This is a genomic window from Mycolicibacterium palauense, from assembly GCF_002592005.1.
Lineage (GTDB): Bacteria > Actinomycetota > Actinomycetes > Mycobacteriales > Mycobacteriaceae > Mycobacterium > Mycobacterium palauense.
The window spans coordinates 1-54,710 of the sequence record NZ_NVQF01000006.1; the positions used below are offsets into that span (position 1 = coordinate 1).

The 54,710-nt window shown below is 69.9% G+C and carries 57 protein-coding genes and 1 pseudogene (1 of these 58 running past the window's edge); 31 read left to right on the forward strand and 27 right to left on the reverse strand.

Annotation, left to right across the window (positions count from 1 at the left end; genetic code table 11):
- The 3 genes and pseudogenes from CSR00_RS03740 to CSR00_RS03750 form a co-directional block, all read left to right on the forward strand.
- Positions 1-230, forward strand: a pseudogene (locus CSR00_RS03740) (amidohydrolase family protein); the annotation flags it as partial.
- Positions 230-622, forward strand: a complete 393-nt coding sequence (locus tag CSR00_RS03745) for a Rieske (2Fe-2S) protein (protein ID WP_176561891.1) — start codon at positions 230-232, stop codon at positions 620-622. The pseudogene CSR00_RS03740 and the gene CSR00_RS03745, both read left to right, overlap by 1 nt.
- Positions 623-669: 47 nt before the next feature.
- Positions 670-1,566: an alpha/beta fold hydrolase gene (locus tag CSR00_RS03750; protein WP_099021069.1), complete on the forward strand. Its 897-nt coding sequence runs from the start codon at positions 670-672 to the stop codon at positions 1,564-1,566.
- Positions 1,567-1,598: 32 nt separating this feature from the next.
- Here CSR00_RS03750 and CSR00_RS03755 read toward each other — a convergent pair whose 3' ends face one another.
- Complete coding sequence (locus CSR00_RS03755) at positions 1,599-2,072, reverse strand: hypothetical protein (protein ID WP_099021070.1); 474 nt, start codon at positions 2,070-2,072, stop codon at positions 1,599-1,601.
- Positions 2,073-2,122: 50 nt separating this feature from the next.
- On the opposite strand from CSR00_RS03755, the gene CSR00_RS03760 reads away from it, so the two are divergent.
- The 8 genes from CSR00_RS03760 to CSR00_RS03795 all read left to right on the forward strand — a co-directional run bounded on the left by CSR00_RS03760 (position 2,123) and on the right by CSR00_RS03795 (position 9,530).
- Positions 2,123-3,433 (forward strand): NADH-ubiquinone oxidoreductase-F iron-sulfur binding region domain-containing protein, encoded by a 1,311-nt coding sequence (locus tag CSR00_RS03760; protein WP_099021071.1) that lies wholly within the window; start codon positions 2,123-2,125, stop codon positions 3,431-3,433.
- A gap of 8 nt (positions 3,434-3,441) precedes the next feature.
- The gene (locus CSR00_RS03765) at positions 3,442-3,741 is read left to right on the forward strand and encodes a ferredoxin (RefSeq protein ID WP_176561897.1); all 300 of its coding nucleotides are present in this window, start codon (positions 3,442-3,444) and stop codon (positions 3,739-3,741) included.
- Positions 3,723-5,393: a thiolase C-terminal domain-containing protein gene (locus tag CSR00_RS03770; RefSeq protein ID WP_099021073.1), complete on the forward strand. Its 1,671-nt coding sequence runs from the start codon at positions 3,723-3,725 to the stop codon at positions 5,391-5,393. Before CSR00_RS03765 ends, CSR00_RS03770 begins: the two co-directional genes overlap by 19 nt.
- Complete coding sequence (locus CSR00_RS03775) at positions 5,390-6,343, forward strand: alpha/beta hydrolase (protein ID WP_245905816.1); 954 nt, start codon at positions 5,390-5,392, stop codon at positions 6,341-6,343. The genes CSR00_RS03770 and CSR00_RS03775 overlap by 4 nt, the downstream gene beginning before the upstream one ends.
- Positions 6,340-7,158, forward strand: a complete 819-nt coding sequence (locus CSR00_RS03780; protein WP_099021074.1) for an NAD(P)-dependent oxidoreductase — start codon at positions 6,340-6,342, stop codon at positions 7,156-7,158. Before CSR00_RS03775 ends, CSR00_RS03780 begins: the two co-directional genes overlap by 4 nt.
- Positions 7,155-7,973, forward strand: coding sequence for an NAD(P)-dependent oxidoreductase (locus tag CSR00_RS03785; RefSeq protein WP_099021075.1), 819 nt, complete (start codon positions 7,155-7,157; stop codon positions 7,971-7,973). Before CSR00_RS03780 ends, CSR00_RS03785 begins: the two co-directional genes overlap by 4 nt.
- A 95-nt stretch (positions 7,974-8,068) precedes the next feature.
- Positions 8,069-9,271, forward strand: coding sequence for a cytochrome P450 (locus tag CSR00_RS03790; RefSeq protein WP_099021076.1), 1,203 nt, complete (start codon positions 8,069-8,071; stop codon positions 9,269-9,271).
- Positions 9,272-9,332: 61 nt separating this feature from the next.
- Positions 9,333-9,530 (forward strand): ferredoxin, encoded by a 198-nt coding sequence (locus CSR00_RS03795; RefSeq protein ID WP_099021077.1) that lies wholly within the window; start codon positions 9,333-9,335, stop codon positions 9,528-9,530.
- A gap of 49 nt (positions 9,531-9,579) precedes the next feature.
- Here the strand turns inward: CSR00_RS03795 and CSR00_RS03800 are convergent, their stop codons facing one another.
- From CSR00_RS03800 to CSR00_RS03840, 9 genes are all read right to left on the reverse strand, one after another.
- Positions 9,580-10,086 carry a hypothetical protein gene (locus tag CSR00_RS03800; protein WP_099021078.1) on the reverse strand — a complete coding sequence of 169 codons (507 nt, stop codon included), beginning with the start codon at positions 10,084-10,086 and terminating at the stop codon, positions 9,580-9,582.
- Complete coding sequence (locus CSR00_RS03805) at positions 10,083-10,688, reverse strand: TetR/AcrR family transcriptional regulator (protein ID WP_099021079.1); 606 nt, start codon at positions 10,686-10,688, stop codon at positions 10,083-10,085. The genes CSR00_RS03800 and CSR00_RS03805 overlap by 4 nt, the downstream gene beginning before the upstream one ends.
- Positions 10,689-10,937: 249 nt before the next feature.
- A complete protein-coding gene (locus tag CSR00_RS03810) occupies positions 10,938-12,086 on the reverse strand; it encodes an acyl-CoA dehydrogenase family protein (RefSeq protein ID WP_099021080.1) in 1,149 nt (382 codons plus the stop codon).
- 66 nt (positions 12,087-12,152) lie between these two features.
- Complete coding sequence (locus CSR00_RS03815) at positions 12,153-13,295, reverse strand: thiolase family protein (protein ID WP_099021081.1); 1,143 nt, start codon at positions 13,293-13,295, stop codon at positions 12,153-12,155.
- A 117-nt stretch (positions 13,296-13,412) separates the two neighbouring features.
- Positions 13,413-14,228: an enoyl-CoA hydratase/isomerase family protein gene (locus CSR00_RS03820; protein WP_099021082.1), complete on the reverse strand. Its 816-nt coding sequence runs from the start codon at positions 14,226-14,228 to the stop codon at positions 13,413-13,415.
- Complete coding sequence (locus CSR00_RS03825; RefSeq protein ID WP_099021083.1) at positions 14,225-15,475, reverse strand: CaiB/BaiF CoA transferase family protein; 1,251 nt, start codon at positions 15,473-15,475, stop codon at positions 14,225-14,227. The genes CSR00_RS03820 and CSR00_RS03825 overlap by 4 nt, the downstream gene beginning before the upstream one ends.
- A 5-nt stretch (positions 15,476-15,480) precedes the next feature.
- A complete protein-coding gene (locus CSR00_RS03830; RefSeq protein WP_099021084.1) occupies positions 15,481-16,245 on the reverse strand; it encodes an SDR family NAD(P)-dependent oxidoreductase in 765 nt (254 codons plus the stop codon).
- A gap of 55 nt (positions 16,246-16,300) precedes the next feature.
- Positions 16,301-17,491, reverse strand: coding sequence for an acyl-CoA dehydrogenase family protein (locus tag CSR00_RS03835; RefSeq protein ID WP_245905817.1), 1,191 nt, complete (start codon positions 17,489-17,491; stop codon positions 16,301-16,303).
- 70 nt (positions 17,492-17,561) lie between these two features.
- Positions 17,562-18,857, reverse strand: coding sequence for an amidohydrolase family protein (locus CSR00_RS03840; RefSeq protein ID WP_099021086.1), 1,296 nt, complete (start codon positions 18,855-18,857; stop codon positions 17,562-17,564).
- 503 nt (positions 18,858-19,360) lie between these two features.
- On the opposite strand from CSR00_RS03840, the gene CSR00_RS03845 reads away from it, so the two are divergent.
- Genes CSR00_RS03845 through CSR00_RS03870 form a run of 6 tightly spaced genes read left to right on the forward strand, consistent with a single transcriptional unit; the run spans position 19,361 to position 24,595 of the window.
- A complete protein-coding gene (locus tag CSR00_RS03845) occupies positions 19,361-20,704 on the forward strand; it encodes an aromatic ring-hydroxylating oxygenase subunit alpha (protein WP_099021087.1) in 1,344 nt (447 codons plus the stop codon).
- Complete coding sequence (locus CSR00_RS03850) at positions 20,697-21,026, forward strand: hypothetical protein (RefSeq protein WP_099021088.1); 330 nt, start codon at positions 20,697-20,699, stop codon at positions 21,024-21,026. The genes CSR00_RS03845 and CSR00_RS03850 overlap by 8 nt, the downstream gene beginning before the upstream one ends.
- Positions 21,002-22,255: a metal-dependent hydrolase family protein gene (locus CSR00_RS03855; protein WP_099021089.1), complete on the forward strand. Its 1,254-nt coding sequence runs from the start codon at positions 21,002-21,004 to the stop codon at positions 22,253-22,255. Before CSR00_RS03850 ends, CSR00_RS03855 begins: the two co-directional genes overlap by 25 nt.
- Positions 22,239-22,667, forward strand: coding sequence for a nuclear transport factor 2 family protein (locus tag CSR00_RS03860; RefSeq protein ID WP_176561892.1), 429 nt, complete (start codon positions 22,239-22,241; stop codon positions 22,665-22,667). Before CSR00_RS03855 ends, CSR00_RS03860 begins: the two co-directional genes overlap by 17 nt.
- On the forward strand, positions 22,664-23,803 hold the full coding sequence (locus CSR00_RS03865; protein ID WP_099021091.1) for an acyl-CoA dehydrogenase family protein: 1,140 nt from the start codon (positions 22,664-22,666) through the stop codon (positions 23,801-23,803). Before CSR00_RS03860 ends, CSR00_RS03865 begins: the two co-directional genes overlap by 4 nt.
- A gap of 51 nt (positions 23,804-23,854) precedes the next feature.
- Complete coding sequence (locus CSR00_RS03870; protein ID WP_176561898.1) at positions 23,855-24,595, forward strand: acyl-CoA dehydrogenase family protein; 741 nt, start codon at positions 23,855-23,857, stop codon at positions 24,593-24,595.
- Between the two features lie 105 nt (positions 24,596-24,700).
- On the opposite strand, the gene CSR00_RS03875 is transcribed toward CSR00_RS03870, so the two are convergent.
- Both CSR00_RS03875 and CSR00_RS03880 read right to left on the reverse strand, forming a co-directional pair.
- Positions 24,701-25,876 (reverse strand): acyl-CoA dehydrogenase family protein, encoded by a 1,176-nt coding sequence (locus CSR00_RS03875; RefSeq protein WP_099021093.1) that lies wholly within the window; start codon positions 25,874-25,876, stop codon positions 24,701-24,703.
- A gap of 4 nt (positions 25,877-25,880) precedes the next feature.
- Positions 25,881-26,942: an acyl-CoA dehydrogenase family protein gene (locus CSR00_RS03880; RefSeq protein WP_099021094.1), complete on the reverse strand. Its 1,062-nt coding sequence runs from the start codon at positions 26,940-26,942 to the stop codon at positions 25,881-25,883.
- A gap of 181 nt (positions 26,943-27,123) precedes the next feature.
- On the opposite strand from CSR00_RS03880, the gene CSR00_RS03885 reads away from it, so the two are divergent.
- Entirely contained in the window at positions 27,124-27,777 is a 654-nt protein-coding gene (locus CSR00_RS03885) for a TetR/AcrR family transcriptional regulator (protein ID WP_099021095.1), read from the forward strand.
- 93 nt (positions 27,778-27,870) lie between these two features.
- Here the strand turns inward: CSR00_RS03885 and meaB are convergent, their stop codons facing one another.
- The gene (meaB, locus tag CSR00_RS03890) at positions 27,871-28,776 is read right to left on the reverse strand and encodes a methylmalonyl Co-A mutase-associated GTPase MeaB (protein WP_245905818.1); all 906 of its coding nucleotides are present in this window, start codon (positions 28,774-28,776) and stop codon (positions 27,871-27,873) included.
- A gap of 100 nt (positions 28,777-28,876) precedes the next feature.
- Here meaB and CSR00_RS03895 point away from each other — a divergent pair, with 100 nt between their 5' ends.
- Positions 28,877-29,641, forward strand: coding sequence for an SDR family NAD(P)-dependent oxidoreductase (locus CSR00_RS03895; RefSeq protein ID WP_099021097.1), 765 nt, complete (start codon positions 28,877-28,879; stop codon positions 29,639-29,641).
- 81 nt (positions 29,642-29,722) lie between these two features.
- Here the strand turns inward: CSR00_RS03895 and CSR00_RS03900 are convergent, their stop codons facing one another.
- From CSR00_RS03900 to CSR00_RS03915, 4 genes are all read right to left on the reverse strand, one after another.
- Positions 29,723-30,493 carry an enoyl-CoA hydratase/isomerase family protein gene (locus CSR00_RS03900; protein ID WP_099021098.1) on the reverse strand — a complete coding sequence of 257 codons (771 nt, stop codon included), beginning with the start codon at positions 30,491-30,493 and terminating at the stop codon, positions 29,723-29,725.
- A 173-nt stretch (positions 30,494-30,666) separates the two neighbouring features.
- Positions 30,667-31,755 (reverse strand): acyl-CoA dehydrogenase family protein, encoded by a 1,089-nt coding sequence (locus tag CSR00_RS03905; protein ID WP_099021099.1) that lies wholly within the window; start codon positions 31,753-31,755, stop codon positions 30,667-30,669.
- Positions 31,742-32,647, reverse strand: coding sequence for an acyl-CoA dehydrogenase family protein (locus CSR00_RS03910; RefSeq protein ID WP_099021100.1), 906 nt, complete (start codon positions 32,645-32,647; stop codon positions 31,742-31,744). Before CSR00_RS03910 ends, CSR00_RS03905 begins: the two co-directional genes overlap by 14 nt.
- Complete coding sequence (locus CSR00_RS03915) at positions 32,625-34,034, reverse strand: class I adenylate-forming enzyme family protein (RefSeq protein WP_099021101.1); 1,410 nt, start codon at positions 34,032-34,034, stop codon at positions 32,625-32,627. The genes CSR00_RS03910 and CSR00_RS03915 overlap by 23 nt, the downstream gene beginning before the upstream one ends.
- Before the next feature lie 193 nt (positions 34,035-34,227).
- On the opposite strand from CSR00_RS03915, the gene CSR00_RS03920 reads away from it, so the two are divergent.
- Positions 34,228-34,554 (forward strand): 2Fe-2S iron-sulfur cluster-binding protein, encoded by a 327-nt coding sequence (locus CSR00_RS03920; protein WP_099021102.1) that lies wholly within the window; start codon positions 34,228-34,230, stop codon positions 34,552-34,554.
- Between the two features lie 93 nt (positions 34,555-34,647).
- Here CSR00_RS03920 and CSR00_RS03925 read toward each other — a convergent pair whose 3' ends face one another.
- The 4 genes from CSR00_RS03925 to CSR00_RS03940 all read right to left on the reverse strand — a co-directional run bounded on the left by CSR00_RS03925 (position 34,648) and on the right by CSR00_RS03940 (position 38,820).
- Positions 34,648-35,718, reverse strand: coding sequence for a CaiB/BaiF CoA transferase family protein (locus CSR00_RS03925; RefSeq protein WP_099021103.1), 1,071 nt, complete (start codon positions 35,716-35,718; stop codon positions 34,648-34,650).
- Positions 35,719-35,842: 124 nt separating this feature from the next.
- Positions 35,843-36,799 carry an LLM class F420-dependent oxidoreductase gene (locus CSR00_RS03930; protein WP_099021104.1) on the reverse strand — a complete coding sequence of 319 codons (957 nt, stop codon included), beginning with the start codon at positions 36,797-36,799 and terminating at the stop codon, positions 35,843-35,845.
- A complete protein-coding gene (locus CSR00_RS03935) occupies positions 36,799-37,236 on the reverse strand; it encodes a cobalamin B12-binding domain-containing protein (RefSeq protein ID WP_099021105.1) in 438 nt (145 codons plus the stop codon). The genes CSR00_RS03930 and CSR00_RS03935 overlap by 1 nt, the downstream gene beginning before the upstream one ends.
- Positions 37,237-38,820, reverse strand: coding sequence for a methylmalonyl-CoA mutase family protein (locus tag CSR00_RS03940; protein WP_099021106.1), 1,584 nt, complete (start codon positions 38,818-38,820; stop codon positions 37,237-37,239).
- Positions 38,821-38,923: 103 nt separating this feature from the next.
- Here CSR00_RS03940 and CSR00_RS03945 point away from each other — a divergent pair, with 103 nt between their 5' ends.
- The 3 genes from CSR00_RS03945 to CSR00_RS03955 all read left to right on the forward strand — a co-directional run bounded on the left by CSR00_RS03945 (position 38,924) and on the right by CSR00_RS03955 (position 41,998).
- Positions 38,924-39,790, forward strand: a complete 867-nt coding sequence (locus CSR00_RS03945; RefSeq protein WP_099021107.1) for an SDR family oxidoreductase — start codon at positions 38,924-38,926, stop codon at positions 39,788-39,790.
- Positions 39,791-39,894: 104 nt separating this feature from the next.
- Complete coding sequence (locus tag CSR00_RS03950) at positions 39,895-40,527, forward strand: TetR/AcrR family transcriptional regulator (RefSeq protein WP_099021164.1); 633 nt, start codon at positions 39,895-39,897, stop codon at positions 40,525-40,527.
- Positions 40,508-41,998 (forward strand): adenylate/guanylate cyclase domain-containing protein, encoded by a 1,491-nt coding sequence (locus CSR00_RS03955; RefSeq protein ID WP_245905819.1) that lies wholly within the window; start codon positions 40,508-40,510, stop codon positions 41,996-41,998. The genes CSR00_RS03950 and CSR00_RS03955 overlap by 20 nt, the downstream gene beginning before the upstream one ends.
- A gap of 11 nt (positions 41,999-42,009) precedes the next feature.
- On the opposite strand, the gene CSR00_RS03960 is transcribed toward CSR00_RS03955, so the two are convergent.
- Complete coding sequence (locus CSR00_RS03960) at positions 42,010-43,380, reverse strand: NAD(P)-binding domain-containing protein (RefSeq protein ID WP_099021166.1); 1,371 nt, start codon at positions 43,378-43,380, stop codon at positions 42,010-42,012.
- Positions 43,381-43,497: 117 nt separating this feature from the next.
- Here CSR00_RS03960 and CSR00_RS03965 point away from each other — a divergent pair, with 117 nt between their 5' ends.
- The 4 genes from CSR00_RS03965 (at position 43,498) to CSR00_RS03980 (ending at position 45,620) form a co-directional block, all read left to right on the forward strand.
- Positions 43,498-44,250, forward strand: coding sequence for a TetR/AcrR family transcriptional regulator (locus CSR00_RS03965; protein WP_099021108.1), 753 nt, complete (start codon positions 43,498-43,500; stop codon positions 44,248-44,250).
- Positions 44,251-44,281: 31 nt separating this feature from the next.
- On the forward strand, positions 44,282-44,719 hold the full coding sequence (locus CSR00_RS03970; protein ID WP_099021109.1) for a type II toxin-antitoxin system Rv0910 family toxin: 438 nt from the start codon (positions 44,282-44,284) through the stop codon (positions 44,717-44,719).
- 240 nt (positions 44,720-44,959) lie between these two features.
- The gene (locus CSR00_RS03975; protein WP_099021110.1) at positions 44,960-45,313 is read left to right on the forward strand and encodes an STAS domain-containing protein; all 354 of its coding nucleotides are present in this window, start codon (positions 44,960-44,962) and stop codon (positions 45,311-45,313) included.
- Between the two features lie 40 nt (positions 45,314-45,353).
- Positions 45,354-45,620, forward strand: a complete 267-nt coding sequence (locus CSR00_RS03980; RefSeq protein WP_099021111.1) for a hypothetical protein — start codon at positions 45,354-45,356, stop codon at positions 45,618-45,620.
- Positions 45,621-45,639: 19 nt separating this feature from the next.
- Here CSR00_RS03980 and CSR00_RS03985 read toward each other — a convergent pair whose 3' ends face one another.
- Together CSR00_RS03985 and CSR00_RS03990 are read right to left on the reverse strand one after the other, a co-directional pair.
- Positions 45,640-46,794 carry an acyl-CoA dehydrogenase family protein gene (locus CSR00_RS03985; protein WP_099021112.1) on the reverse strand — a complete coding sequence of 385 codons (1,155 nt, stop codon included), beginning with the start codon at positions 46,792-46,794 and terminating at the stop codon, positions 45,640-45,642.
- 90 nt (positions 46,795-46,884) lie between these two features.
- On the reverse strand, positions 46,885-47,070 hold the full coding sequence (locus tag CSR00_RS03990) for a hypothetical protein (RefSeq protein ID WP_099021113.1): 186 nt from the start codon (positions 47,068-47,070) through the stop codon (positions 46,885-46,887).
- Between the two features lie 140 nt (positions 47,071-47,210).
- Here CSR00_RS03990 and CSR00_RS03995 point away from each other — a divergent pair, with 140 nt between their 5' ends.
- From CSR00_RS03995 to CSR00_RS04005, 3 genes are all read left to right on the forward strand, one after another.
- Positions 47,211-49,634, forward strand: a complete 2,424-nt coding sequence (locus CSR00_RS03995; RefSeq protein WP_099021114.1) for a lysylphosphatidylglycerol synthase transmembrane domain-containing protein — start codon at positions 47,211-47,213, stop codon at positions 49,632-49,634.
- 151 nt (positions 49,635-49,785) lie between these two features.
- Entirely contained in the window at positions 49,786-50,244 is a 459-nt protein-coding gene (locus tag CSR00_RS04000) for an SRPBCC family protein (protein ID WP_099021115.1), read from the forward strand.
- On the forward strand, positions 50,241-52,061 hold the full coding sequence (locus tag CSR00_RS04005) for a sulfatase-like hydrolase/transferase (RefSeq protein ID WP_099021116.1): 1,821 nt from the start codon (positions 50,241-50,243) through the stop codon (positions 52,059-52,061). The genes CSR00_RS04000 and CSR00_RS04005 overlap by 4 nt, the downstream gene beginning before the upstream one ends.
- Here CSR00_RS04005 and CSR00_RS04010 read toward each other — a convergent pair.
- Positions 52,027-53,310, reverse strand: a complete 1,284-nt coding sequence (locus tag CSR00_RS04010; RefSeq protein WP_099021117.1) for an MFS transporter — start codon at positions 53,308-53,310, stop codon at positions 52,027-52,029. The two genes, CSR00_RS04005 and CSR00_RS04010, sit on opposite strands and share 35 nt — an antisense overlap.
- A gap of 221 nt (positions 53,311-53,531) precedes the next feature.
- On the opposite strand from CSR00_RS04010, the gene CSR00_RS04015 reads away from it, so the two are divergent.
- Entirely contained in the window at positions 53,532-53,897 is a 366-nt protein-coding gene (locus CSR00_RS04015; protein ID WP_099021118.1) for a hemophore-related protein, read from the forward strand.
- Positions 53,898-53,918: 21 nt separating this feature from the next.
- Here the strand turns inward: CSR00_RS04015 and CSR00_RS04020 are convergent, their stop codons facing one another.
- The gene (locus CSR00_RS04020) at positions 53,919-54,395 is read right to left on the reverse strand and encodes an LppA family lipoprotein (RefSeq protein WP_245905820.1); all 477 of its coding nucleotides are present in this window, start codon (positions 54,393-54,395) and stop codon (positions 53,919-53,921) included.
- 140 nt (positions 54,396-54,535) lie between these two features.
- Positions 54,536-54,710 carry the 3' portion of an alpha/beta hydrolase gene (locus CSR00_RS04025; RefSeq protein ID WP_245905821.1) on the reverse strand. It continues 1,682 nt past the right edge of the window, so only the last 175 of its 1,857 coding nucleotides appear in the window; its start codon lies off the right edge, out of view — the gene reads right to left on this strand; it ends in the stop codon at positions 54,536-54,538.

The following is a 54,710-nucleotide window of genomic DNA, read 5'->3' on the forward strand; positions in this document are numbered from 1 at the left end:
ACTACCCCGAGGACAAGACCGAACTCATGCGGGCCTTCGAGTGGATGGAGTGCGAGAAGATCCTGCTGTTCTCCAGCGACTACCCGCACTGGACCTTCGACGACCCCCGCTGGCTGGTCAAACACCTGCCCGAACACGCTCGCGACGCCGTGATGTTCCGCAACGGGATCGAAACCTACAAACTGCCCGAGACCGTGCCCGCCCTCGAAGGACAGGTCAGGGTCTTCTAGTGGCCGAAGAGGTGAAACCGCCCCGGCTGGCGCAGGGGCGTGAGCATGTCGTCGCCACCGTGGACGAGATTCCCCCGGGTACCCACAAGGTGGTGCCGATCGGCCGCCACGGTGTCGGGGTCTACAACGTCAACGGCACGTTCTACGCGATCGCCAACTACTGCCCGCACGAGGGCGGACCGCTGTGTTCGGGACGCGCGCGGGGGCGCAACATCGTCGACGAGAGTGTGCCGGGCAACGCGGTGATGGTGCGCGACCTGGAGTTCATCTACTGCCCCTGGCATCAGTGGGGATTCGAGCTGGCGACCGGCACCACCGCGGTCAAGCCCGAATGGAGCATCCGCACCTACCCGGTCCGCGTCGTCGGCAACGACGTCCTGGTCCAGGCCTGATCCGAGCCCGATCCGGCCCTCACCCGGACCTGACCCTGAAAGGCAGCATGACAACCGGCACCGTCCTCAAGCCCGGCGAGCGGACAATGCAGATCAACGGCGGCGACGTCGTCTACGAGATCCTCGGCGAAGAGGGCGATTTCATTGTTCTGACCCCGGGTGGCCGGTTCAGCAAGGACATCCCCGGCCTGCGTCCGCTGGCCGAGGCACTGGTCGAGGGCGGCTATCGGGTGCTGCTGTGGGACCGCCCCAACTGCGGCCGGTCCGATGTGCAGTTCTACGGGCAGAGCGAATCCCACATGCGCGCCGAGACGCTGCAGAAGCTGATCACCGGTCTCGACATCGGGCCCTGCATCATCGCCGGCGGCTCCGGCGGCGCCCGGGACTCGATGCTGACCACCATGCTGTATCCGGAACTCGCCACCAAGCTGGTGGTGTGGAACATCGTCGGTGGCATCTACGGCACCTTCGTGCTCGGTTCCTACTACATCGTGCCCAGCATTCTGGCGGTGCGCGGCCTGGGCATCGAGGGGCTGCTCGGAGTCAAGGAGTGGAAGGAGCGCATCGCCGAGAACCCGGACAACGAGGCCCGTCTGCGGGCTCTGGACGCCGACGGCTTCCTCAAGGTGATGTTGCGCTGGCTCAACGCCTTCGTATCCAAACCGGGCCAGACCATCCCCGGTGTCGACGACGAGATGTTCGACAACATCACCGTGCCGACGCTGATCATCCGTGGCGGCGAGAATGACTGGGATCACCCCAAGCGGACCTCGCTGGAGGTCAACTGCCTGATCAAGGGGTCCACCCTGATCGACCCGCCCTGGCCCGAGGATGCGTGGGAGCGCGCCGGCGAGGATCAGGCTTCGGGAAAAGTCAAGCGCTTCAATTTGTTCGACACCTGGGTGCAGGCGGCACCGGCGATCCTCGATTTCCTGGGGAAATGAGGCGCCGGCCGATGACCAGACCGCCGCAGCGTTCACACCGTGCGGATGTGCACCTCGCAGTTGAGCGAGGCCTCCAGCGCGGTGTGCACCCGGCTCTCCGGAACGCGCCGCATGTCGGCCTTACGCAGCGTCACCGTGATGACGTCCCAGCCCTCGCCGCCGGGGCGCCGCTCGATCTCCCCGGTCAGCCCGAACCCGGCGAGCACCCCGTGGGCGTCCTCGTCGGTGCCGTGGCTGACGAACGTCAGGACCCCGGGCACCGGTGTGGTGCCGAATGCCTTGCCGCACAGGTCGATCGCCAGGCTTTGCAGCGGGCCGGGGTCGGCCCCGGTCATCAACAGCTCGACCTCACGCCGGCTCGGCGGCAGCGCGGCGAGATTGTTCTGGATCAGTTCCGCTCCGGCGTCGGCGGCCAGGTCCGCCAGGGTCGACGTCCCCTCGGTCAGCCGCTCCGGCGACAGCTCGCCGGCCGGGTCCACACCGATTCGCACCACCGCCGTCCGCATGCGCGCAAGCGTAGCCGTGCCAGATGCCGTGATGAAAGCAGGAGTCAGCCATGAGTACCGCCGCATCGCAGACCTCGCTCACCGTGGGGCCCTGGCCGGGGCTGCAACCCCGGCTGCTGCGCGCCACACAGGAATCCGAGACGCTGCAGGACTACCGTGGCGCCGGCGGCTACCAGCCGCTCGCGGACGGGGCGGCACTTCTCGAGCAGATCGAACTTGCCGGGCTGGTGGGTCGCGGCGGCGCCGCCTTCCCGTTGGCCGTGAAGATCCGCACCGTGCGCCACGCCGGACCGCACGGAACCGGCCGGCTCGACACCGTGGTGCTCGCCAACGGTGAGGAGGGGGAGCCCGCGTCGGTCAAAGACCGCTGGCTGCTTCGCAATCGACCGCACCTGGTGCTCGACGGGCTGCGCCTGGTGGCGCAGCTGGTCGGAGCCAAGCATGCGCACGTGTACGTCTCGGACCAGCCGTCGGCCGCCTCGGTGGAGGCGGCCCTGGCCGAGGCGGGAACCGACATGCTCGACGGCCTGACCGTCAGCGTCCGCACGGTGGCGCCCGGCTACGTCGCCGGTGAGGAGACCGCGGCGGTCCGGGCGATCAACGGCGGGCCGGCCAAGCCGACCGACAAACCCCCGCGGCCGTTCGAGCAGGGCATCGGGGGGCTGCCCACGCTGGTCAGCAACGTCGAGACGCTGGCCAACGTGCCCTACATCCTCGCCCACGGCGCGTCCGGCTACCGCGCGCACGGCACCGCGGGATCGTCGGGGACGTTCCTGGCGACGGTGACGGCCGGCGGGACGTCCGCGGGTCTCTACGAGGTCCCGTTCGGCTCGCCCGTCACCGAATTGCTGGAACTGCACCAGATTCCGCTGGAGCAGGTGCGCGGCGTGTTGATGGGCGGCTACTTCGCGGGCCTGCTCAACCGCGACATCCTCGATGCCACCCTGGACCACGAGAGCCTGCGCGGGCTGGGGTCCGGGCTGGGCTGCGGGGCCGTCTCGGTGATCACGGCCGAATGCCCGGTGGCGGTGGCGGCCTCGGTGCTCGACTACTTCGGCCGGGAGAACGCCGGGCAGTGCGGATCGTGCTTCAACGGCACGGCCGCGATGGCCGCGGCCGCGCTCGCACTGCGCGACGGCACCGCGACCGGGGACGACGTGGCCCGGTTGAAGCGCTGGTCGGTGGTGCTGCGGGGCCGCGGCGCCTGCGCCACGCTGGACGCCGCCACCAACATCGCCGCCAGTCTGCTCGACCAGTTCCCCGAGGCCGTCGCGCAGCACCTCGACGGCGAATGCCCCGATTGCGGCGCGCACGCGTTCAGCGCGCACCGCCCGTTCGAAGTGGAGGCGGTGGTCTCGTGACCGACCCGTTGCGCATCAAACTCGACCGCACCCTCTGTGACGGGTTCGGCATCTGCGCCAAGCACGCACCGGAGTACTTCTCGCTCGACGACTGGGGCTATGCCGTCCTGGTAGGGGACGGAAACATCCCCGAGCAGGATCGCGGCGCGGTGCTGCGGGCGCTCATGGACTGCCCCGTGCACGCCATCATGGAGCTCGGCGAACGCCGGCCCGACGAGAGCGCGCCCACCGACCAGAGCGTCGACGAAGACATCGCCGATCACCTCAAAACCGAAGCGAACGAGGCCGAATGGGGGTTCACCAGGTGAGCGCCGACACCCGCCTGCCACTGCCCCAGGTCGTCTTCGACAACGAGTTCTTCTGGAAATCGGGCGCCGACGGGAGACTGCGGATCCAGGAGTGCGGCGACTGTCAGGCGCTGATCCATCCCCCGCAACCGGTCTGCCGGTACTGCCACAGCCACAACATGGGTGTGCGCGAGGTGTCCGGGCGGGCGGTGCTGTCGGCGTTCACCGTCAACCACCGCTTCAGCATCCCCGGCCTGACCGCGCCGTATGTGATCGCGCAGGTCGCCATCGAGGAGGACCCGCGGGTCCGGTTGACCACCAACATCGTCGACTGCGACCCCGACGAGCTGGAACCGGGCCGGATGGTCGAAGTCGTCTTCGAGCAGAACGACGACGTGTGGCTGCCGCTGTTCCGCCCGACCGCCGAACCCGAAACCGGCGACCTGCCCGCCGACGAGATCGCCCCGCAGGACTTCGGCAAGCACGTCCGGCCCATGGTCACCAAGCAGAAGTTCGAGGAGCGCTCCGCGATCACCGGGATCGGCGCCTCCCGCCTGGGCCGCCGGCTCATGGTCAACCCTCTGTCGTTGACCATCGAGGCGTGCGAGGCGGCGGTCGCCGATGCCGGGCTCACCCTGGCCGACATCGACGGGCTGTCCACCTATCCGGCGATCGACGCCGTCGGTATGGGCGAGGGCGGGGTCAGCGTGCTGGAGGGCGCGCTGGGCATCCGGCCCACCTGGATCAACGGCGGCATGGACACCTTCGGGCCCGGCGGTTCGGTGATCGCGGCGATGATGGCCGTCGCCACCGGGATGGCCCGCCACGTGCTGTGCTTCCGCACCCTGTGGGAGGCCACCTTCAATCAGCTGATGAAGGAGGGCAAGCTCGCCCCGGCCGGCGGCGCCCGGACCAACAGCTGGCAGATGCCCTTCGGCGCGGTGTCGGCCGCGCACACCCTGGCGCTCAACGCCCAGCGGCACTTCCACCGCTACGGCACCACCCGCGAGACGCTGGGCTGGATCGCGCTGAACCAGCGGGCCAACGCCGCGCTGAACCCGACCGCCATCTACCGCGACCCGATGAGCATGGAGGACTACCTCTCGGCGCGGCCGATCACCACCCCGTTCGGCCTCTACGACTGCGACGTGCCGTGCGACGGTGCGGTGGCGGTCATCGTCTCGGCCGTGGACACCGCTCGAGACCTGGCCAAGCCGCCGGTGCTCATCGAGGCCGTCGGGACCCAGATCATCGAGCGCACCGACTGGGACCAGACCACGCTGACCCACGAGCCCCAGGTGCTGGGCCAATCGGCGCACCTGTGGACCCGGACGGCGTTGCGGCCCACCGACGTCGACGTCGCCGAACTCTACGACGGGTTCACCTTCAACTGCCTGTCCTGGATCGAGGCGCTCGGCTTCTGCGGGATCGGCGAGGCCAAGGACTTCCTCGACGGTGGCAGGAACATCGCCCGCGACGGTGTCCTGCCGCTGAACACCCACGGCGGGCAGCTGTCCCACGGCCGCACCCACGGTATGGGGCTGATCCACGAGGCCGTCAGCCAGCTGCGCGGCGAGGCCGGCCCGCGCCAGGTCGCCGACGCCAAGGTCGCCGTCGCCAGTTCCGGCGGCCTGACCCCCAGCGGTGTACTGCTTCTGCGGTCGGATACGTGAGCCCGGGCCCGACCAGCCGGGAAGCGCGCGCGGGGGACCACACGGCGGATGTGGCCGCCGCCGTCCCGGTGCCCAGGGTCGTGCTCGTCGACGGTGTGCCGATGTCGGGCCTGCTCGCCGAGGCGGCGCGGCCCCGGGCCACCGTCGTCGCGCTGCACGGCGGCGCCACCACCGCGGCCTACTTCGACTGCCCCGGGCAGCCCGCGCTGAGCCTGCTGCGCAGCGGGCCGGGGCACGGGTTCACCGTGCTGGCCCTGGACCGCCCCGGATTCGGCAGCTCGGCGCTGTACTCCCCCGAGTTCGACTCCACCCCACGGCGTATCGCCATGACCTACCGGGCGATCGACGCGATGCTGGGCGACCGGGACCGCGGGGCGGGCCTGTTCCTGCTCGCCCACTCCAACGGCAGCGAGCTGGCGCTGCGGCTGGCCGCCGACGACGAACGCGGCGCGACGCTGCTGGGCGTGGAGATCTCCGGCACCGGTGTGCGCCAGCAGGAGCAGGCCGCGGCCGTCCTGGCCGGCGCCAGCCGGGAACGGATCCCGTCCGGACTGCGCGAACTGCTGTGGGAACCCGCCGAGCTGTATCCCGACGGCGTCGCGGGCTCGGTGCGCATCAAGAGCGGTCCGCTCTCGCCGGACTACGAGGGCCCCCTGGTGGCCAACTGGACCCGGGACTTTCCCGAACTGGCCGCACGGGTGCGCGTTCCGGTGCGCTACAGCGTCGGGGAGTTCGAACGGGTCTGGGCCAACGACCCCGCGGCGGTGACCGAGATCGCGGCCCTGTTCACCGCGGCCCCGCGGGTGCAGACACACCGACAGGCCGGCGGCGGCCACAACCTCAGCCTCGGCTTCGCCGCGGCCGAGTACCACGCCGACGTCCTGTCCTTCGCCGGGACGTGCATCGACGACCCGGCACCGACCGATGTGACGATGGAGGCAGACAAATGAAGGTGGGGTTCATCGGGCTGGGCAGCCAGGGCGGTCCCATGGCACGCGCGATCGTCGAGGCCGGCGTCGACACCACGCTGTGGGCACGCCGGGCCGCGTCCCTGGAGCCGTACGCCGACACCGCGGCCAAGACGGCGGACACCCCGGCGGAGCTGGCCGCGGCCTGCGACATCGTGTGCCTGTGCGTGGTGGGCGACGCCGACGTGACCGAACTGGCCGAGGGTGAGAACGGCCTGCTGGCCGGGATGGCCCCGGGCGGGATCATCGTGATCCACAGCACCGTGCATCCCGACACCTGCCGCCGGCTCGGCGAGAAGGCCGCCGCCCAGGGCATCTCGGTGGTCGACGCGCCGGTCAGCGGCGGCCAGCCCGCCGTCGAGCAGAAGCAGCTGCTGGTGATGGTCGGCGGTGCCGAGGCCGACGTCGAGAAGTGCCGGCCGGTGTTCGAGACCTACGGCGACCCGATCGTGCACCTGGGACCGCTGGGCGCCGGGCAGGTCACCAAGATCCTCAACAACCTGTTGTTCAGCGCGAACCTCGGGAGCGCGCTGAGCCTGCTGGAGCTCGGGGAGTCCCTCGGGGTGGCCCGGGACAGGATGTGCGATGTCGTCACGCGGGGCTCGGCCAACAGCAAAGCGCTGGGCAGCATCGCGATGTTCGGCGGCACGCTCGACCAGCTGGCTCCGATCGCCGGCGCCCTGCTGCAGAAGGATGTCCGGCTGGCGGCCGACCTCGCCGACCACGCCCCCGCCGAGCAGGGTGCGGTGTTCGATGCCGCCGACGCCGCGCTGCGGTCGATGGGCTACCCGCGATGAACGTCGGTTTCATCGGTGCCGGCCGCATGGGCACCCCGATGGTCGGACGGCTGGTGGCCACCGGCCACACCGTGAAGGTGCTGGGCCGCACCCCCGAGAAGTGCTCGTCGATCGAGGCGCTGGGTGCCGAGCCGGTGCCCTCGGTTGCCGAGGCCGCCGCGGGCGCCGACGTGGTGGTGCTGTGCGTGTTCACCGACGAACAGGTCCGCGAGATCTGTTTCACCGACGGCCTGTTGGCCGCGATGGCCCCCGGCTCGGTGCTGGTGGTGCACACCACGGGCAGCCCCCGGACCGCCGAGGCGCTCGGGGCCGCGGCGCGGGAGCGGGGGGTCGACGTCCTCGACGCCCCGGTCAGCGGCGGCCCGCACGACATCGCGGCCGGACGGGTGACCCTGTTCGTCGGCGGCGCCGCGGAGACGCTGGAGCGGGCCCGCCCGGTGCTGGAGTGTTACGGCGACCCGATCCTGCACGTCGGTCCGCTGGGTTCGGGCCAGAAGGTCAAGCTCATCAACAACACCGTGTTCGCCGCCCAACTGGGTGTGGTGGCCGAGGCCGTCAGGCTGGCGGCCGAACTCGGCGTGACCGAGGGTGCGCTGCTGGAGGCGCTGCCGCACGGCAGCGGCGACAGCCGGGCGCTGGCCGGGGTGCGCGCGCGCGGCTCGGTCTCGGCGTTCATCGAGATGGCAGGCGGTTTCGTCGGCAAGGACGTCGACGTCGTGCGCCGGGTGGTCGCCGACCTCGGCGCGGGGCTGGGGCCGCTGGACCGGCTCGTCGACGCGGGGCTCAACGCCGGCACCGGCGCCGGAGATCGTTGATTTCCCCCGTCCGGGCGGCAATACTGTTAGCGTTACAGTTTCGGCGATTTCCGTAACTTCTCGCCCCATCAGCCAGCAGCGGAGGAGGAGAGTCTATGACCAAGCCCCGGGTGGTCTTCGACCCGTTCTCGGACGAGTACTTCAACGACCCCTACGACATCTACCTGCGGATGCAGGACGAGGCTCCGGTCTACTACAGCGAGGAGATGGACTTCTACGCGCTGACCCGGCACGAGGACGTCGCCGCCGCGCTCAAGGACCACGAGACCTTCTCGTCGAGCCGCGGCTGCGACCTGTCGATGGTGCAGTCGGAGGAGGGGCCGCAGAAGTCGATCATCTTCATGGATCCGCCCGAGCACCGCATGCTGCGCAGCCTGGTCAACAAGGCGTTCACCCCGCGGGCGATCCAGTCGCAGAAGGAGACCGTCGAGCAGCTCGTCGACCACTACCTCGGCGGGGTCGACCCCGAGCACTTCGACGTCGTGCAGGACTTCTCCGGTCCCTTCCCCGTCGAGGTGATCACCCGGATGGCCGGGGTGCCCGAGGAGTTCCGCCAGCAGGTGCGGCACTGGATCGACACGTCCCTGGAACGCGAGCCCGGCAACATGGGCTACACCGAGCGCGGGATGCAGGCCAACATCGACTCCGCGATGTACTACTACGGCCTGGTCCAGGAGCGGCGGCAGAACCCGCAGGACGACATGCTCAGCCGGCTGATCGCCGCGGAGATCGTCGGCGAGGACGGCCAACCCCGCAAACTCGACGACATCGAGATCACCGGTTTCGCGTCGCTGCTCGGCGGCGCGGGAGCCGAGACCGTCACCAAGCTCGTCGGCAGCTCGGTGGTGACGTTCGCCAAGAATCCCGACCAGTGGCAGAAGCTGCTCGCCGACCGCAGCAAGATTCCCGCCGCCGTCGAGGAGATGCTGCGGTTCGACGGGCCGGTGCACTACAACGTGCGGTTCACGTTGCGCGACGCGCACCTGCACGGCACGACGATCCCGGCGGGCAAACCGGTGTTCCTGATGAAAGCGGCCGCCAACCGCGACCCGCGCGCATTCACCGACGCGCACATCTTCGACATCGACCGCGACCGCTCCGAGGCCCAGAACCTCGGGTTCGGCTACGGCATCCACAGCTGCCTGGGCGCGGCACTGGCCCGCATGGAGACCGCCATCGCACTCGACCGGCTGCTCGACTTCATGCCGCGCTACGAGGTGCAGTGGGACGAGCTGGAGAAGGTGCACATGCAGAACGTGGCGGGCTACCACCACGTCCCGGTGAAGGTCTTACGCTGAGAACCACTCCTACGCGGAGAACCACGGAGCCCCGACCGGACCGACACGAGGAGCGCGAAAGATGACCAAAAAAATCGAGGTCGATTTCGAGCTGTGCGAAGCCAACGGTGTCTGCATGGGCATCCTGCCGGAAGTCTTCGAGCTCGACGACGAGGACTTCCTGCACGTGCTCTCCGACGAGGTGACCCCCGAGAACGAGGCCAAGGTCCGCGAGGCGGTCCGTCAGTGCCCGCGGCAGGCCATCTCGATTCGGGAGTGACCCGGCCGCCGTTCGGCGGCCGGCTCCACCGCCGTTGAATCGGTGCTGACTAGCTGGCCGGCACCAGGTCGGCGGCGCTGGGGCAGCACGCGATCGCCCCGGTCCGGAAGATCTCGCTGAACCCGATCGCGTCGATCGGCTCGGCCGCCGCCGCCAGGGCCTGCACCTTGAACGCCCGCGCGGCCACACTGAGCCGATGCTCGACCGTGTCGACACTGCCCCGCAGCTCCTCGGGCCAGCTCTCGCCCCACATCGTCACCTCGGTCTGTCCGGCGGCCAGGGCATCGCGCACCCCCTTGCGGATCCGGGTGTCACGGGCGTACAGCTCGGCCGATACCGCCAGGGCGTGCGGGCGTGGTGCCTGCAGCCCGCCGGCCAGCGCGCTCTCCAGGTCCCCGGTGTCGGCCCCCAGGATCTGCAGCGGCCGGTCGTCGGCCCCGCCGTCAACCAGGACGGTGACATCCCAGCCCGCCATCACCCGGTCGAAGAGCCAGCCGCCGGCGACGCGGACCACCTCGGCGACGCTGGGCGCCACGACGTCCAGCCGGTACCTCACGATGTGCCGTCCGGGGCGAACTCCCGCTCCAATGACCTCGCGTAGTCCTGAATCGCTTCCTGCAGCGGTACTGACGGATCGAGCAACCATGAGATTTCCATTCCGTTGACGAGGGACACAATCTGCACGGCCTTGAGGGCCGGGTCGAAGTCGTCGCGGTACTTCCCGGACAGCTGACCCTCCCGGATCAGGTCGGTCACGATCGAGATCGCGGCGCGCTGCCGGGCCAGCAACCGCTCGTGCAGCGGCGCGTCGGGCATCAGATTCTCGACCAGCAGCACCGAGTAGGTGCCCACCAGCTCTGGGGCCCGATTGACGCGTTCACCCGCGCGGGCCAGCTGTTTGAGCAGGTCGCCGGCGCGGTCGGCGTGCGCGTCGTCGTCGGCGTCGCGGGCGTCGACGACCGCGTGCAGCAACTGCTCCTTGGATTCGAAATGGTGCAGCAGCCCGGCCGCGCTGACCCCGGCCTCCCTGGCGATCTGAGCAAGCGTCGTGTTGCGCCACCCGTTGCGGGTCAGCAACCGCTGCGCCGCGTCGAGGATCCGCTGTTTGCGGTCCTCACCCTTGGCCAGGAGCGTTGCGTACGGCCGGGCAGAGGTCACGGGCTGGGGCTTTCTGTCGGGGGCAAACCTACTTAACGAACATACAGTAGGTTGGTTGGCCGGATGTGACAAGGGTCTCTTTGGGATTGTTTTTGATCGATGTCACAGCGGCAACGGTGGTCACACCATAACCGCGCCCGCCGCGCGGCACGCCGGAACCGGCGAATGCGGGGCCCACCGCGAGACCGGCGCCGATCCCCCGCGGTGGGTCCGCCGCCGCGGGGGCGGACCCCGTCGGTTTTTCGTGGTCTAGAGTCCCAGCGACTTGGCGATGATCACCTTCATCACCTCGCTGGTACCGGCATAGATGCGCGCCACCCGGGCATCGGTGTACAGGCGGGCGATCGGATACTCCATCATGTAGCCGTAGCCGCCGAACAACTGCAGACACCGGTCGATCACACGGGCCTGCATCTCGGTGCAGAACAGCTTGACCCGGGCCGCATCGGCGCCGGACAGTTCCCCGGCCGCGTGTTCGGCGACCGCCTGATCCAGCATCGCCTGCGCCGCCTCCACCTCGGTGGAGCAGGCGGCCAGTTCGAACTTGGTGTTCTGGAACGAGGCGACCGGCGTGCCGAAGGCCGTGCGCGTCTTGGTGTAGTCGATGGCCGCGGCGATCGCCGAGCGGGACTGGGCCACCGAGCCGACCGCGACGGTCAGGCGTTCCTGGGGCAGGTTGTGCCCAAGGTAGGAGAATGCCTCGCCGTCTTCGCCGAGCCGGTTGGTCACCGGGACCCGCACATCGGTGAACGACAACTCCGCGGTGTCCTGCACCTTGCAGCCCATCTTCTCCAGTTCGCGCCCCCGCTCGAACCCGGGCATGCCGTCCTCGACCACCAGCAGCGTCAGACCCTTGCGCCGGTTCTCCGGGTCGGTCGAGGTTCGCGCCACCACGATGACCAGGTCGGCCTGCATGCCGCCGGTGATGAAGGTCTTGGCGCCGTTGAGCACGTACTCGTCGCCGTCCAGGACGGCGTTGGTGCGCATGCCCGCCAGATCGGAGCCGGTGCCGGGCTCGGTCATGGCGACAGCGGTCAGCAGTGTGCCGGCCGCCAGTCCGGGGAACCAGCGCCCGCGCTGCTCATCGTTGGCGTAGTGCAGGAAGTAGGGCAGGATCACCTCCAGCTGCGTGCGCACCGTGGACAGCGTGACCAGCGCGCGCGCCGCCTCCTCCTGCAGCACCACGTTGTAGCGGTAGTCGGGCTGCCCGCCGCCGCCGTACTCCTCGGGGATGGCCACGCCCATGATCCCGGTCTGGCCAAGCTTGGCGAACGCCTCGCGCGGCATCCGGCCGGCCTTCTCCCACCGCGGGTAGTGCGGCACGATCTCCTTCTCGATGAAGTCGCGTGCCAGCTCGCGGAACGCCTCGTGGTCCTCGGTGAACAGGGTGCGGCGCACGGGGTCTCCTCTGTTTCCTGCTGAAGTGTGGCCCGAAGGGTCGTGAAGTGCCTGAAAGTGCCGGTCTCAGACGAGCTCGACGACGGTGGCGTTGGCGGTGCCGCCGCCCTCACACATCGTCTGCAACCCGTACCGGATCCCGTTGTCGCGCATGTGATGGATCATCCTGGTCATCAGCACCGCCCCCGAGGCACCCAGCGGGTGGCCCAGCGCGATCGCACCGCCGAGCGGGTTGAGCCGGGCCGGGTCGGCGCCCGTCTCGGCCAGCCAGGCCATCGGCACCGGCGCGAACGCCTCGTTGACCTCGAAGACCCCGATATCGCCGATTCCCAGGCCGGCCTTGCCGAGCACCATCTCGGTGGCCGGAATCGGACCGGTCAGCATCAGCACCGGGTCGGCACCGGTGACGGCACCAGCCACGTAGCGCGCCAGCGCGGTCATGCCCAGCTCGCGGGCCCGTTCTGCGGTCATGACCAACAGCGCCGCCGCTCCGTCGGAGATCTGGGAGGAGTTGCCGGCGTGGATCAGGCCGTCGTCGGTGAACGCGGGCTTGAGCCCGGCGAGCTTTTCGGCGGTGGTCCCCCGGCGGATGCCCTCGTCGGCCCCGACGGCGCCCCCGCCGGTCGGCACCGCGACGATCTGATCGTCGAAGGCGCCCGCGTCCTGCGCCGCGGCGGCCAGCTCGTGTGAGCGGGCCGAATATTCGTCGACCCGGGTGCGGTCGAATCCCCACTTCTGGGCAATCAGCTCCGCCGAGATACCCTGGTTGAAGGAGAAATTGTCGTACCGCTCAAGAACTTTCGGCCCATAGGGCACACCGGTGGCGCGCGCGGCGCCCAACGGCACGCGGCTCATCACCTCCACCCCGCCGGCCACCACCACGTCCTGCTGGCCGGACATGACCGCCTGCACGGCGAAGTCCAGTGCCTGCTGACTGGATCCACAGGCCCGGTTGACGGTGGTGCCCGGGATGCGCTCGGGCCAGCCCGCGGCCAGCACCGAGTACCGGCCGATGTTGCTCGACTGGTCGCCCACCTGGGACACGCATCCCCACACCACGTCGTCGACGAGCGCTGGATCCAGGCCGGTGCGGTCGGCCAGCTCGGTCAGCACCAGCGCCGACAGGTCCGCGGCGTGCTCACCGGACAGTCCCCCGTTGCGTCTGCCGACCGGCGTGCGCACCGCCCCGACGATCACCGTTTCCCGCATGGCCTTCTCCAGTCCGTTCTCATGGTCTTCTGACGTGGTCCTGCTACGGCACGCCTTCTCACAGCGTCTTTCTCACAGCGTCTTTCTCACAGCGTCTTTCTCACAGCGTCTTTCTCACTACGTACGTGGCGGTACGGCCCACTTGCCCGTGAACGACGGGTCGCGCTTCTGCGCGAAGGCCGCGTAGGCCTCGGCCGAGTCCGCGGTGGCGAAGTTGCCCGGCTGGGCGCGCGCCTCGTTGGCCAGGGCCTCGGGCAGCGTGCAGTCGGCGCCGGCCTTCAGCAGTGCCTTGCTGTGGGCCATCGCCACCGGCGGACCCGCCGCCAGCCGGGCGGCGAGCTCGTCGACGAAGCCGTCGATCTCTGCGGCGGCCTTGACCCAGGTCACCAGTCCCAGTTCGTGCGCTTCGCCGGCGTCGATGGTGTCGGCCAGCAGCACCAGCCGCTTGGCCTGCTGCAGACCAACCAGTTTGGGCAGCAGCCAGGAGCCGCCGAGATCGATCGAAAGGCCGCGCTTGGCGAAGATCTGGCAGAACCGCGACTCGGGGGTGGCCACGACCAGATCGCACCCGAGCGCCAGGTTCCACCCCGCTCCCACGGCGACACCGGTCACCTTGGCCACGGTCGGGATGGGCAGCTCGTACAACGCGAGCGCCACATCGGTGAGCCGGCGCAGCTTGCGATCGGGGTGGACGTCCTCGGGAACCGAGATGTCGGCACCCGAGCAGAAGGCACCGCCGGCCCCGGTGAGCACCAGCGCCCGCACTCCGTCGTCATCGGTGACCGCCCGCAGCGCATCCCGCAGGGCCACCCACAGCGGCGGGTTCAGCGCGTTCTTGCGGTCGGGGCGGTTCAGTGTCAGCGTCCGGACGCCGTCCCGATCGCTGGACAACAGCAGCGGCTCGTTCTCAGGCCGACTCGCGGGTGGGGTCATCCGACGACCGGTCCGATCGCCCCCTCGCCGCGCAGCGCGGCGATCTCGCTCTCTCCCAGGCCCAACTCGCCCAGCACCGCATCGGTGTGCTGGCCCAGGCCGGGCACCGCACCCATCGGCTGCTCGAACCCGGAGATCACCGGCGGTGGCAGCAGAGCGGAGATCTCGCCCTTGGGGGTGTCGACGGTCCGCCAGCGGTCACGGGCCTTCAGGTGGGAGTGCCCGACGACCTCGCTGGGCGTGTTGTACCGCGAGTTGCCGATGCCGGCATCGTCGGCGGTCCGCTGGATCTCGGCGAGATCGTACCGGGCACACCAGGTTCCGATGGCCTCGTTGAGCAGGTCGCGGTGCGCGCAGCGGTCGGAGTTGGTGGCGAAGCGTGGATCGTCGGCCAGGTCGGGCCGGTCGATGATCTCGCGGGCCAGCCGCTGCCACTCCCGGTCGTTGGTCGTACCGAGCACCACCGTCTGCCCGTCGCGGGTGTCGAAGGCGCCGTACGGTGCCACCGCCGGCGAACTCATGCCCAGGGGCTGTTGGTCGATGCCGGAGTGCTGGGTGTAGGTCAGCTGGTATCCCATGATATCGGTCATGGTGTCGAACAGGCTCACCGCGACAGCCGGTGCGGCACCGGGGTTGTGACCGCGCTCGCGGCCCAGCAGCAACGCCATGATCGACAACGCCGCATAGAGTCCGGTGGAGATATCGGCCACTGGCGGACCGGGTTTGGCCGGCATTCCGGGATAGCCGGTGACCGCGCAGGCCCCCGACTCCGCCTGGATCAACAGGTCGTAGGCCCGCTTGTGCGAGAGCGGGCCACCGGGGCCGTACCCGTCGATCTCCACGGGGATGACGTGTGGATGGCGCTCGCGCAGCTGCTCCGGCGCGATGCCCATCCGGGCCGTGGCCCCCGGCGCCAGGTTGGACACCAATGCGTCCGCACGGTCAAGCAGCCGGTGCAGGATGTCCATTCCCGCCGGTGACTTGAGGTCCAGCGTGACCGACTCCTTGCCCCGGTTGGCCCATACGAAATGTGCGGCCAGACCGCCGGGACCGTTGACGACGTCGTCGTAGTCGCGGGCGAAATCGCCGCCCTTCGGGTTCTCCACCTTGATCACCCGGGCCCCGAAATCGGCGAGCACCCGGGTGCACATCGGGGCGGACACGGCCTGCTCCATGGCGATCACGGTGATGCCGGACAGCGGGCCTTCGCGCTGGTCTTCGCGCTGGTCTTCGCGCTGGTCTTCCATGGGCCTCACATAACCATGCCGCCATCGACCGGCAGCACCTGCCCGGTGATGTAGGAGGCCGCGTCGGAGGCCAGGAACACGAACGCGCCGGCCACCTCGTCGGGCTCGGCCCAGCGCTTCAGCGGGATACGGGCCATCATGTTGGCCGCGAACTTCTCGTTGGTGCGGATGGTCTCGGTCATCGGCGTGGCGGCCAACGGGGCCAGGGCGTTGACCAGGATGTTCTTGGCCGCCAGTTCCCGCGCCAAGGACTTGGTGAACCCGATGATGCCGGCCTTGGCGGCCGAGTAGTTGACCTGGCCGAGCGTGCCGGTGATGCCCGCCGAGGAGGTCACGTTGATGACCCGGCCGGTGCCGTCGGTCGGGATGTGGGGCAACGCGGCCTGGGTGCAGTGGAAGGTGCCCATCACGTGGACGTCGAAGGTGCGCCGGAAGGTCTCGTCGGTCAGTTTGGGAAACATCGCCGGCGAGGTGACGCCGGCGTTGTTGACCAGGATGTGCAGCTTCCCCTCACCCAGCGCGGCCGCGCGGGAGGCGGCGGCCTCGGCGGCCTCGCGGTCACCGACATCCAGCGCGCAGCTGTCGGCCTTGGCGCCGGTGGCCGAGATCTGTTCGGCCACAGCGGCGGCCGCCGCGCCGTCGACGTCGGTGACCAGCACCGCCGCCCCCGCGCGCGCCAATGCCGCCGCCACCGCCGCGCCGATGCCGCCTCCGGCACCGGCACCGGTGACCAACGCGGCCCGGCCGGTCAGGTCGAACAGTGGGTTCATACGCGAGACTCCCTCATTCACTGGCGGGGCAGGATCGTTGACGTGCGGGTGCGGATCAGTAGCTGCGGGGCAGGCCCAGCACGTGCTCTCCCAGGAAGTTCAGGATCATCTCCTGGCTGACCGGGGCGATCTTCATCAACCGCGATTCGCGGAAGTACCGCGAGACGTTGTACTCCTCGGCGTATCCCATGCCGCCGTGCAGCTGCAGGGCACGGTCGGCGGCGCCGAAGCCGGCGTCGGCGCACAGGTACTTGGCCGTGTTGGCCTCGCGGCCGCAGGGCCTGCCGTTGTCGTAGAGCCAGGTGGCCTTGCGCAGCACCAGTTCGGCGGCGTCCAGGCGGGCCAGCGAATCCGCGAGCGGGAACTGCAGGCCCTGGTTCATGCCGATGGGGCGGTTGAACACGTGGCGCTCGTTGCCGTACTTGACGGCCTTCTCCAGCGCCACCCGTCCGATGCCCAGCGCCTCGGCGGCGATCAGCATCCGCTCGGGGTTCAGCCCGTCCAGGATGTACTTGAACCCCTTGCCCTCCTCGCCGACCCGGTCTTCGACCGGGACCATCAGGTCGTCGATGAACACCTCGTTCGAGCTGACGGCGTTGCGGCCCATCTTGTTGATCGGGCGGATGTCGACACGGTCGCGGTCGAGGTCGGTGAGGAAGAGCGTCATCCCGTCGGTCTTCTTGGCCCCCCTGGATTCGAGGTCGTCCAGCGACTCGGTGCGGGTCAGCAGCAGGATCTTCTCGGACTCCAGCGCCTTGGAGATCCACACCTTGCGGCCGTTGACGCGGTAGTGCTCGCCCTCCCGTTTGGCGAACGTGGTGATGCGCGAGGTGTCCAGTCCGGCACCGGGTTCGGTGACACCGAAGCACACGTGCAGGTCGCCGTCGACGATCCGGGGCAGCGTGCGCGCCTTGAGTTCGTCCGAGCCGTGTTTGACCACGGGTTGCATGCCGAAGATGGACAGGTGGATCGCGCTGGCGGCGTTCATGGCGCCGCCGGATCGGGCGACCTCCTCCAGCAGGAGCGTGGCCTCGGTGATGCCCAGGCCGTGACCGCCGTACTGTTCCGGGATCGTCATTCCGAGCCAGCCGCCCTTGGCGATGGCGTCGTAGAACTCCTGCGGGAACTCGTGGGCCTGGTCCTTCTGCATCCAGTAGTGGTCATCGAACTTCGACGCCAACTGCGCGACCGACTTGCGGATCAGTTCCTGATCCTCGGACAGCTCGAAGCTCATTCCGCCGGACATGGGGCTCTCCTCAACTCACACGTTGCGCACCGGATGGGCGATGCCCACTCGGCCCGGTGTTCGACTGTCGTTACCGCGATCCCGCGATCTCCGTCGCTTTGGCGGCGAAGTCGCTGAAGCTCGCCTTCTCGCCGCTGCGTTCGTGGGACAACGCGCGGATCGACACGTCGTGGCCCTCGGCCGCCCGGCGCAGGGCGCCGACGGTGGCCTGCTCCTTCGGGACGTCCTTGAAGGGGTCGAAGTGGTAGAGCCGCATGGCGTTCTCGTGGGTGATCTTGTTGATCTCGTCGTCGGGAACCTCGTAGGTGTCGAACACCGCGGAGAGTTCCTCGGGCGCCCCCGGCCACATCGAGTCGCTGTGCGGGTAGTCCATCTCCCAGCAGATGTTGTCGATGCCGATCAGGTGGCGGTTCTTGACCCCGACCGGATCGGAGATGAAACAGGTCATGAAGTGCTCCCGGAACACCTCCGAGGGCAGCTTGCCGCCGAAATTCTGATGCGTCCACGTCGAGTGCATCTCATAGGTGCGGTCCACCCGGTCCAGGAAGTACGGGATCCAGCCCGTGCCGCCCTCGCTCAGGGCGATCTTGAGATCGGGATAGGCCTTGATGGGCGCCGACCACAGCAGGTCGGCGGCGGCCTGGACGATGTTCATCGGCTGCAGTGTGATCATCACGTCCATCGGCGCGTCCGGGGCCGTGATGGCCAGCTTGCCCGACGAGCCGATGTGCACGTTCATCACCGTCTCGGTGTCCACCAGCGCATCCCACATCGGCTTCCAGTAGTCCAGGTCGTGGAACGACGGATACCCCAGCGTCGACGGGTTCTCGGTGAACGTCAGCGAGTGCACGCCCTTGTCGGCGACCCGGCGGATCTCCTGTGCGCACAGCGCCGGATCCCAGATCGCCGGCAGCGCCATCGGGATGAACCGCCCGGGATTGCTGGCGCACCACTCGTCGATGTGCCAGTCGTTGTAGGCCTGCACCAGGGCCAGGGAGAACTCGGAGTCCTCGGTGGCGAACAGCCGCGCCGCGAACCCGGGGAACGACGGGAAGTTCATGGTGGCGAGCACGCCGCCGGCGTTCATGTCCTTGACCCGTTCGTCGGGGTCGTAGCAGCCCTTGCGGATCTCGTCGAGGCCCTGGGGTTCCAGGCCGTACTCCTCCTTGGGCCGGCCGGCCACTGCGTTGAGCGCCACGTTGGGGATCACCACGTCGCGGAACTGCCAAGTGTCACTGCCGTCGGCGTTGTGCACCAGCCGCGGCGCCTCGTTGCGGTAACGCTCCGGCAGATGATTGACGAACATGTCCGGCGGCTCGATGATGTGATCATCCACGCTGATCAGAATCATGTCGTCTTTGTTCATGACACTTCCTTCCGTGTCCGCTTCGGGGTCCGCTTCGGGGTCCGCTTCGGAGTCCACCTTCGGAGTGACTCCGGATGTCCGGCGGAGGTGGCACCTCCGCGCAACCATCGCCGAGCGTGGCGGCAACCCGGCGCCCCACGTGCGCTCAACGCGTTCTCCCAACTAGGAAACTAGCTTCTCACTTCGCGAGAATCAACATGCGGAATGGTCGAGCCGACCCGCGTTGCGCACGTCTGCGCTGGTCGAGGAGGAATTGTCGACGGGCCTCCCGCGGCCGCTCCGAACTTTGACGTTGACCAAACGCCAAGTTCGTGGAAATCTGTTATCCGGATATGAGAATATGATTCTCGTGAGTGAGAGGGCAGCGATGTCAGCAGGATCCCGGCCAACCCCGTGGCCGAGCGTCCTGCCACTCACCGGGCATCTCCGCCAGACCTTCCGCACAGCGGAAGCACCGAACCAACCGGCCACCGGACCGGCGACAACACAGAGAGGGTAGAGCGTTGGCATTTTTCCCCAAGCCGGCCGCGGGCAGCTGGACCGAAAACTGGCCCGAGCTCGGCACCGCGCCCGTCGATTACACCGACTCCATCGACCCGGAGCAGTGGAAACTCGAACAACAGGCCATCTTCAAGAAGTGCTGGCTCAACGTCGGGCGCGTCGAGCGCCTGCCGAAGAAGGGCAGCTACTTCACCAAGGAGATGCCGTCCGCGGGCCCCGGCGTGTCGGTGATCATCGTCAAAGACACCGAGAACGAGATCCGCGCCTTCTACAACCTGTGCCGGCACCGCGGCAACAAGCTGGTGTGGAACGACTACCCGGGCGAGGAGGTGTCGGGCACGTGCCGCCAGTTCACCTGCAAGTACCACGCCTGGCGGTACTCCCTGAAGGGCGATCTGACGTTCATCCAGCAGGAGGACGAGTTCTTCGACGTCGACAAGAAGGACTACGGCCTGGTGCCGGTCCGCTGTGAGGTCTGGGAAGGCTTCATCTTCATCAACTTCGACCCCGACGCCGAGCCGCTCGTGGACTACCTGGGCGACTTCGGCAAGGGCCTGGAGGGCTATCCCTTCCACGAGATGACCGAGACCTACTCCTACCGCGCCGAGGTCAACTCCAACTGGAAGTTGTTCATCGACGCCTTCGTCGAGTTCTACCACGCGCCGATCCTGCACATGAAGCAGGCGGTCAAGGAGGAGGCCGACAAGCTCGCCGGGTACGGCTTCGAGGCGCTGCACTACGACATCAAGGGCCAGCACTCGATGATCTCGTCCTGGGGCGGCATGAGTCCGCCGAAGGACGAGAGCATGGTCAAGCCCATTGAGCGGGTGCTGCACAGCGGCCTGTTCGGGCCATGGGACCGGCCGAAGATCAAGGGCATTCTGCCCGACGAGCTGCCGCCGGCGGTCAACCCGTCGCGCCACCACGCCTGGGGCCAGGACTCCTTCGAGTTCTTCCCCAACATGACCCTGCTGCTGTGGGCGCCGGGCTGGTACCTGACCTACCACTACTGGCCCACGGATGTGGACAAGCACATCTTCGAGTGCACGCTGTACTTCGTGCCCGCCACCAACACCCGTGAGCGCCTCGCCCACGAGCTGGCGGCGGTGACGTTCAAGGAGTACGCGTTCCAGGACGCCAACACCCTGGAGGCCACCCAGACCCAGATCGGCACCCGGGTGGTCACCGACTTCCCGCTGTGCGACCAGGAGATCCTGCTGCGCCACCTGCACAAGACCGCACACGACTACGTCGACGCGTACAAGAAGGAAAAGGGTTTGGAGAACGGCGGGTCCGCCAACGGCCACGCCGCCTCGACGACCGAGAAGGACTCGATCAATGCCTAAGCTGCCGGAGGAATTCGCCGACCTGGAACCGTTCACCGACTGGTGCCTGCCCAACGAGCCCGACCGCTACGCGAAGCGGTTGTCCTCCACGATGGCCGAGATGCAGGAGTTCTACGACGCCGCGTTCCCGCGCCTGGACGCGGTCATGGAGTACTGCGACGCCCGGTTCCCGCTGAACGGAATGCCCGATGACGCCAAGGCACTCATCCACATGATGCAGTCACTGGTCACCGTGTCGTTCCCGATCGAGGTGTGGAAACAGCCGCGGGTTCTCGACAGTGGCGCCGCCTACGTCGAATGCGTCAAGGAGCCGGTGGTCTAGTGCCTCTGACCCTCAAGGCTGCGGGTCTGGTCGATGTCGACGCGGGCGAGCTCGTCCGGCCCGGGATCGTCAAGGTCGACGGCGATCGCATCGTCGGGATCGGCGGGTCCCCCGAGGGAGAGGTGATCGATCTCGGCGACGCGGTCCTGCTCCCCGGCCTGATGGACATGGAGGTCAACCTGCTCATGGGCGGCCGGGGCGAGAACCCCGGCCTGTCCCAAGTCCAGGACGACCCGGCGACCCGGGTGCTGCGTGCGGTGGGCAATGCCCGCCGCACGCTACGCGCCGGCTTCACCACCGTGCGCAATCTGGGGCTGTTCGTCAAGACCGGCGGATATCTGCTGGACGTGGCGCTGGCCAAGGCCATCGACGCCGGCTGGATCGACGGCCCCCGCATCGTGCCCGCGGGTCACGCGATCACCCCGACCGGTGGCCACCTCGACCCGAGCATGTTCGCCGCGTTCATGCCGGGCGTGCTGGAACTGACCGTCGAGGAGGGCATCGCCAACGGGGTCGACGAGATCCGCAAGTCCGTGCGCTATCAGATCAAGCACGGCGCCCAGCTGATCAAGGTGTGCTGCTCCGGGGGCGTGATGTCGCTGACCGGCGAGGCCGGGGCGCAACACTATTCGGACGAGGAGCTGCGGGTCATCGTCGACGAGGCGCACCGGCGTGGGCTGCGGGTGGCCGCCCACACCCACGGGGCCGACGCGGTCAAACATGCGGTGGACTGCGGCATCGACTGCATCGAGCACGGCTTCCTGATGGACGACGAAGCCATCCAGATGCTGGTCGACAACGACCGCTTCCTGGTCACGACGCGCCGGCTGGCGCAGGCCATGGATGTGTCCAAGGCGCCGAAGGTCCTGCAGGACAAGGCCGCCGAGATGTTCCCCAAGGCGGAGACCTCCCTCCGCGCGGCCTACGAGGCGGGGGTGAAGATCGCCGTCGGCACCGACGCCCCGGCCATCCCGCACGGCAAGAACGCCGACGAACTGGTCACGCTGGTGGAATGGGGCATGCCGCCGGCGGCGGTGTTGCGCGCGGCGACGGTGGTGGCCGCCGACCTGATCAACGTCGGCGACCGCGGCCGGCTCGCCGAGGGCCAGGTCGCCGACATCATCGCCGTGCCCGGCAACCCCCTCCAGGACATCGCCGTTACACGGGATGTCACATTTGTAATGAAGGGAGGTAAGGTCTTCCGCAATGAGCATGCCAACACGAACTGACGACCTGGTCGAGATCCAGCAGCTGCTGGCCAAGTACGCCGTCACCATCACCCAGGGTGACATCGACGGCCTGATCAGTGTCTTCACCCCGGACGGTACCTACAGCGCGTTCGGCGAGACCTACACGCTCAACCGCTTCCCCGTTCTGGTCGACGCCGCGCCCAAGGGCCTGTTCATGACCGGCACCGCGCTGGTGGACCTGGTCGAGGGCGCCGACACCGCGACCGGCACGCAGCCGCTGTGCTTCATCGAGCACTCCAAGCACGACATGCGCATCGGCTACTACCGCGACACCTATGTGCGCACCGGTGAGGGCTGGCGGCTGAAAACGCGCGCGATGACCTTCATCCGGCGCAGTGGCGACCACGATCACGGTCGCCCGCACGCGATCGGCAGGCCCGAAGCAGGATGACCGCACCGCACCAACCCCACGAACCCCACGAACCCGAAGCCTTCCGGACGGCCCTGCGGGCCTGGCTCGACGAGAACGACCTGTCCCCGGGAGACGACCACTCGCTGCAGGGACAGATGGCCCAGTTCGCCCGCGTGCAGCGGGCGCTCTACGACGCGGGGTGGAGCCGCTACGGCTGGCCCGAGCACGCCGGTGGGCTGGGCGGCCCGCCGATCCTGCGGGCCATCGTCGGCGAGGAGGTGGTGGGGCGCCGGCTGGCCGAGCCCGGACCGTACTCGATGCTCGAGGTGCTGGCCCCGACCATGATCGACTACGCGCCCACCGACCTGGCCGCCGAGATGGTGCCGAGGCTGCTCAGCGGCGAAGAGCAATGGTGCCAGGGGTTTTCCGAGCCGGGCTCGGGCAGCGACCTGGCGTCGTTGACGACACGCGCCGTGCGGGACGGCGACCGCTGGATCATCAACGGCCAGAAGGTGTGGACCAGCTTCGCGCAGTACTCGCACCGGTGCATCCTGCTGACCCGCACCGGCGACGCGGACACCCCGAACCACGAGGCCATCACCGCGTTCTTCGTCGACACCGACACCCCGGGGATCACGGTGCGCCCCCTGCAGACGATGCACGGGGTGGACGAGTTCTGCGAGGTCTACTTCGACGACGTGGCCGTCGAGTCCACACGCATGCTTGGCAGGCCCGGAGACGGCTGGCAGCTGGCGATGGATCTGCTTCCGTTCGAACGCTCGACCTGTTTCTGGCAGCGCATCGCCTACCTGTACTCCCGGTTCGACGCGCTGATCGGGGAGGTCAAGGCGGACGGCCAGGCCGTCGACGCCGACCTGGGGGCGGCGTACCTGGCCCTGCACACCCTGCGCTGCCGATCCCGCGCCACCCAGCACCGGCTGGCCGAGGGCCACCGGCTGGGCGCGGACACCTCGATCGACAAGGTGCTGCTGGCCGGCGCCGAACAGCAGCTCTACGACGCCGCGCGGAACCTGATGCCCGGCACCATCGAGCTCGAGGACACCGACTGGCGCACGGAGTACCTGTATTCGCGGGCGGCCACCATCTACGGCGGCACGGCCGAGGTGCAGCGCAACATCATCGCCCGCCGCCTGCTGGACCTCGGAAAGGAGTGACGGGTGGACACCGACTCGCTCGACCTGCTCGAAGACGGCCTGCGCAAATCCATGCTGGCGGCCTCCGGCGCCGAGCTGGACTCCGCACTGGCCGACCTGGGCTGGGCCGACATGCTCTCCGACATCCCCGACGCGGCGATACCCCTGGTCTTTCGCCTGCTGGGCGAGACGGGTTCACACGCCTCGGTGCTCAACGACGTGATCCTGGAGACCATCGGCGGCCTGCCGGGCGGAACCCCGCCCATGCCGTATGCCGGTGGCAACTGGGTGGTCTGGAGCCGCTCGCCGGTGGCGGATCCGACGCTGGGCGGGCTGCCCCTGCACCGGGTGCCCGACGGTGAGACGATGCGCCTGGGCGAGGCCCGCCGGGCGGTGGGCTGGTGGCTGGTCGGCTCGGCTAGGGCGATGTTGTCCCTGGCCCGCCGGCACGCGCTGGACCGTGTCCAGTTCGGCAAGCCGATCGCGGGTTTCCAGGCCGTCCGGCACCGGCTGGCCGAAACGCTGGTGGCCATCGAGGGGGCCGAGGCGACGCTGGGCCTGCCCGGGACGGAGAGCCCGGACCTGACCGCGATGCTGGCCAAGGCCGCCGCGGGCAAGGCCGCGCTGACCGCGGCCAAGCACTGCCAGCAGGTGCTGGGGGGCATCGGCTTCACCGCCGAGCACGACCTGCAACACCACGTGAAGCGGGCCCTGGTGCTCGACGGATTGCTCGGCAGCTCACGCGAACTCACCCGCAAGGCCGGGGCGGGGCTGCGGGCCCGCGGCTCGGCCCCGCGGCTGGCTCAGCTCTGAATCTCACCCCCACGAGCGCTCACTGAGGTACGAGAACCCGCCCGGGACACGTACCTGGTGGAGCGTTCGCGCGCGGGTCGGGGCCGTCCCGCCCCCGCGGCTGGCTCAGCCGCGGGGCAGGCCCAGCACCCGCTGGGCGATGATGCTGCGCTGGATCTCCGAGGTGCCGCCGGCGATGGTGCCACCGAAGCTGCGCGCGTAACGCTCGAACCAGCTGCCGGTCGGGGCGTCCTCCCCGAAGGGGGCGAACGGTGCGGTGAACGCGGGATGGGCCAGCCCGTCGGGTCCGGCCGCCTCCAGCGCGTTGCCCACCGAGGTCTGGAACGCCTCGGAGCCGAACAGTTTGAGCACCGACAGCGCCGGCACGTCCTGCTCGCCGCGGGCCTCCTTGGACAACGCCACCGAACCCAGCAGCCGCAGCGCCTGGGCATCCATCACCAGGGTGGCGTAGCGGTCCCGGTCCAGAGCGGTCTCCGGTGTGAAGTCGGTGATCAGCTGCTCGAGCCAGTCGGCGTAGCTCAGCCACAGCAGGGTGCGCTCGTGGCCCAGCGAGCCGTTGGCCACCTTCCACCCCTGGTTCAGCGGTCCGATCAGGTTCTCGGCGGGCACCCGCGCGTCGGTGAAGAAGACCTCGTTGAAATCGAGATCGTCGCGCCCGCACACCGAGGCGAACGGCCGGCGGGCCACCCCCGCAGTGTCGGTGGGAACCAACAACACGCTGATTCCCTTGTGCTTGGGGGCATCCGGGTCGGTGCGCACGAAGGTGAGCACCACATCGGCGTCGTGGGCGCCCGAGGTCCAGACCTTCTGACCGTTGACCACGAAGTCGTCACCGTCGCGGACCGCGCTGGTGCGCAGCGACGCCAGATCCGACCCGGCGCCGGGCTCGCTCATGCCCAGCGCGGCGGTCATCTCGGCCCGCAGGATCGGCACCGCCCAGCGTCGCTTCTGTTCCTCGGTCCCGAAGGTCAACAGGGACGCCGCGATGATGCCCACGCCCTGCGGGTTGTAGCTCTGGTAGATGCGCCGGCGATTCAGTTCGTCGCGGTGGACGTACTGCTGCAGGATGGTGGCGTTGCGTCCGCCGAACTCCGGCGGGTTGCCGGGCAGCAGCCAGCCGTGGTCGAACATGGTGCGCTGCCAGCGCCGGGCCCACTCGGGGACGTGCGCGGTCGACCGTGACCGCTCGGCGGTCTCGGCCTCGGCCGGCAGGTGCTCGTCGAGGAAGGCGATGAACTCCGCCCGGAACTGCTCGACGTCGGCGTCGAAGGTCAGCTGCATGAATTCAGGCCCCCGTCAGCGAGGTCTCGGCGATGAAGGCGCGGTGCTCGGCGGCGCCGCCCAGCATGAGTTCGCCGGCCTTGGCCCGCTTCAGCGCGAACTGTACGTCGTTCTCCCAGGTGAAACCCATCGCCCCGAAGAGCTGAATCCCGTGTTTGAACACCAGCGACTGGCACTCCCCCGCCGAGGCCTTGGCCATGGCGGCGGCCAGCCGCCGGCGCGGATCGTCGGCGGAGATGGTCAGCGCCGCGAAGTACGACAGCGCGCGGGCCCGCTCGATGGCCACATGCATGTCGGCGGCCTTGTGCTGCACCGCCTGGAAGGAGCCGATCAGGACCCCGAACTGCTGGCGGGAGCCGATGTGCTCGAGCACCAGATCCAGGATCCGCTGGCAGGCGCCGACCATGGTGAGCGCCATCCCGGTCAGAGCGACGTCACGGCCGCGCGCCACGTGGTCCTCGGGTGCGGCCACCCGGTCGGAGTAGCCCACTTCCACCCCGTCGAAGGTCACCTCGGCGACGTGCAGCACCGGATCGAACACCGATGTCCGGCGGGCGGAGACCCGTTCGGCCCCAACGACGAACACCCCGGCGGGAGTCACCACCGCCAGCCGGTCGGCCCGGTCCCCGTCCAGGACGTGGGAGGCCGTACCGGTGAGCACCCAGCCCTGACCGGCGCGGGCCGCCGTGACTCCCTCGTAGACCGCCGCACCGGCCAGCGCGGGATCGACCGCCTCCGGCGCCAGTGGGTTGAACTGCGTCATCGTGGCCAGGAACGGCGTCGGGTCGCTGGCGCGTCCCAGCTCCTCGATCAGCAGGCCCAGTTCGACGGTCTCGCCCGGATCGGTCAGTTCGGTCCACCCCATGTCGATGAAGCTCTTCCACAGCTTCATCGCCGCATCCGCGTCGCCGCCGGAGTCGGCCGCCGACTCGGGCGCGGATTCGGGCGCGGATTCGGGCTCGGCCTCGGCGATCCGGCGGACCAGCGAGGCGGGACATTCCTTGGCCAGCACGTCGCGCGCCGTGTCGCGCCACAGGCGCTGATCGGCGTCCAGCTCCAACAGCATCCGGGTTACCCACCCCTCTCCCGAGACCCTCTTCCGGCCTCACATCGCCTCCGTGGAGAATAGCATTCTCCGCATCCGCGAGTAAGAATCTCATAAGGGGGGGTGTGGGCGACCCTTCGGGTGCACTTCTCCGGTACAGTTCATCCATGTCATTTCCACAGGGCGGCCAGTCGGATCCGCGATGAGCAGCCCCAGCGAAGAACCCGCGTGGAAGCAGCGCGCGGTCGAGCGGTCCATCAAGACCGCCAAGTTGCGCGCCGCCCAGCGGGTGCAGCGCTTCCTCGATGCCGCCCAGGCGATCATCACCGAAAAGGGCAGCACCGACTTCACGGTCCAGGAGGTCGTGGACCGCTCCCGCCAGTCGCTGCGGAGTTTCTACCTGCAGTTCGACGGCAAGCACGAGCTGCTGCTGGCCCTGTTCGAGGACGCGCTCAGCCGGGCCGCCGACCAGATCCGGGCGGCCACGTCCAGCCAGACCGACCCGCTGGACCGGCTCCGGGTCGCAATTGAGTTGCTGTTCGAGCTTTCTCGGCCCGACCCCGCCGCCAAGCGGCCGCTGTTCACCGACTTCGCCCCGCAACTGCTCATCTCCCACCCCAACGAGGTCCGGGTCGCCCACGCCCCGTTGATCACGTTGTTCACCGAGCTGATGGAAGAGGCCAGCGAGGCCGGCCGGCTGCGTGAGGACGTCAACCCGCGCCGGATGGCGGCCATGACGATGCAGACGGTGATGTTCACCGCACAGTCCAGCGCACCCGCCGAGGACGACGAGGTGCACCCGATCACCGCCGACGAAGTCTGGGCCTTCTGCGCCCGGGGTTTCGCCGCCAGCTAGCCCCAGAATCGGGTTCTCCGCACACCAGAACTCCGCTCACGATCAGCGAAGGCCCGATCTCGCGTTATGTGCGTCACAGCGTCGTTGTGTACGTCACAGCGGGGGGTGCATACCCACCAGGGCATCGGCAGCAGCATAGGCGTCGGTTCGCCCCTCCGCGACCGCCACGGCCAGCTCGTCGAGAGCCGGATGCCGCTGTAGCCGCGTCTGGGCCAGCGACAGGACCTGCACCCGCGCCCGCGCCGTGCGGCGCTCGGGGGTGTCGGCGCGGCGGTGGGCGTCGATGGCGGCCATCAGCTCGTCGATCCCCTCCCCCCGGGCCGCGACGAGCTTGAGGATGGGCGCCACGGTCTCGGCGTGCAGATCGCGCACCGTCTGATCGGCACCGTCGCGGTCGGCCTTGTTGACCACCACGACGTCGGCCACCTCCAACAGGCCCGCCTTGGCCGCCTGGATGGCGTCACCGGCGCCCGGGTTGAGGATGACCACCGTCGGATCGGCCACCGCGGCGATCTCGATCTCGGACTGCCCCACGCCGACGGTCTCCAGCAGCACGACGTCGTAGCCGAGCGCGGCCACCAGCCGGATGGCCGCGGGCACGGCGGCGGCCAGCCCACCGAGGTGGCCGCGGCTGGCCACCGAGCGGATCAGCACGCCGGCGTCGTTGATGTGCGCCGCCATCCGGATCCGATCGCCCAGCAGCGCGCCGCCACTGTAGGGCGAGGACGGGTCGACCGCCAGCACCGCCACCCGTCGGCCCTGCTCCCGGTGGGCACCCACCAGCGCCGCCACCGTCGTCGACTTGCCGGCCCCGGGCGGTCCGGTGACCCCGATGACCGGGACGGCCGCACGCCCGGGCGCGCCCTCGGCCGCCAGCACCGCCAGCAGATCGTCTCGCCGCGGGCCCTCGACCAGGCTCAGCAGCCGCCCGGCGGCCCGTGCCGAGCCGGCGCGGGCCGCCGTCAGCAGCTCGGCGATATCGAACTCTTTGCCGGTCACAACCATGGATTATCGGCCCTCACCCCGGGAGTCGCCCGGGCCCATACGAGAATAGTATTCTCTAGTTACGAGAGGTTGAATTGCCGGAAGGGAAATTAGCATGCAGATCACTGGCAGTGCGGCGCTGGTCGTCGGAGGCGCCGGCGGCCTGGGCGAGGCCACCGTCCGCAGGCTGCACGGCGCCGGCGCGAAGGTCGTCGTCGCCGACATGGCCGATGACAAGGGCAAGGCGCTGGAGTCCGAACTCGGCGTGCGCTACGTGCGCACCGATGCCACCAGCGAGGAAAGCGTGCTCGCCGCCATCGGCGAGGCCGAGGCACTGGGCCCCCTGCGCGTCTCGGTGGACACCCACGGCGGGCCGGCCAGCGGCGGCCGGCTGGTCGGAAAGGACGGCAGCCCACTGGATCTGGCCGGCTTCAAGACCACCATCGAGTTCTATCTGACCGCGGTGTTCAACGTCATGCGGCTCTCCGCCGCCGCCATCGCCCGCCAGGAGCCTCTCGAGGAAGGGCAGCGCGGCGTGATCATCAACACGGCCTCGATCGCCGGCTACGAGGGACAGATCGGCCAGGTGCCCTACTCGGCGGCCAAGGGCGGAGTCATCGGCATGACCCTGGTCGCCGCCCGAGACCTCTCGCCGCTGGGCATCCGGGTGGTGACGATCGCCCCGGGCACGATCAACACACCCGCCTACGGCAAGGCCGCCGACCAGCTCGAGGCCTACTGGGGCGGCCAGGTGCCGTTCCCCAAGCGGATGGGCCGCTCCACCGAGTACGCCACGCTGGCGGCCTCGATCATCGAGAACGACTACCTCAACGGCGAGGTCATCCGGCTCGACGGTGGCCTTCGCTTCCCACCCAAGTGACCCGTGCCCGCCGGGCCGCGTTCGGCCGGAACGGGGTTCGCGAGAACCCCGTTCCGGGCGCGCCCGGCGGGACGGCGACACTCACTTCTTGCTCTTGGCCATCAGCCCGTCGACGATCCGGTTGAAATCCGCGGTGCCGAACGAGACGTATTCCGAGGTGTTGGCGTAGTCCAGCGAGGCCATCACCGACCGCTCCAGCTGAATGTTCATCAGCCGCTTGGTCGCTTCGACCGCCTGCTGCGGCAATTCCAGCATCTTCTTGGCGCAGCCGATCGCCTCGGTGACCGGGTCGGCCACCACATGGTTGGCCAGCCCCAGCTCGAGCGCGCGCTGCGCGGTGATCTTCGTCCCCGTCAACGCGAACTCCTTGGCCTGCAGGAAGCTGATCTGCATGGGCCACACCAGCGGACCGCCGTCGGCGGCGACCAGACCGATCTGCACATGGGGGTCGGCGAAATGCGCCGTCTCGGCCATGTAGACGACATCCGACATCGCCGCCAGGCTGCAGCCCAGCCCCACGGCGGGCCCGTTCACCGCGGCGATCACCGGAATGCGGCACCGGATCATGCCGATCACGATGTCGCGGCCGTGCTTGATCGTCTTGGCACGCAACGCGTCGTCGCGGCGCAGCTCGTCGAGGTAGTTGAAGTCGCCGCCGGCCGAGAAGGCCCGGCCGGCACCGGTGAGCACCGCCACCCGTGCGTCGGCGTCCTCACTGAGTGCGTTCCACAGACCCGCCAGCCCGACGTGCAACGAATCGTTGACCGCGTTGAGGGCGTCCGGCCGGTTCAGCGTGATGATCCGCAGCGGCCCATCCGCCCGGACCTCGATTTCGGTTGGCATACCGTACATGTCAATTCCTTCCGCGTGTCGGTGTCTGGCTCTTCGCGCAAGCGCTCATCGGCGCCCTCGGCTCTTCGCGCAAGCGCTCATCGGCGCCCTCGGCTCTTCGCGCAAGCGCTCATCGGTGTCCTCGGCTCTTCGCGCAAGCGCTCATCGGCGCCCTCGGCTCTTCGCGCAAGCGCTCATCGCACGCCCAATCCCAAAATCCTCGACGCGATGATGTTCTTCTGGATCTGCGAGGTTCCGCCCATGACGCTCTGCGCCCGGCTGTACATGTAGGCGCCGAGCATCTCGTCGTCCTCCACCCCCGCCACCGAGACCGCCGCGTGCCCCACCGACTGGTCAACCCAGGTCATCAGCAGCTTGTCGATCGACCCTTCCGGTCCATGTGAGAGCCCGTCGAGTTGTTCGGAAAGCCGCCTCCGCACATGGTGAGTCAGCATCTCCACCTGTACGGCCGCCCAGACCAGATCCTCGGGCGGATCATCGGTGCGCTTGGCCAGCGCGCGCACCAGCTTGCCGTAGCGGGCGGCGAAGCCCAGCGTGGACGGCTCACGCTCGTGGCCGACGACGGTCATGGCCAGCGGCCAGCCCTCCCCGGGGGCGCCGACCATGTTCTCCACCGGCACCCTGGCGCCGTCGAAGGTGACCTGGCCGAACTCCTTGGTCACGCCGCTGATCATCTTCAGTGGGCGTTGTTGGATCCCGGGCTGGTGCATGTCCACGATGAACGCCGAAATACCCTTGTGCCGCTTGACGGTCGGGTCGGTGCGCGCAAGCACCAGACACCAGTCGGCCACGTCGGAATAGCTCGTCCAGATCTTGTGACCGTTGATCACGTAGTGGTCGCCGTCCAGCGTGGCGGTGGTGGTCAGCGACGCCAGATCCGAACCGGCACCGGGCTCCGAAAAGCCCTGGCACCAGCGTTCGCTGCCGTCGATCATGCCCGGCAGGAAGCGCTGCTGCAGCTCCTTGCTGCCGTGCCGGCCGAGCCCCACCACGAGGTACCCCAGGCTGGGCCGCGGGGGCGCTCCGGCACGCGCCAGCTCCTCGTCGAGGATGACGTCATAGACCGGTGGCAGCTCCTGGCCGCCGAACTCGCTGGGCCAGGACAGTCCGAAGAACCCGCCCTGATACAGCGCGCGGTGCCAGTCGCCCTGCCTGGCCCAGTACTCGTCGCCGGAGGTCGGGAACTCCTTGGCGTGCACCTCAAGCCAGTCGCGCAGGCGCCGGCGGAACGCCGCCTCCTCGGCGGAATCACGAAAGTCCAAGGTCGATGTCCTCCCACTTGACGGGCCACAGTTCGGTCGACGTGAGCGCTCGCCGCAGGTAGGCGTGCGCCAGGCACTCCCAGGTGTTGCCGATGCCGCCGTGCACCTGGATCGACGTCTCGCACACGGTGCGCGCGGCACGCACGCAGTAGAGCTTGGCCACCCGGGCGGCCCGCACGGCCTCGTCGGCCGACAGCTCGTCAACCGCCCAGGCGGCGTGCCGCAGGATGCTCACCGAGCCCTCGGTCAGGGTCAGGCTTTCGGCCAGCAGGTGTGCGACGGCCTGGTAAGAGCCGATGGCGTGACCGTACTGCTCGCGGATCTTGGCGTACTCGACCGCCAGATGCAGGGCACCGCGGGCGACCCCGACCAGATCGGCGGCCGTGGTGACCAGTCCCAGCGCCTGCCAACGGGCGGCGTCCGCGGAGCCGACGGTGCCGACGGGCTGCGGCGCCCCGACCCGAGCGCGGGCGCGGGTGAGGTCGGCGGCCGGGGCGGTGTCGGTGATCTCGGCGCTCTGCACGGTCGTACCGTCACACCAGAACGCCCTGCGGCTGTCGCGGGCGTCGGTGGCGTACCCATCGACGGCGACGGTCGCCCGGTCGGCGTCGACGCCCTCCAGGTGACGGGTCAGATCGTCGGCCAGCACCGGCCCCAGGAAGGGGGCGTCCACCAGGCCGCGGCCGAACTCCTCGGCGACGATGGCGACCTCCACGCCGGAGGCCTCGTCGGTACGCAGGCTGCGCCACCCGGTGGCCGCGATCTGCTTGTCCAGCCGCGCGATTCGGCTCGCATCCTCGAGTTCGGCTACCGACCCCGGACCGAGATCGTCGGCGAGTTTGGCGGCGGCATCGCGCAGCTGTTGTTGTTCAGTGGTCAGACGGACATCCATGGCGCTCCTTCAGCACGCGACGCAGCACCTTGCCGGAGGGCAAGCGTGGAATCTCGGGGACGACGACGACCTCGCTGGGCCGTTTGTAGGACGCCAGCGTGTCGCCGACGAGGGCGATGAGCTCGGCGGGCTCGACCGGGGCGCTCAGGGCCACCGCCGCGACGATCGCCTCACCGTCACCGGCGTGCGGCACGCCGAACACCGCGCAGTCCGCGACGGCCGGGTGCCCGTGCAGCACCGCCTCCACCTCGGCGGGGGCGACCTGGAACCCGCGCACCTTGATCATCTCCTTGGCGCGGTCGGTGATGGTCAGGAAGCCTCGGTCGTCGAGGAAGCCGACATCGCCGGTGCGGTACCAGCCGCCGGCGAAGGCCGCCGGGGTCGCCTCGTCGGGCAGGTAGCCGGCCATCACCGAGTCCGCACGGGCCTGGATCTCGCCCTCTTCACCCGCCGGGAGCTCGGCGCCGGTCTCCAGGGAGACCACCCGCAGCCGCACCCCGGGGGCTGCCCGCCCGACGGTGTCCAGGAGCCCGCCGCTCAGCTCGTTGCAGGCCAGCACCGGCAGCTCGCTGGCGCCGTAGGCGGTCGTCCACCCGACGCCGGTGCGGCGCGTGACCTCCTCGGCGACGCTGACCGTGACCGGGGTGGCACACCACATGATGTAGCGCAGCGACGACAGGTCGAAGTCCGCCAGCCGCGGGTGGGCGGCCAGGGCCAGTGCGATCGGGGCCACCGCCATCTCCACGGTGATCCCGTCGGTTTCGATGTGGCGCAGCATCGTGTCGATGTCGAACCGCCGGTGCAGCCGCAGCCAGCCCCCGGCCTGGAGCACGGTGACGATGTTGAGCAGGCCCAGGATGTGTGAGGGCGGCGTCATGATCTGCAGCCGGTCGGTCTCGCTCAGCCGCAACGCGGCACGCCAGTGGCTGACCGCGGCCCCGAACGATCCGTGGGTGTGGCGCACCGCCTTGGGCAGGCCGGCGGTGCCCGAACTGAAGACCAGGACCGCCTCGTCGTCGGGCCCCGGCGCCTCGCGGGCCGAGGCGGCGGCCGCCGGCGGGACGGGCTCGTCGAGGTTCAGCATCGGCATGAGCTCCGCCAGCACCGGATGGTCGCCGACGGCGTGCCCCGCCCCGGTGAGTGTCAGGGCGTGTTCCACCTCGGCGCGCTTCCAGGCCGGGCTCACCAACACCACACTCGCCCCCAGTCGCCATACCGCACGCAGCGCGACGACGAACTCGGGCCGGTTCGACGACATGATGGCCACCCGCTCACCCCGGCGCACCCCACGTCCGGCCAGTACGGCGGCCATCGCTTCGGTGAGCGACTCCAGCTCCGAGCGGCGGTACTGGCTGTCCTCGAACGCGAGGACAACCGGGTCGGGCATCGGTCGTCCTCCTCGGGGCCTTGTCGTCGGGTGCGGTTCGGGCTGGCGGCGTTTCTCGGGGCGGCATCCTCGGGAGCGCGCACCCACGGCCGAGGCCGGCGAGCGCACCTCATGGAAGAATCGAGAAGATCCTATCGCAGCACGAGAACAATATTCTCGTTAGGGTAGAATACACGTACCAGAAGGAGGGAAAATGACGACACCGTCGTCCACAGGCACGACGACCAGCACGGCGGCCGCCGAAGAGCGGGCCGAAGTGACCATCCTGCTCGACGGGAAGACGGCGTCGGTGCCGCTGCGCGAAGGAGAGACGATTCTCGAGACGGCGCGGCGAGCGGGCCTGACTCCACCCTTCTCCTGCGAGGCGGGCAACTGCGGCACCTGCATGGCCAAACTCACCGAGGGCACCGCCACCATGCGGGTCAACGACGCCCTGGACGACGACGAGGTCGAGGAGGGGTACGTGCTGACCTGCCAGGGCATTCCGGACGGACCCGTGGTCGTCGACTACGACGACTGACTGGCGTGGTCGTCGACTGCGACGACTGACTGGCGACCGGCCAACGACTGACAGACGACCGGCAAGAGCCGACCGACACGAAGGCGCCCGGACTCAGCCGGCAGCCTCGTCAAGGGTTCCATGCGCGCCGAGCACCGGGGGCGGCCGGTAGTCGGGCTGGTAGCCGTCGACCCGCACCGGGCAGCCCACCAGGCGGAAATCCCCCGCGGACACCACCATCTCGGGCGTGGCCTCCAGCGCCTCGGGCAGGGTGCGCACGGCCGCGGCGGGAATCCCCAGCGGTTTGAGGCGGGCCTCCCAGCCCGCGGCGGTATCCGCCGACAGGGCGGTCGTGACGATTTCCAGCACCTCGTCGCGGCGCGCCGCCCGTTCGGCCATCGCCGGAAACGGGACCGCGCCGCCGGGCGCCAGGCCCGCCTCGGCCGCGAACGACCGCCAGAAACCGTCGTGGGTGATGAACAGCGCCAGATACCCGTCGGCAGTCGGAAACAGTTGCGCGGGAACATAGAACGAGTGCGCCCCACCCGCCCGGCGCTGCGGCACCACGCCGCTGTTGAGATACGCCGAGGCGTGGTAATTCAGCTGGGAAAGCATCACGTCACGCAGGCAGACGTCGAGCTGTCCGCCGCGCCCGGACACGATCTGGGCCAGCAGCCCCAGTGCCGCGGTCAGCCCGGTGGAGTTGTCGGCCGAGGAGTAGCCGGGCAGCGTCGGCGGACCGTCCGGGTCGCCGGTCAGCGCCGCGATCCCGGTCGCGGCCTGGACGACGTAGTCGAAGGCCGGGTCGTCGCCGCCGTAGAGGCCGAACCCGGTCAGCGCCACGCAGACGATCTTGGGATTGTGCCGGGCCAGGGCGTCGTAGGTGAGCCCCAGTTTGTGGATCGCCGAGGGCTTCAGGTTCACCAGCAGCGCATGGGACCCGGCGACCAGCTCGCCCAGCGCACGCTGCCCCTCCTGGGTGCCCAATTCCAGGCAGACGCTGCTCTTGCCGCGGTTGAGGCTGGCGAAATAGGTGTCGCTGACCTGGCGGGAGATGTCGCCAGTGGGCGGTTCGATCTTGGTGACCTCGGCGCCCAGATCGGCCAGCATCATCGTGGCGTAGGGCCCGGCCAGCATGGTGCCGACCTCCAGGATCTTGATCCCGGACAGCGGACCGTCGCTCATCGGTGTCCTCGGCTCTTCGCGCAAGCGCTCATCGGCACCCTCGGCTCTTCGCGCGAGCGCTCATCGGTGTCCTCGGCTCTTCGCGCGAGCGCTCATCGGCGTCCTCGGCTCTTCGCGCGAGCGCTCATCGCACGGCCTTCGCCAGTTCGCCGATCACCTCGCGGGTCCGGTACTTCGACGCCACCAGCTCGTCGCGGGTCTCCCCGATCGGCAACAGCCGCACCGACAGGTCGGTCACACCCGCATCCGCGAACTGCTTGAAGCGGGCCAGGATCGACTCCTCGTCGCCGGCCGCGCACAGATCGCCCACATTGCGGGCGTCCCCGCGGTCGAGCAGCCGCTGATAGTTCGGCGAGGTCTCGGCCTCGGCCAGGATCCGGTTGGCGCGCGTCTGGGCCGCCTCGATCTCGGAGTTGGCGCACAGGCACACCGGGATGCCGGCAACGATGCGCGGTGCCGGGCGCCCGGCGCCCTCGGCGGCCTTGGTGATCCGCGGCGCGATGTGCTCACCGATAGCGCGTTCGTCGGCCATCCACAGCACGGTACCGTCGGCCAGCTCGCCGGCCAGTTTCAGCATCACCGGGCCGAGCGCGGCCACCAGGACCGGCAGGGGCCGCTCGGCGCCCAGCGCGGTCGGGTTGTGCACGGTGAAGGTGTCGTTCTCCACGTCGACCGGGCCCGGCCCGGCCAGCGCGGTGTTGAGCACCTCCAGGTAGTCGCGGGTGTAGGCGGCGGGTTTCTCGTACGGGATGCCCAGCATGTCGCGCACGATCCAGTGGTGCGAGGGCCCCACCCCCAGCGCCAGCCGCCCACCGCTGCCGGCGTGCACCGACAGGGCCTGGCGTGCCAGGGCGATCGGATGCTGGGCCTGCAGCGGCACCACGGCCGTGCCGAGCTCGATGCGCTCGGTGCGGGTGCCCATCAGCGACACCATCGTCAGCGCGTCGAAGTCGTCGGGCACCTGCGGCATCCAGGCGGTGTCCAGCCCCGCCGACTCGGCCCACTCGATGTCGGAGAGGAACCTGGTGACCTTGCGGGTCATGTCGCCGCGCTCGGCGCCGATCATCACTCCCAACCGCATTACTCGGCACTCCCTTCGGCTGCCACCGGCTGACCCGTGAGCGCACGGACATCGCGCACCAGGGCATCGAGAGCCGTCCCGGTGGGAGAGACCGCCGCGGCACCGGCGTCGAGCACCTTCTGCACGTCACCCTGCGGAATGGTGCCCCCGACGACGACGGCGATGTCCCCGGCGTCGGCGGCGCGCAGCGCGTCGACGGTGCGCTTGGTCAGTGCGACGTGGGCGCCGGACAGGATCGACAGCCCGACCACCGCAACGTCTTCCTGCAGGGCGATCGAGACGATGTCCTCGATGCGCTGCCGGATGCCGGTGTAGATCACCTCGAACCCGGCGTCCCGCAGGGTCCGCGCGACGATCTTGGCGCCGCGGTCGTGCCCGTCCAGGCCGGGCTTGGCCACCAGGATCCGCTGCGGGTGGGCGTGCGAAGTGTCAGTCATCTAGAACACCACCGGTTGTTGGAATTCGCCCCAGACCGCCTTGAGCGCGGACACCATCTCCCCCACGGTGCAGTACGCGTTGGCGCAGTCGATCAGGGCGTGCATCAGGTTGTCGGTCCCTTCGGCGGCGCGCGACAGCGCCGCCAGGGTGGAGGCCACCTGCGCCGAGTCGCGCTCGGCCTTCACCCGTGCCAGCCGCTTGAGCTGCAGCTCGCGCCCCTCGGCGTCGAGTTCGTAGGTGGAGATGTCCGGGGGCGGCTCGTCGGAGACGAACTTGTTGACCCCCACCACCGGCCGTTCGCCGGACTCGATCTCCTGGTGGATCTTGTAGGCCTCGTCGGCGATCAGGCCCTGCAGATACCCGTCCTCGATGCAGCGCACCATGCCGCCGTGCTGCTCCAGGTCGTGCATGATCTCGATGATGCGTTCCTCGGTGGCGTCGGTGAGCGCCTCCACGAAGTAGGACCCGCCCAGCGGGTCGGCCACCCGGGCCACCCCGGTCTCGTAGGCCAGGATCTGCTGGGTGCGCAGCGCCAGCGTCGCGGACTCCTCGCTGGGCAGGGCGAACGGCTCGTCCCAGGCGGCGGTGAACATCGACTGCACCCCGCCCAGCACCGCCGCCATCGCCTCATAGGCCACGCGCACCAGGTTGTTCTGCGCCTGCGGGCCGAACAGCGAGGCCCCGCCGGCCACGCAGCCGAACCGGAACATCGACGCCTTGTCGGTGCCGGCCCCGTAGCGCTCCCGCACGATGGTCGCCCAACGGCGCCGTCCCGCCCGGTACTTGGCGATCTCCTCGAAGAAGTCGCCGTGGGTGTAGAAGAAGAACGAGATCTGCGGGGCGAACTTGTCGATGGTCATCCGGCCACGCTCGACCACGGTGTCGCAGTAGGTGACACCGTCGGCCAGGGTGAAGGCCATCTCCTGCACGGCGTTGGCCCCGGCGTCGCGGAAGTGCGCACCGGCCACCGAGATCGCGTTGAACCGCGGCACCTCGGCCGCGCAGAACTCGATGGTGTCGGCGATCAGACGCAGCGACGGCTCCGGCGGCCAGATCCAGGTGCCGCGCGAGGCGTACTCCTTGAGGATGTCGTTCTGGATGGTGCCGGTCAGCTTCTCCCGCGGCACCCCGGCCTTCTCCGCGGCGGCCACGTAGAACGCCAGCAGGATGGCGGCGGTGCCGTTGATGGTGAAACTGGTGGAGATCTTGTCCAGCGGGATGCCGTCGAACAGGATCTCCGCGTCGGCGAGGGTGTCCACCGCGACACCCACCCGGCCGACCTCCTCGCCGTACTCGGCGTCATCGGAGTCGTATCCGCACTGGGTGGGCAGATCCAGCGCCACCGACAACCCGGTGCCGCCCTGCTCGAGCAGATAGCGGTAGCGGCGGTTGGACTCCTCGGCGGTACCGAAACCCGAGTACTGCCGGAAGGTCCAGAGCCGGCCGCGGTAGCCGGTGGAGAAGTTGCCGCGGGTGAACGGATATTCGCCGGGCATCGGGGGCACCCCCGCCTCGCCGCGCGCCTGCGGACCGTAGACCGGGTCCAGCGGGATGCCGGACGAGGTCTCAGCTGTGTAATCCATATTTCTCCATCGTGTGGCCAGACGTGAGCCAATGGGGGATAACGTACTTGCAAAAAAAGAGAATGCAAATACCATCCTAGGCGAACGCAACCCCAGGAGAGACATGACCGAGCCCGGCGCCGACCCTACGACCACCCTGCGCGACCGCACCCTCGTGGTCTCGGGCGCCAGTCGCGGTATCGGGCTGGCCATCGCCGTCGGAGCGGCCCGCCAGGGCGCCAACGTCGTCCTGCTGGCCAAGACCGCCGAGCCGCACCCGAAGCTGCAGGGCACCGTGTACACCGCGGCGGCCGAGATCGAGGCGGCCGGCGGCAAGGCCGTCGCGGTCGTCGGGGACGTGCGCAAGGAAGAGGATGTCCAACGCGTCGCCGACACCGCCGCCGAGCGGTTCGGCGGCATCGACGTGTGCGTCAACAACGCCAGCGCCATCTCCACCGACCCCACCGAGAAGCTGTCGGCCAAGAAATTCGACCTGATGGCCGACATCAACATCCGCGGCACCTTTCTGCTGACCAAGGCGTGCCTGCCGCACCTGCGCAACTCGCCCAATCCGCACGTGCTGACCATCGCCCCGCCGGTCAACATGAACCCGTACTGGCTGGGCGTGCACCCCTCCTACACGCTGTCCAAGTACGGGATGACCCTGCTGTCGCTGGGGTGGGCCGAGGAGTTCGGCGAGGCCAACGGGGGCCCGGGAATCGCGTTCAACTGCCTGTGGCCCGAGACCTACATCGCCACCGCGGCGGTGACCAACCTCGCCGACGGCGACGAGCTGGCCGCCTCGTCGCGCAGCCCGGAGATCATGGCCGACGCCGCGGTGGAGATCCTGCGCCGCCCGGCCCGCCGGACCACCGGACACTGCTTCATCGACGCCGACGTCCTCACCGGGGCCGGCATGACCGATCTGTCCCGCTACGGCGGCGGGGCGCACCCGATCCGGGACCTGTTCCTGGATCCGGCCGGCGACTGAACCCTCCGCGGCCCCTCCGCGACGCCACATCCACCGGAAACGATGATTTCGCTGACCGAGAAGGATATTCTCGGAAGCGACGAATCCGTGTGAACGAGGTGGCGATGGACGGTCGGGGCACCACGCTCGGGCCGGCGCGCGCCAACGCGGACCGGGCGGACGCCAACGGGGAGATGGAGCGCATCCTGTCCGCGGCGGTGCGGGTGATGACGACCGCGGCCCCGGATTCACCGAAGGTCAGCGACATCGTTGCCGAGGCGGGCACCTGCAACAAGACCTTCTACCGCTACTTCGGCGGCAAGGACGAGCTGGTGCTCGCCGTCATGGAGCGGGGCATCGCGCGCGTGGCCGCCGATCTCGCGGCCCGTATGGACGGCACCACCGACCCGGCGGGCAAGGTGGCCAGCTGGGTCGACGGGCTGCTCGCCCAGCTCAGCGACCCGCAGCTGTTCAGCATGTGCCACGCCACGGTGGCCCAGTTCTCGACGGTCGCCCAACGCCACGAACCCGACGCCGACGTCATGCGACCGCTGCGCGTGCTGCTCGACGCGCCGTTGGCCGCGATGGGCGGACGGTGCCCGGAGCGCGACGGGGACGCGGTGTTCCACTGCACGATGGGGGTGCTGCGCAGCTATCTGGGGTCCGGGCGCCGGCCACCGCAGGGGGACGTGGAGCATCTCGTGCGGTTCTGCCTCGGCGGTGTCGGAGTTGGGCTGGGTGACCCGGCCCTCCGGTAGCGCCGCCGGGCTGGCGTTGCGCTACACCGCGGGTGTCACCGTCGCCCACATCCTCGCGGTCATCGAGGTGCTGATCGTGATGACCGCCCTGCGCCGCGAAACACTCGGATCGGGCCACGCCCCGTTCGGGGAGCACAACGACCCGCTGGTCGTGGCCCTGGTGGTGGTCGCGCTGGTGGTCGTGGTGGTCGGCAGCGTGCTCAACGTGTTACCCCCACTGCGCTGGTACCTCAGCGGCGCCTCCCCCACCCCGCGGCAGCGCCGCTGCGCGCTGAACGTCGCCCGGCGCACCACCTTTCTGCTCGTCGGGGTGTGGGCGGCCAGCGGCGCGGTGGTGGTGCTGGCCAACCTGCGCGACGCGGTCACCGTCGCCGTCCTGGTGGGGCCCGCGGTGTTCTTCGGGGCCACCGCCGCGGTCTGCACCGCCCTGCTGCTCACCGCGCGGACGCTGCATCCCCTCAGCGCCGCGGCAGGCCCGTACGGCGTCGACCGGGACACCGCCCCCGGGGTTATGGCGAGGCTGTTGCTGATGTGGGTGCTGTGCTGCGCGTTGCCCAGCACGGGAATCGCCCTGCTGATCCTCATCCGCGCACGGGGGTGGATCATCGAGACCACGGCCTCGGTCGAGGTTCCCGTCCTGGTGCTCTCGGCGGTCGCGATGCTGTGGGGCCTGCGCGGGATGATGCTGGTGTCGCGGTCGATCTCCGACCCGGTGCGCGAGGTCGTCGACGCGATGGCCGACGTGGAACGGGGCAACATCGACCGCCGGGTCGCAATCTACGAGCGTTCCGAGATCGGTCTGCTGCAGAGCGGTTTCAACCGGATGGTGGCCGGCCTCCGGGAGCGCGACCGCCTGCGCGATCTGTTCGGCCGCCACGTCGGCGACGATGTGGTCAAGCTGTTGGTGCAGCGCGACGAGTCGCTGTACCGCGACGTGCGCGAGGTGGCGGTGTTGTTCATCGACCTCGCCGGTTCCACCCGATTGGCCGCCACCCACCCGCCCGAACAGGTCGCCGACGTGCTCAACGACTTCTTCCGGGCCGTCGTCGCCGCCGTCGACCGCCATCACGGGTTCGTCAACAAATTCCAGGGCGACGCGGCACTGGCGGTGTTCGGCGCACCGCTGCGCAGCGCCACCGCGCCAGGCGACGCGCTGGCCACGGCGCGCGAACTGGCCACGTCGATGCGTGGGCTGTCCAGCCTGGACTTCGGGGTCGGCGTCTGCGCGGGCCCGGTGTTCGCCGGTTACCTCGGCGCCCTCAACCGGTTCGAGTACACGGTGATCGGCGATCCCGTCAACGAGGCGGCGCGGCTGGCCGACCGTGCCAAGTCCGATCCCGGACGGGTCCTGGCCTCCGGGGCGGCGGTCCGCGACGCGGCCGAGGACGAGCGGGCACGGTGGCGGCCGGCCGGCTCGGTGGTGCTGCGCGGACGCAGCCGCCCCACCGACATGTGGGCCCCCTCGGCCTGACGGTTCGGGCCTCAGGCCGGGTCTGGACGGTCGTCGGGTGCCACGAAGGTCTGCGCCCGGTTCGCCAGTGCGGCGTCGACGCCCCGCTGGACGGCCGTGCCGTTGCCCCATCCGGCGTAGTAGTGTAGCTGCAGGACGATCTCGTCCAACTCGGCCTCGCTGAGTTCCTCGTTGATCAGTGCGCCGCGCACCTGGGTCTCGATCAGGTCGGCGCGGCCCAGCATCGCCGTCGCGCCCAGGACGAGCAGTCGCCGGTCCCGGATGGACAACCCCGGACGGCTCCACACCTCGCCGAACAGATGGTCGATCGTCATGGACAGGGCGGGGCCACGCTCGGCCGGCATGGCCGCGGCCAGCCCGGGTCCGTACACCTCGTCCATGGTCCGAAGGCCCCGTTCCCCCCGGTCATGGCCAGGGTCACGGCCAGGGTCATGGCCAGAGTCACGGCCAGAGTCACGGCCAGAGTCATGGCCAGGGTCGTCGCCACGGTCGGCGGGCGGCCGCCGCCCGGGCAGGCCCAGGGTGTCCGCACCCCGCTCCCGGGTGGCGTCGACCAGCGGCACCGCGAGCCCGTGCCCGGCCGCGAAGTCCTGCGCAGCGGCGAGGTCCTTGTCCATCAGGCGCTGCACCTGGGGCGCCACCTCGGCCACGTGGTCGGGTCGGCCGGCGCGGTTGCGCAGCCAGGTGAACAGTGTCGCCCCGTCGGGGTCGGCCTCCCCGACGACGTCGATGAGCGTCTGCGGATCCACACCGGCCGCCGCGGCCAGGTCGGCGGCTTCCTGCACCGCGCGCCAGCTTCCGTAGGTGATGACGTTACGGGCGATCTTGGTCGCCATGCCCGCTCCGAGCGGACCGCAGTGCACCACCTGTTTGGCGAAGTCCTCCAGGACCGGCCGGGCCCGCCGCACCGTGTCGGCGTCACCGCCGAGCATGGCGACCATCCCGTTGGTGGCGGCGCGGTCACCGGGTGTGACACCGCAGTCGAGCACCGTCACACCGTGGTGACCGCACTCGGTGGCCAGCTCGGCAACCTCGGGAACCGACACCGTGGACAGCACGACGACGATCAGACCGGGACGGGCCCCGGCGAGCACACCGTCGTCCCCGCGCAACACCGCGCGGACCTGTGCGGCGTCCACGACGGCGACGAGGACCACGTCGCTGCCCGCGGCCACGGCGGCCGGTGTGGCCGCCGGCTGGGCCGGCAATCCGGTGGCGGCCTCCGGGCGGACGTCGTAGACCAGCGGGGTGCGGCCGCTGCGGGCCAGGCTGGTCGCCACGCCCCCGCCGATCATGCCCAGCCCGACGACGCCGGCCCGCAGCGTGCCGCCGGCGGGTTCCGCAGCGTGTGCAGTGGTGGTGTCGTCAATGGTCGCCGTCATCGTCATTCCTAACCTAACTAAGTTCACCTACGATGAGTTTAGCCCAGCTATCTATTTGACGGGGCCGCACGACCAGGTGATTCCCCGCACAACCGGGAGCCGATATGGTCCCCGTCTATGGGATCGGCAGCATCGCCGCGCCGCCGCAACCGCCGCGGCGAAGGCGAGCGGCTACGAGCCGACGTGCTGGCCGCCGTCGGCCGGCTGCTGGACCGGCAGGGCGGCGACGAGACACTGACCATGCGCGCCGTGGCCCGTGAGGCCGGCGTCGCGCCACCGTCGATCTACCTGCACTTCTCCGACAAGGCCGAACTCGTCTGGGCCGCCCTGGCAGACCGGTACCGCCAGTTGGCCGAGGCGATGCACGCCGCCGCGCAGGCCGTCGACGCGGGCGGGCCGCGGGAACGACTCACCGCGCAGGTCCACGCCTACTGCGCGTTCGCCATGGACCGTCCCGGCCACTATCGGCTGATGTACCAGGTCCGACAGCCGGCCCTGCCACGGGAGCGACTCGGCTCCCATCCCGCGGGCCAGGTCTCCGAGCAGTTGCGCGACGGCCTGCTGGCCTGCGCGCGGGCGGGGCACCTCCTGGCCCTGCCACTGCACCAGGGGGCACACACCCTGTGGACCGGCCTGCACGGCATGGTCTCGGTGCAGCACACGCTGGCGATGCAGGTCCGCATCGAGGACCTCTTCGCGTTGGCCGACGGTCTGGTCGACGTGCTCGTCGGCCGGAACCCCGTGGCCGGTCCGACCCTGCCGCCCCAGACGCCGCTGGACGCCCTGATCGCCGAGACGGTCGCCGGGCCCCGCGGCGGCGGGACCGGCGGCGGGACCGGCGGCGGGACCGGGGTCCGGGATCAGGATTAGCGACCCAGCAACGGTGGGTACGCGCACACCCATGGCATCGGTGAACGTCTCGGTCTCCTCCGACCTCAACCCCGACCAGGCCTGGGCCCTGGCCTCCGACCTGCGCCGCTTCGACGAGTGGCTGACCATCTTCGGCGGCTGGAAGAGCCGGGTGCCCGCCTCCATCGGCACCGGCACCACGGTGGCCTCGGTGATCAAGGTCAAGGGCTTTCGCAACGTAATCCATTGGAAGGTCACCGATTACGACGAGCCGAGTTGCATCGCCATGCACGGATCGGGTCGCGGCGGAGTGCACATCGGCCTGCGGATGGGCGTCGACGGCGACCGGGACGGGTCGACCTTCCACGTCCGCGCCGACCTCAGCGGAGGAGTGCTCAACGGCCCCGTCGGGCGGATCGTGGCCAGGGTGTTGCACTCCGACGTCAAGAAATCGGTGCGCAACCTCGCGGCCCTCACACCGGTCAGCTGACCCACCCGCGGGCCGGTACGGAATCCGTAGGTAACCCGCCCGATACATCGCCGAACCATCCCCACCACACGCCCGGTGCATGCCCACTGAACAGGCAGTTTCCCTACCCCGACGGCCGTTGTCCCGGTACTGATTCCGTAGTAGCCTGGCCACCAGGTTGAGTCCCCAGCCGTCGCGCCCACAACGGCGAGGAAACGCCCGCGGCGCGCAGGAACCGGCTTCGACTCGCGGAGGTTGCCCATGCCGGCCGTCCACGTGAATGTCACCGCCCCGCACCGCCATCAGCGGCATCGCCCGCGCGCCGCGGTGACCGTACGAACGCTGGCCACCGGCAGCGTCCTGGTCAGTGTGGAGGGGGAACTCGACGCCCACAACGCCGGGGAACTGACCGACACCGCGCGGCGGGCCACCGAGACCGCCGCTTCCCTAGTCATCGACCTGAGCCGGACGAGTTTCGTGGGCACAGAACTGTTTCACGCGTTGAGCGCCATCGACCGGAGCGCCGCCGGCCACCACACCAGCTGGGTACTCATCCCCGGGACGGCGGCGAGCAGGGTCCTGCGGCTGTGCGCCGGGCATCGGGCCGGCGATTGACCGGCGGGCGAACCGCATCCGCGGCTGCGATACTCGCGCCATGTCCGAAACCTCGAAGAGCGCAGGAACCGAATCCGTACCCGTCGAGGCGATCCGCACCGGCGACATCGTCAAGGATCCCGGCTCGGGCCGGTGGATCACCGTCAGCCGCGTCGTCGACGGCCAGGTACGCGCCACCGAGCACGACACCTACGCCGACGAGTCTGTGACGCAGCCCTTCTGGTCGCTCTACGGCGACGAACGACTCGACGAGGTGATCACCGTGCACGACCGGTCGGCCCTGCTGCAGCGCAGGACCGGGGGCTGAGAGCGGTGCCGGTCCGTCGCTAGATGTCCAGCCCGCCGCGCTTGACCAACTGCTTGGCGATGACGTTGCGCTGGATCTCGTTGGTGCCCTCGCCCACGATCATCAGCGGCGCGTCGCGGAAGTAGCGCTCCACGTCGTACTCGGTGGAGTAGCCGTAACCGCCGTGGATGCGCACGGCGTCCAGCGCGATCTGCATGGCCGTCTCCGAGGCGAACAGTTTGGCCATCCCCGCCTCCATGTCCGTGCGCTGCCCGGAGTCGAACCGCTCGGCCGCGCCGAACAGCAGGGCGCGCGCCGCGGCCAGTTTGGTCCCCATGTCTGCGAGCATGTTGCCCACCGACTGGTGTTGCCAGATGGGCACCCCGAAGCTCTCCCGCTCCTGGGCGTACCGCAGCGCGTCGTCGAACGCCGCGCGGGCCACTCCGGTGGCGCGGGCGGCCACCTGCAACCGCCCGACCTCCAGGCCCTTCATCATCTGGGCGAAGCCGTTGCCCTCCTCGGTGCCCAGCAGCGCGCTCGCGGGCACCCGGCACTGGGTGAAGTTGAGCTCGCAACTCTCCACACCCTTGTACCCGAGTTTGGGCAGGTCCTTGGACACGGTGAACCCGGGGACCTTCTCCACCAACAGGATCGACACCCCCCGGTGGGCGGGCACCGCGCCGGGATCGGTCTTGCACAGCAGCGCGATCAGACCGGCGCGGCGGGCGTTGGAGATCCAGGTCTTGGAGCCGTCGATCACGTAATGGTCGCCGTCGGGACGTGCCACGGTGCGCATGGCCTGCAGATCGGAGCCGCCCCCGGGCTCGGTGAGCGCCATCGTGGCGCGCAGTTCCCCGGTGGCCATCCGCGGCAGATAGGCCTGCTTCTGCTCCGCGGTCCCGAACAGCACCAGCAGCTTCGACACCACGGTGTGCCCACCCATCGCGCCGGCGAGGCTCATCCAGCCGCGGGCCAGTTCCTCGGTGACCGAGACGTAGCACGGCATCGACACGGCGCCGAAACCGTAGGGTTCGGGGATCGCCAGCCCGAAGATGCCCAGTTCCTTCATCGTCTCGATCAGGGCCTCGGGGTAGGTGTTGGCGTGCTCGAGATCGTGCACCACCGGTCGGACCTGCCTGTCCACGAAGTCGTGGACCGTCTTGACGATGGCGTCTTCTTCCGCCGTGAGCTTCATCGGGTCGTCCCTTTCGCGGGGTCAGATCGCAGGGTCAGGTCGCGGGATCAACTCATCGTCGCAAGCCGGACCGAGCCGGCCGCACGCGCGTCACGGCTCCCGGTCCCGGAAGGTCATCACGAAGCCGACGGCACCGACGACCACCGCAACGACCAGGATCGCGACGCTCAGCCAGCGCTGACCCACCACGCTGGCCAGCCACACCGACAGGAACGCCGCGGCCATCAGCAGGGCCCCGTAGAGCGGTGTCCGCTCGGGGTGCTCACCGCGTCCCATCTGCCATCACCTCAGCTTTCGTCTGGCTCTCGTCTGGCTCCTGCCCGGCCGCCGTGTGGACGTGCGTCGCCGCACCCACTCGAGAATTACCCCGCGCGCCGGCCCCCACACCGCGCCGGGGCTCGTAGGATGAGTGCGCCATGCGGGTCGACGGCCGGGACATCACCATCACCGGCAGTCTGCTGCAACCGCTGACCCGGCGTACCAACGACATCCTGCGCCTGGCACTGGCCACCGTCTTCCTGGCGACCGTCGTCACCAGCTCGCTGATCACCCGCAACGACTGGGAGTCGCTGGAGAAATCGATCTCCGAGATCGTGGGAGTGCTGACCCCGGCCCAGTCCAACCTGGTCTACCTGACCTACGGCCTGCTCATCCTGGCGCTGCCCTTCCTGATCCTGGTCAGCCTGGTGATCGCCCGTCAGTGGAAGCTGCTGGGCGCGTACTGGGCCGCCGGGTTGATCGCCATCCTGGCGCTGTCGATCACCGGCAACGGGATCGCGGCACCGAGGTGGCATTTCGACCTGTCCGGCCGGCTCGACACCCTGCTGTCGCAGTTCCTCGACGATCCCCGCTGGATCGCGATGCTGGCGGCCGTGCTCACGGTGTCGGGCCCGTGGCTGCCCGCACGGTGGCGGCGCTGGTGGTGGGCGCTGCTGCTGGCGTTCGTGCCGATCCACCTGGTGGTCAGCGCGGTGGTGCCGGCCCGCTCCCTGCTGGGGCTGTCGGTGGGCTGGTTCGTCGGCGCACTCGTGGTGCTGGTGGTCGGCACACCCGCCCTGGAGGTCCCGCTGGACGGCGCGGTGCGCGCACTGGCCCGACGCGGATTCCGCGTGTCGGGACTGACCGTGATCCGCCCGGCCGGCCCCGGCCCGCTCGTGCTGACCGCCACGACTCCCCCGGCCGGAACACCGGGCGAACCGGGTGAGCACGCCCCGGCCCCGTCGGGGGCGGCGGACCATCTGCTGACCGCCGAACTGGAGATGTACGGCCCGAATCAGCGCAGCGGTGGCGCCCTGCGCCAGTTGTGGAGCAAGTTCCGCCTCCGCGGCAGCGAGACCGCGCCGCTGCAGGCCTCGATGCGCCGAGCCGTCGAGCACCGCGCGCTCATGGCCGTGGCGATCGGGGAACTGGAGCGGGCCAACACCCGCACGGTGGCGATGGCCGAGCTGGAACGTGGCTGGACGATGTATGCCCACACCGCCTGCCGCGGCGAGCCGCTGACCGACGCGACGCCGCCGGGGGCCCCCTGGCGGGCGCTGCAGGTGCTGCACCGCCACCAGATCTCGCACGGCGACCTGCGCGCCAAGGAGATCACCGTCGACGACGGGACGGTGCTGTTCGGGGGCTTCGGCTCGGCCGAATACGGCGCCACCGACGTCCAGCTGCAGTCCGACATCGCCCAGCTGCTGGTCACCACGACCTCGATCTACGGCGCCGAATCCGCCGTCGCGGCCGCGATCGACACCTTCGGCACGGACGCCGTGCTGACCGGCTCACGCCGGCTGACCAAGGCCGCGGTGCCCGCACGGGTCCGAGAGTCGGTGGCCGAGCCCGGCGAGGTGATCGCCGCCGCCCGCGAGCAGGTGATGCGTCAGACCGGCGCCGACCAGATCCGGCCCGAGAACATCACCCGGTTCAGCCGCAAACAGGTCATCCAGCTGGTGCTGCTGGTGGCCCTGGTCTATGTGGCCTACCCGTTCATCAGCACCGTGCCGACCTTCTTCTCGGAGCTGCGGACGGCCAACTGGTGGTGGGCCGTGCTGGGCCTGGCCGTCTCGGCGCTGACCTACGTGGGTGCCGCCGCCGCGTTGTGGGCCTGCGCCGACGGGGCGGTCAGCTTCAAGAACCTGACGATCATGCAGGTGGCCAACACCTTCGCCGCGACCACCACCCCCGCGGGGGTGGGTGGGCTCGCGCTGAGCACGCGGTTCCTGCAGAAGGGTGGGCTGGGCGCACTGCGGGCCACCGCCGCGGTGGCGCTGCAGCAGACCGTGCAGGTGATCACCCACGTCGGGCTGCTGATCTTCTTCAGTGCCGCCGCGGGCGCCTCCGCCGACCTGTCGCATTTCGTGCCGAAGGCGACCGTGCTCTACCTCATCGCCGGGGTGGCCCTGGGGTTGGTCGGAGCGTTCCTGTTGGTGCCGAAGCTGCGTCGATGGCTGTCGACGGCGGTGCGCCCCAAACTCAAGGAGGTGCTGTCCGACCTGGCCGATCTGGCCCGCGAACCGAAGCGGCTGGGCCTGATCGTTCTTGGCTGTGCGGCAACGACACTCGGCGCGGCGCTGACGCTGTGGGCCAGCATCGAGGCGTTCGGCGGCAACACCTCGTTCGTCACGGTCACCGTGGTGACGATGGTCGGCGGCACCCTGGCCTCGGCCGCGCCCACCCCCGGCGGTGTCGGGGCGGTGGAGGCCGCGCTGATCGGCGGCCTGGCGGCCTTCGGGGTGCCCGCGGCCATCGGGGTTCCCGCGGTTCTGCTCTACCGGATTCTGACCTGCTGGCTGCCGGTGTTCATCGGCTGGCCGGTGATGCGCTGGCTGACCCGCAAGGACATGATCTAAAGCGTGTCGGCTGCGCGAGGCGCCGGGCTCTGCGATGCTGGGTGGCGCTCGAGACGGGTGAAAGGCGGAGGTTGATGGGAGAGCTCGGATCCCCCGAAGACCGCGGCGAGGTCCACGGCGAAGGCCGGGATGAGGCCCCGGGTCGGGCACGATGACCGAACGCCGGCGTGCCCGCACCGTGACCGCCAGTCAGGACCGGATCTGGCAGACACTGGCGGCATTCGGCGACATCGCCTCCTGGGCCGGCAACGTCGACCACTCGTGCATCCTCACCCACCCGGCGGAGGGTGCGCCGGTGGGCACCAGCCGCCGGATCCAGGCCGGCCACCTCACCCTCGTCGAGCGCATCGTCGAGTTCGACGCGCCGCACACGCTGGCCTACACCATCGAGGGACTGCCCCGCGGCCTGGGTCGCATCACCAACCGGTGGTCGCTACGGCCACACCGTGACGGCGCCACCGTCGTCACCCTCACCACGCGGGTGGACGACGGGCCCGGCCCGCTGCGCCGCGCCGCGGCCGAACTCGCGGCACGCATCGTGGCCCGGTCGTCCGACGGCATGCTCGCCGACCTCGCCGTCGCAGTGCAACGAAGCGGAGTAAAGCCATGACAACCCGGCCCGACATCATCATCGTGATGACCGACGAGGAACGTGCGGCGCCGCCGTACGAGACCGAGGCGCTCACCGCCTGGCGGGAATCGGCGCTGCCCGGGCGCCGGTGGTTCGACGAGCACGGGGTCAGCTTCCACCGCCACTACACCGGCTCGCTGGCGTGTGTCCCCAGCCGCCCCACCATCTTCACCGGCCAGTACCCGGACCTGCACGGTGTCACCCAGACCGACGGCATCGGCAAGCGCTACGACGATTCCCGGCTGCGCTGGCTGCGGCCCGGTGAGGTCCCGACCCTGGGCAACTGGTTCCGCGCCGCGGGCTACGACACCCACTACGACGGCAAGTGGCACATCACCCACGCCGACCTGACCGACCCCGCGACCGGTGAATCGCTGGCCACCAACGATGCCGACGGCGTCGTCGACCCCGCCGCCGTGCAGCGCTACCTCGACGCCGATCCGCTTGGGCCCTACGGCTTCTCGGGTTGGGTGGGACCCGAACCGCACGGCGGCAAGCTCGGCGACAGCGGGACTCGCCGGGATCCGCTGATCGCCGACCGGGTGGTGGCCTGGCTGACCGACCGCTACGCGCGCCGGCGCGCGGGCGAGGCCGCGGCGCAGCGCCCGTTTCTGCTCGTGGCCAGCTTCGTCAACCCGCACGACATCGTGCTGTTCCCGGCGTGGCTGCGCCGCTCACCGCTGGAGCCGTCCCCGCTGGACCCGCCGCCGGTCCCGCCCGCGCCGACCGCCGGCGAGGACCTCTCGACCAAACCGGCCGCCCAGATCGCGTTCCGGGAGGCCTACTACTCCGGATACGGGCCCGCCCCGGTGATCCGGCGGGCCTACGCCCAGAACGGGCAGCGGTACCGGGACCTCTACTACCGGCTGCACGCCGAGGTCGACGACCCCATCGACCGGGTGCGCCGCGCGGTCACCGAGGGCGGCTCCGAGGAGGCCGTGCTGGTGCGCACCGCCGACCACGGCGAGCTACTGGGTGCACACGGCGGACTGCACCAGAAGTGGTTCAACCTCTACGACGAGGCGACCCGGGTGCCGTTCACCGTGGTCCGCACCGGAGCCCGCGCGACGTCGCCGCGGGTGGTGCAGGATCCGACCTCCCACGTCGACCTGGTGCCGACACTGCTGGCGGCCGCCGGTGTCGACGTGGGTGCGGTCGGCGAGATCCTGGCGGAGACGTTCAGCGAGGTGCACCCGCTGCCGGGCCGCGACCTGATGCCGGTCGTCGACGGTGCCCCCGCCGAGCCGGCCCGCGCCGTGTACCTGATGACCCGCGACGCCGTGCTCGACGGTGATACCCAGGTTTCGGCGGTGGCGCGCGGGCTGGGCGTCACCAGCAACCCGCCCGCCCCGATGCGCATCGAGCTGCCGGCCCACACCGCCGCCAACTTCGAGGGCCTGGTGGTGCTGGTCGCCGACTCCGAGGCCGCCGGCGGAGCCGATCACCTGTGGAAACTGGTCCGCACTTTCGACGACCCGTCGACGTGGACCGAGCCCGGGGTGCGGCACCTGGCCGCCAACGGACTCGGCGGCGAGGTGTACCGCACCGATCCCCTGGACGACCAGTGGGAGCTCTACGACCTGACCGCCGACCCGATCGAAGCGGACAACCGCTGGACGGATCCCGGCCTCGACGAGCTACGCCGCCACCTGCGCACGGAGTTGAAGCGGATGCGCGCCGAATCGGTGCCCGAACGGCACAACCCGTGGCCCTATGCCCGCCGCCGGCCGCCCGCCCCGGCGGGACCGGCCGTGGCGCAGGTCATCCGGCGGATGTGGCAGCGCCGGGGCCGCTGAGGCGGGGGGCCACGGCGGGGCCGCTGAGGCGCCGCGGCAGGCACAGCAGTGCCGTGGCCACCGTCGCCCCGGCCGCCACGACGAACGCGGCGTAGACCGACACCAGGTCGGCCATCCCGCCGAGCAGAGCCGCCGCGATGGGGCGCGAGCCGAGGAAGCCCACCAGCCACAGCGCCATGATCCGGCCGCGCAGCTCGTCGGGGGCGCGCTCCTGCACCACGGTGCTCAGACCGGTCATCGCCCAGCCGAAGCCCAGCCCGGCCACCGCGAAACCGGCCAGCGCCAGCGCCGTGACCGTCGCGACGGTCAGCAGCGCGCACCCGCCGCCGAGCAACCACAGCCCGACCGAGGACACCCGCTCGGCGGGCACCCGCCCGCGCAGCAGCGCCAGCGCGGTCATCCCGACCGCGGCGCCGATGCCGAACATCGCCGAGAGCGCCCCCACCAGGCTGGTGCCCCCGCCCAGCGCGTCGGCCACCGACGGGGTCAGCGTGATCGACGGGTCGGCGGCGAACCCGACCATGGTGACGGCCACCAGCGCCAGCAGCAGCGGACGATCCCGCCAGACGTACCGCAGCGCCGTGCGCACCCGGTAGTCGGCGCCGGCCAGCCGCTCCGGCGGGGCCGGGAAACGGACCAGCACCAGGAAGATCGCGAAGATCAGATGCAGCCCGGCGCTGACGGCGAAGCCGGCGGCCGAGCCGAGGTGGGCGGCCAGATAGGCGCCGATCGCCGGTCCGATCATCCGCCCGACGGTCATCGGGATGCTGTTGAGCGCCATCGCCGTGGACAGCTCACCCGGGCGGATCAGCGACGGCACGATCGACTGCATGGCCGGCCCGCCGACGACGAAGCCGATCCCGACCAGCAGTGTTCCGCCCAGCACCGCGGCCGCCGCTCGGCCGCCGGCGACGTCGGGGACCAGTGCCAGCGAGGCCGCCACCGAGCCGGACCCCACGGTGCAGAAGACCCGGCCCAGCAGGATCTGGCGGGCCGGGTTGCCGGCGTCGGCCCACTTGCCGCTGGTGGGGCTGAGGATCAGCTGCGGGGCGAACTGCACCACCCCGACCAGGCCGACCATCAGCGCCGAGTGGGTCGCCTGGTACATCACCACGGCGGCGACGATCCCGTGCGTCCACACCCCGACGACGGAGAACATCTTGCCCCAGAACAGGGCGCCGAACACCGGGTCGAACATCAGCCCGAGGGCGCCACGCGCGGCGGGCCGCGCGCTCGTGTGGGCGGTCACGGGGTCACCACCCGCGGGCCGAGCAGCGCGTCGACGGGATCGAAGCGAAACAACGGCACCCCATGTACATAGCACATGGATGCATTTCGCCGCGGGGGCGGGGTTGGCCCAGCCGGATGTTCCAAGCCCGGATGTTCCTAGCGATGGCCGAACACGCGGACTGGTGTGCTGGGTGCGCGGCCGATCCCGGCCGCACACAGGGTGTTCGAAGGCGGAGAGATATGACCAGGTTTCGGCGGCCGGCCCGCACGGCGATGATCGGCGCGGCGGTGGCGGTGGCGATGTACGGCGGCCAGGCGGCGGTGGCTTCGGCGGCCCCGGACCTGACGCCGCTGACCACCACCACCTGCAGCTACGCCCAGGTGCAGGCCGCACTGGACGCGCAGGCACCCGACCTGGCCAGGCAACTGACGCAGTATCCGATGGCACAGGCCCGGCTGCAGACGTTCCTGTCGGCCCCGGTCGATCAGCGCGAGCAGATGCTCGAGCAGGCCCAGGGGCTGCTGGCCCCGAAGGCCGGCACCGAGCAGAGCCAGCAGTACGCGGACACGGTTCTGCGGGTCGCCGAAACCTGCGGCCAGTACTGACAGCCGGTACTGAACGGCCGGTCAGGGGCGCGGCAACCGGCAGCCGGTATAGCCGGAGATCCCGAGGTTGCCCTGATAGCCGACCTTGATGAACAACCCGGCCGGCCCGTAGAAGCCGACGTCGTGGTTGCCGGGCGCGTCCTGCATCGTCTGGATGTCGGTGGCACCGATCCCGGCGGCCGACGACGTGGCCGTGTCGAGGATCTGCGACCACTGCCGTTCGGACAGGCCGGCGTTCTGCGCGATGCGGTTGGGCAGGAAGGAGCGCCGGCCGTCGGTCCGGTCGTAGGGCCGCTGGCAGTTGTCGGTTTCGGCGTTGTCCTGCGTCGTCCACACCAGCTGCGGCGCGATGCGGCTCGCGCCGGCGACGATCTCGTCCATGGCCGTCCGCACCGCGGCTTCGGTTTCGGACAGGGACGGCAGCGCTTCGAGCTCCTCGAGCACCGGGGCGGTGTCCGTCGACGGCGCCGGCTCGGCGGGTTCGTGGGGTGTGTCCACCTGACATCCTGACGCGAGAGGGGCAATGACGAGGGCCGTGACGAGGGCAGTGACCAGCGCGGCGGCGCGGGTGGCGGCGGCGAGCCGAGGCCTCAACACCGGCACCGGCACCGGCAGCGATCTAGGCATGTCGACTCCGTTCACCTGTCCAGAATGGCCTTGTCGTCAAGGCCCGCCACGACCGCGGCGATGTTGTAGCCGGTGGTGCGGGGCAGCGCCTGACCGGTCGGACCCGTCGTGGTTCCGGTGCGCGGGTACTCGCTGTGGCCGTGCGCGGCGTCGAGGTCCAGCACGCCGCCGCGGCGGTCGGGGATG

Coding starts and splice junctions, on each gene's coding strand:
- CSR00_RS03785 (WP_099021075.1), top strand. CDS start 7,155: ATGAACGTCGGTTTCATCGGTGCCGGCCGCATGGGCACCCCGATGGTC.
- CSR00_RS03820 (WP_099021082.1), bottom strand. CDS start 14,228: ATGACCCCACCCGCGAGTCGGCCTGAGAACGAGCCGCTGCTGTTGTCC.
- CSR00_RS04015 (WP_099021118.1), top strand. CDS start 53,532: ATGACCAGGTTTCGGCGGCCGGCCCGCACGGCGATGATCGGCGCGGCG.
- CSR00_RS03790 (WP_099021076.1), top strand. CDS start 8,069: ATGACCAAGCCCCGGGTGGTCTTCGACCCGTTCTCGGACGAGTACTTC.
- CSR00_RS03945 (WP_099021107.1), top strand. CDS start 38,924: ATGACCGAGCCCGGCGCCGACCCTACGACCACCCTGCGCGACCGCACC.
- CSR00_RS03990 (WP_099021113.1), bottom strand. CDS start 47,070: ATGGGACGCGGTGAGCACCCCGAGCGGACACCGCTCTACGGGGCCCTG.
- CSR00_RS03960 (WP_099021166.1), bottom strand. CDS start 43,380: ATGACGGCGACCATTGACGACACCACCACTGCACACGCTGCGGAACCC.
- CSR00_RS03920 (WP_099021102.1), top strand. CDS start 34,228: ATGACGACACCGTCGTCCACAGGCACGACGACCAGCACGGCGGCCGCC.
- CSR00_RS03750 (WP_099021069.1), top strand. CDS start 670: ATGACAACCGGCACCGTCCTCAAGCCCGGCGAGCGGACAATGCAGATC.
- CSR00_RS03830 (WP_099021084.1), bottom strand. CDS start 16,245: ATGAACCCACTGTTCGACCTGACCGGCCGGGCCGCGTTGGTCACCGGT.
- CSR00_RS03940 (WP_099021106.1), bottom strand. CDS start 38,820: ATGGATTACACAGCTGAGACCTCGTCCGGCATCCCGCTGGACCCGGTC.
- CSR00_RS03770 (WP_099021073.1), top strand. CDS start 3,723: ATGGGGGTTCACCAGGTGAGCGCCGACACCCGCCTGCCACTGCCCCAG.
- CSR00_RS03980 (WP_099021111.1), top strand. CDS start 45,354: ATGTCCGAAACCTCGAAGAGCGCAGGAACCGAATCCGTACCCGTCGAG.
- CSR00_RS03860 (WP_176561892.1), top strand. CDS start 22,239: ATGCCAACACGAACTGACGACCTGGTCGAGATCCAGCAGCTGCTGGCC.
- CSR00_RS03975 (WP_099021110.1), top strand. CDS start 44,960: ATGCCGGCCGTCCACGTGAATGTCACCGCCCCGCACCGCCATCAGCGG.
- CSR00_RS03925 (WP_099021103.1), bottom strand. CDS start 35,718: ATGAGCGACGGTCCGCTGTCCGGGATCAAGATCCTGGAGGTCGGCACC.
- CSR00_RS03965 (WP_099021108.1), top strand. CDS start 43,498: ATGGGATCGGCAGCATCGCCGCGCCGCCGCAACCGCCGCGGCGAAGGC.
- CSR00_RS03995 (WP_099021114.1), top strand. CDS start 47,211: ATGCGGGTCGACGGCCGGGACATCACCATCACCGGCAGTCTGCTGCAA.
- CSR00_RS03970 (WP_099021109.1), top strand. CDS start 44,282: ATGGCATCGGTGAACGTCTCGGTCTCCTCCGACCTCAACCCCGACCAG.
- CSR00_RS03985 (WP_099021112.1), bottom strand. CDS start 46,794: ATGAAGCTCACGGCGGAAGAAGACGCCATCGTCAAGACGGTCCACGAC.
- CSR00_RS03900 (WP_099021098.1), bottom strand. CDS start 30,493: ATGTACGGTATGCCAACCGAAATCGAGGTCCGGGCGGATGGGCCGCTG.
- CSR00_RS03935 (WP_099021105.1), bottom strand. CDS start 37,236: ATGACTGACACTTCGCACGCCCACCCGCAGCGGATCCTGGTGGCCAAG.
- CSR00_RS03780 (WP_099021074.1), top strand. CDS start 6,340: ATGAAGGTGGGGTTCATCGGGCTGGGCAGCCAGGGCGGTCCCATGGCA.
- CSR00_RS03795 (WP_099021077.1), top strand. CDS start 9,333: ATGACCAAAAAAATCGAGGTCGATTTCGAGCTGTGCGAAGCCAACGGT.
- CSR00_RS03855 (WP_099021089.1), top strand. CDS start 21,002: ATGCGTCAAGGAGCCGGTGGTCTAGTGCCTCTGACCCTCAAGGCTGCG.
- CSR00_RS03840 (WP_099021086.1), bottom strand. CDS start 18,857: ATGAACAAAGACGACATGATTCTGATCAGCGTGGATGATCACATCATC.
- CSR00_RS03880 (WP_099021094.1), bottom strand. CDS start 26,942: ATGCTGTTGGAGCTGGACGCCGATCAGCGCCTGTGGCGCGACACGGCG.
- CSR00_RS03915 (WP_099021101.1), bottom strand. CDS start 34,034: ATGCCCGACCCGGTTGTCCTCGCGTTCGAGGACAGCCAGTACCGCCGC.
- CSR00_RS04005 (WP_099021116.1), top strand. CDS start 50,241: ATGACAACCCGGCCCGACATCATCATCGTGATGACCGACGAGGAACGT.
- CSR00_RS03895 (WP_099021097.1), top strand. CDS start 28,877: ATGCAGATCACTGGCAGTGCGGCGCTGGTCGTCGGAGGCGCCGGCGGC.
- CSR00_RS03760 (WP_099021071.1), top strand. CDS start 2,123: ATGAGTACCGCCGCATCGCAGACCTCGCTCACCGTGGGGCCCTGGCCG.
- CSR00_RS04000 (WP_099021115.1), top strand. CDS start 49,786: ATGACCGAACGCCGGCGTGCCCGCACCGTGACCGCCAGTCAGGACCGG.
- CSR00_RS03825 (WP_099021083.1), bottom strand. CDS start 15,475: ATGGAAGACCAGCGCGAAGACCAGCGCGAAGACCAGCGCGAAGGCCCG.
- CSR00_RS03910 (WP_099021100.1), bottom strand. CDS start 32,647: ATGGATGTCCGTCTGACCACTGAACAACAACAGCTGCGCGATGCCGCC.
- CSR00_RS03755 (WP_099021070.1), bottom strand. CDS start 2,072: ATGCGGACGGCGGTGGTGCGAATCGGTGTGGACCCGGCCGGCGAGCTG.
- CSR00_RS03930 (WP_099021104.1), bottom strand. CDS start 36,799: ATGCGGTTGGGAGTGATGATCGGCGCCGAGCGCGGCGACATGACCCGC.
- CSR00_RS03865 (WP_099021091.1), top strand. CDS start 22,664: ATGACCGCACCGCACCAACCCCACGAACCCCACGAACCCGAAGCCTTC.
- CSR00_RS03850 (WP_099021088.1), top strand. CDS start 20,697: ATGCCTAAGCTGCCGGAGGAATTCGCCGACCTGGAACCGTTCACCGAC.
- CSR00_RS03870 (WP_176561898.1), top strand. CDS start 23,855: ATGCTGGCGGCCTCCGGCGCCGAGCTGGACTCCGCACTGGCCGACCTG.
- CSR00_RS03885 (WP_099021095.1), top strand. CDS start 27,124: ATGAGCAGCCCCAGCGAAGAACCCGCGTGGAAGCAGCGCGCGGTCGAG.
- CSR00_RS03815 (WP_099021081.1), bottom strand. CDS start 13,295: ATGCGGGAAACGGTGATCGTCGGGGCGGTGCGCACGCCGGTCGGCAGA.
- CSR00_RS03835 (WP_245905817.1), bottom strand. CDS start 17,491: ATGTCCGGCGGAATGAGCTTCGAGCTGTCCGAGGATCAGGAACTGATC.
- CSR00_RS03875 (WP_099021093.1), bottom strand. CDS start 25,876: ATGCAGCTGACCTTCGACGCCGACGTCGAGCAGTTCCGGGCGGAGTTC.
- CSR00_RS03950 (WP_099021164.1), top strand. CDS start 39,895: ATGGACGGTCGGGGCACCACGCTCGGGCCGGCGCGCGCCAACGCGGAC.